General features: G+C 55.7%; 53 protein-coding genes (2 of these 53 running past the window's edge). 12 read left to right on the top strand and 41 right to left on the bottom strand.

The genetic code is table 11. The annotated features are described in order from the left end of the window. Positions 1-423, bottom strand: partial view of a response regulator transcription factor gene (locus tag PUV47_RS07235; protein ID WP_274217844.1) — the 5' portion only. The gene continues 261 nt to the left of window position 1, outside the view; the window shows 423 of its 684 coding nt (coding positions 1-423); it begins with the start codon at positions 421-423; its stop codon lies beyond the left edge, outside the window. Between the two features lie 176 nt (positions 424-599). Here PUV47_RS07235 and PUV47_RS07230 point away from each other — a divergent pair, with 176 nt between their 5' ends. The 6 genes from PUV47_RS07230 (at position 600) to PUV47_RS07205 (ending at position 6,454) form a co-directional block, all read left to right on the top strand. Beyond that, positions 600-1,154 carry a L,D-transpeptidase family protein gene (locus PUV47_RS07230; RefSeq protein WP_274217843.1) on the top strand — a complete coding sequence of 185 codons (555 nt, stop codon included), beginning with the start codon at positions 600-602 and terminating at the stop codon, positions 1,152-1,154. Positions 1,155-1,259: 105 nt separating this feature from the next. Next, on the top strand, positions 1,260-2,162 hold the full coding sequence (gene dapF / locus PUV47_RS07225) for a diaminopimelate epimerase (RefSeq protein ID WP_274217842.1): 903 nt from the start codon (positions 1,260-1,262) through the stop codon (positions 2,160-2,162). After that, positions 2,159-3,427: a tRNA (N(6)-L-threonylcarbamoyladenosine(37)-C(2))-methylthiotransferase MtaB gene (gene mtaB / locus PUV47_RS07220; RefSeq protein WP_274217841.1), complete on the top strand. Its 1,269-nt coding sequence runs from the start codon at positions 2,159-2,161 to the stop codon at positions 3,425-3,427. The genes dapF and mtaB overlap by 4 nt, the downstream gene beginning before the upstream one ends. Before the next feature lie 28 nt (positions 3,428-3,455). Then, positions 3,456-4,838, top strand: a complete 1,383-nt coding sequence (ftsY, locus tag PUV47_RS07215; RefSeq protein ID WP_274217840.1) for a signal recognition particle-docking protein FtsY — start codon at positions 3,456-3,458, stop codon at positions 4,836-4,838. A gap of 173 nt (positions 4,839-5,011) precedes the next feature. After that, positions 5,012-5,917, top strand: coding sequence for an alpha/beta hydrolase family protein (locus PUV47_RS07210; RefSeq protein ID WP_274217839.1), 906 nt, complete (start codon positions 5,012-5,014; stop codon positions 5,915-5,917). Between the two features lie 90 nt (positions 5,918-6,007). Next, entirely contained in the window at positions 6,008-6,454 is a 447-nt protein-coding gene (locus PUV47_RS07205; protein ID WP_274217838.1) for a methyltransferase family protein, read from the top strand. A gap of 30 nt (positions 6,455-6,484) precedes the next feature. Here the strand turns inward: PUV47_RS07205 and PUV47_RS07200 are convergent, their stop codons facing one another. The 6 genes from PUV47_RS07200 to PUV47_RS07175 all read right to left on the bottom strand — a co-directional run bounded on the left by PUV47_RS07200 (position 6,485) and on the right by PUV47_RS07175 (position 14,989). Next, on the bottom strand, positions 6,485-8,122 hold the full coding sequence (locus PUV47_RS07200; RefSeq protein ID WP_274217837.1) for an ABC transporter ATP-binding protein: 1,638 nt from the start codon (positions 8,120-8,122) through the stop codon (positions 6,485-6,487). Positions 8,123-8,133: 11 nt separating this feature from the next. After that, positions 8,134-9,315 (bottom strand): ABC transporter permease, encoded by a 1,182-nt coding sequence (locus tag PUV47_RS07195; protein WP_274217836.1) that lies wholly within the window; start codon positions 9,313-9,315, stop codon positions 8,134-8,136. Between the two features lie 7 nt (positions 9,316-9,322). Then, a complete protein-coding gene (locus PUV47_RS07190) occupies positions 9,323-10,426 on the bottom strand; it encodes a microcin C ABC transporter permease YejB (protein ID WP_274217835.1) in 1,104 nt (367 codons plus the stop codon). 15 nt (positions 10,427-10,441) lie between these two features. Then, positions 10,442-12,316 (bottom strand): extracellular solute-binding protein, encoded by a 1,875-nt coding sequence (locus PUV47_RS07185; RefSeq protein ID WP_274217834.1) that lies wholly within the window; start codon positions 12,314-12,316, stop codon positions 10,442-10,444. Further along, entirely contained in the window at positions 12,316-14,160 is a 1,845-nt protein-coding gene (locus PUV47_RS07180) for an extracellular solute-binding protein (RefSeq protein WP_274217833.1), read from the bottom strand. The genes PUV47_RS07185 and PUV47_RS07180 overlap by 1 nt, the downstream gene beginning before the upstream one ends. 286 nt (positions 14,161-14,446) lie before the next feature. Continuing rightward, positions 14,447-14,989 carry a c-type cytochrome gene (locus PUV47_RS07175; protein WP_274217832.1) on the bottom strand — a complete coding sequence of 181 codons (543 nt, stop codon included), beginning with the start codon at positions 14,987-14,989 and terminating at the stop codon, positions 14,447-14,449. A gap of 511 nt (positions 14,990-15,500) precedes the next feature. On the opposite strand from PUV47_RS07175, the gene PUV47_RS07170 reads away from it, so the two are divergent. Next, positions 15,501-16,391 carry a prephenate dehydratase gene (locus tag PUV47_RS07170; RefSeq protein WP_274217831.1) on the top strand — a complete coding sequence of 297 codons (891 nt, stop codon included), beginning with the start codon at positions 15,501-15,503 and terminating at the stop codon, positions 16,389-16,391. A 63-nt stretch (positions 16,392-16,454) separates the two neighbouring features. Further along, positions 16,455-17,459 carry an adenosine kinase gene (locus PUV47_RS07165; protein WP_274217830.1) on the top strand — a complete coding sequence of 335 codons (1,005 nt, stop codon included), beginning with the start codon at positions 16,455-16,457 and terminating at the stop codon, positions 17,457-17,459. 77 nt (positions 17,460-17,536) lie between these two features. Here the strand turns inward: PUV47_RS07165 and PUV47_RS07160 are convergent, their stop codons facing one another. Next, the gene (locus PUV47_RS07160) at positions 17,537-18,157 is read right to left on the bottom strand and encodes a 2,3-bisphosphoglycerate-dependent phosphoglycerate mutase (protein ID WP_274217829.1); all 621 of its coding nucleotides are present in this window, start codon (positions 18,155-18,157) and stop codon (positions 17,537-17,539) included. 116 nt (positions 18,158-18,273) lie between these two features. Continuing rightward, positions 18,274-19,089: a 4-hydroxy-tetrahydrodipicolinate reductase gene (dapB, locus tag PUV47_RS07155; RefSeq protein WP_274217828.1), complete on the bottom strand. Its 816-nt coding sequence runs from the start codon at positions 19,087-19,089 to the stop codon at positions 18,274-18,276. A gap of 241 nt (positions 19,090-19,330) precedes the next feature. Between dapB and PUV47_RS07150 the strand changes: the two genes are divergently transcribed. Together PUV47_RS07150 and PUV47_RS07145 are read left to right on the top strand one after the other, a co-directional pair. Beyond that, a complete protein-coding gene (locus tag PUV47_RS07150; RefSeq protein ID WP_274217827.1) occupies positions 19,331-20,212 on the top strand; it encodes a DMT family transporter in 882 nt (293 codons plus the stop codon). A 111-nt stretch (positions 20,213-20,323) separates the two neighbouring features. Then, positions 20,324-20,662 (top strand): hypothetical protein, encoded by a 339-nt coding sequence (locus PUV47_RS07145; RefSeq protein WP_274217826.1) that lies wholly within the window; start codon positions 20,324-20,326, stop codon positions 20,660-20,662. A 94-nt stretch (positions 20,663-20,756) separates the two neighbouring features. On the opposite strand, the gene pnp is transcribed toward PUV47_RS07145, so the two are convergent. From pnp to PUV47_RS07000, 29 genes are all read right to left on the bottom strand, one after another. Beyond that, complete coding sequence (gene pnp, locus PUV47_RS07140; RefSeq protein WP_274217825.1) at positions 20,757-22,892, bottom strand: polyribonucleotide nucleotidyltransferase; 2,136 nt, start codon at positions 22,890-22,892, stop codon at positions 20,757-20,759. Positions 22,893-23,152: 260 nt separating this feature from the next. After that, complete coding sequence (gene rpsO, locus PUV47_RS07135; RefSeq protein ID WP_274217824.1) at positions 23,153-23,422, bottom strand: 30S ribosomal protein S15; 270 nt, start codon at positions 23,420-23,422, stop codon at positions 23,153-23,155. Between the two features lie 228 nt (positions 23,423-23,650). Next, complete coding sequence (gene truB / locus PUV47_RS07130; protein ID WP_274218301.1) at positions 23,651-24,598, bottom strand: tRNA pseudouridine(55) synthase TruB; 948 nt, start codon at positions 24,596-24,598, stop codon at positions 23,651-23,653. A gap of 26 nt (positions 24,599-24,624) precedes the next feature. Further along, positions 24,625-25,044, bottom strand: a complete 420-nt coding sequence (gene rbfA, locus PUV47_RS07125; RefSeq protein ID WP_274217823.1) for a 30S ribosome-binding factor RbfA — start codon at positions 25,042-25,044, stop codon at positions 24,625-24,627. A gap of 84 nt (positions 25,045-25,128) precedes the next feature. Beyond that, positions 25,129-28,008, bottom strand: coding sequence for a translation initiation factor IF-2 (gene infB, locus PUV47_RS07120; protein WP_274217822.1), 2,880 nt, complete (start codon positions 28,006-28,008; stop codon positions 25,129-25,131). A gap of 7 nt (positions 28,009-28,015) precedes the next feature. Continuing rightward, positions 28,016-28,663: an RNA-binding protein gene (locus tag PUV47_RS07115; protein WP_274217821.1), complete on the bottom strand. Its 648-nt coding sequence runs from the start codon at positions 28,661-28,663 to the stop codon at positions 28,016-28,018. 129 nt (positions 28,664-28,792) lie between these two features. Next, positions 28,793-30,472, bottom strand: coding sequence for a transcription termination factor NusA (gene nusA / locus PUV47_RS07110; protein WP_274217820.1), 1,680 nt, complete (start codon positions 30,470-30,472; stop codon positions 28,793-28,795). Between the two features lie 96 nt (positions 30,473-30,568). Further along, a complete protein-coding gene (gene rimP / locus PUV47_RS07105; RefSeq protein WP_274217819.1) occupies positions 30,569-31,156 on the bottom strand; it encodes a ribosome maturation factor RimP in 588 nt (195 codons plus the stop codon). Between the two features lie 221 nt (positions 31,157-31,377). Continuing rightward, entirely contained in the window at positions 31,378-32,085 is a 708-nt protein-coding gene (gene trmB / locus PUV47_RS07100) for a tRNA (guanosine(46)-N7)-methyltransferase TrmB (protein ID WP_274217818.1), read from the bottom strand. A 61-nt stretch (positions 32,086-32,146) separates the two neighbouring features. Further along, a complete protein-coding gene (metK, locus tag PUV47_RS07095; protein ID WP_274217817.1) occupies positions 32,147-33,331 on the bottom strand; it encodes a methionine adenosyltransferase in 1,185 nt (394 codons plus the stop codon). A gap of 127 nt (positions 33,332-33,458) precedes the next feature. After that, the gene (locus tag PUV47_RS07090; RefSeq protein ID WP_274217816.1) at positions 33,459-33,866 is read right to left on the bottom strand and encodes a helix-turn-helix domain-containing protein; all 408 of its coding nucleotides are present in this window, start codon (positions 33,864-33,866) and stop codon (positions 33,459-33,461) included. Positions 33,867-34,055: 189 nt separating this feature from the next. After that, entirely contained in the window at positions 34,056-35,672 is a 1,617-nt protein-coding gene (gene lnt / locus PUV47_RS07085; protein ID WP_274217815.1) for an apolipoprotein N-acyltransferase, read from the bottom strand. A 37-nt stretch (positions 35,673-35,709) separates the two neighbouring features. Next, complete coding sequence (locus tag PUV47_RS07080; RefSeq protein ID WP_274217814.1) at positions 35,710-36,858, bottom strand: transporter associated domain-containing protein; 1,149 nt, start codon at positions 36,856-36,858, stop codon at positions 35,710-35,712. 46 nt (positions 36,859-36,904) lie between these two features. After that, entirely contained in the window at positions 36,905-37,414 is a 510-nt protein-coding gene (gene ybeY, locus PUV47_RS07075; protein WP_274217813.1) for an rRNA maturation RNase YbeY, read from the bottom strand. After that, positions 37,401-38,447, bottom strand: coding sequence for a PhoH family protein (locus tag PUV47_RS07070; RefSeq protein ID WP_274217812.1), 1,047 nt, complete (start codon positions 38,445-38,447; stop codon positions 37,401-37,403). The genes ybeY and PUV47_RS07070 overlap by 14 nt, the downstream gene beginning before the upstream one ends. 90 nt (positions 38,448-38,537) lie before the next feature. Continuing rightward, the gene (gene miaB / locus PUV47_RS07065; RefSeq protein WP_274217811.1) at positions 38,538-39,950 is read right to left on the bottom strand and encodes a tRNA (N6-isopentenyl adenosine(37)-C2)-methylthiotransferase MiaB; all 1,413 of its coding nucleotides are present in this window, start codon (positions 39,948-39,950) and stop codon (positions 38,538-38,540) included. A gap of 59 nt (positions 39,951-40,009) precedes the next feature. Continuing rightward, positions 40,010-40,900: a lysophospholipid acyltransferase family protein gene (locus PUV47_RS07060; protein WP_274217810.1), complete on the bottom strand. Its 891-nt coding sequence runs from the start codon at positions 40,898-40,900 to the stop codon at positions 40,010-40,012. Positions 40,901-40,904: 4 nt separating this feature from the next. After that, positions 40,905-41,342, bottom strand: coding sequence for a Fur family transcriptional regulator (locus tag PUV47_RS07055; RefSeq protein WP_274217809.1), 438 nt, complete (start codon positions 41,340-41,342; stop codon positions 40,905-40,907). A 61-nt stretch (positions 41,343-41,403) separates the two neighbouring features. Then, positions 41,404-41,892 (bottom strand): ribosomal protein S18-alanine N-acetyltransferase, encoded by a 489-nt coding sequence (gene rimI / locus PUV47_RS07050; RefSeq protein ID WP_274217808.1) that lies wholly within the window; start codon positions 41,890-41,892, stop codon positions 41,404-41,406. Further along, positions 41,889-42,569 carry a tRNA (adenosine(37)-N6)-threonylcarbamoyltransferase complex dimerization subunit type 1 TsaB gene (gene tsaB / locus PUV47_RS07045; RefSeq protein ID WP_274217807.1) on the bottom strand — a complete coding sequence of 227 codons (681 nt, stop codon included), beginning with the start codon at positions 42,567-42,569 and terminating at the stop codon, positions 41,889-41,891. The genes rimI and tsaB overlap by 4 nt, the downstream gene beginning before the upstream one ends. 129 nt (positions 42,570-42,698) lie before the next feature. Next, entirely contained in the window at positions 42,699-43,259 is a 561-nt protein-coding gene (locus PUV47_RS07040) for a NifU family protein (protein WP_274217806.1), read from the bottom strand. A gap of 161 nt (positions 43,260-43,420) precedes the next feature. Next, positions 43,421-43,915, bottom strand: coding sequence for a universal stress protein (locus tag PUV47_RS07035; RefSeq protein WP_274217805.1), 495 nt, complete (start codon positions 43,913-43,915; stop codon positions 43,421-43,423). 94 nt (positions 43,916-44,009) lie between these two features. After that, positions 44,010-45,314 carry an ATP-dependent protease ATPase subunit HslU gene (gene hslU, locus PUV47_RS07030; RefSeq protein ID WP_274217804.1) on the bottom strand — a complete coding sequence of 435 codons (1,305 nt, stop codon included), beginning with the start codon at positions 45,312-45,314 and terminating at the stop codon, positions 44,010-44,012. An 88-nt stretch (positions 45,315-45,402) separates the two neighbouring features. Continuing rightward, positions 45,403-45,972 carry an ATP-dependent protease subunit HslV gene (gene hslV / locus PUV47_RS07025; protein ID WP_274217803.1) on the bottom strand — a complete coding sequence of 190 codons (570 nt, stop codon included), beginning with the start codon at positions 45,970-45,972 and terminating at the stop codon, positions 45,403-45,405. Positions 45,973-46,084: 112 nt separating this feature from the next. After that, positions 46,085-46,675, bottom strand: coding sequence for an NADPH-dependent FMN reductase (locus tag PUV47_RS07020; RefSeq protein ID WP_274217802.1), 591 nt, complete (start codon positions 46,673-46,675; stop codon positions 46,085-46,087). A 117-nt stretch (positions 46,676-46,792) separates the two neighbouring features. After that, positions 46,793-47,401 carry a class I SAM-dependent methyltransferase gene (locus tag PUV47_RS07015; RefSeq protein WP_274217801.1) on the bottom strand — a complete coding sequence of 203 codons (609 nt, stop codon included), beginning with the start codon at positions 47,399-47,401 and terminating at the stop codon, positions 46,793-46,795. Between the two features lie 66 nt (positions 47,402-47,467). Continuing rightward, positions 47,468-48,595 (bottom strand): molecular chaperone DnaJ, encoded by a 1,128-nt coding sequence (gene dnaJ, locus PUV47_RS07010; protein WP_274217800.1) that lies wholly within the window; start codon positions 48,593-48,595, stop codon positions 47,468-47,470. Positions 48,596-49,010: 415 nt separating this feature from the next. Continuing rightward, entirely contained in the window at positions 49,011-50,930 is a 1,920-nt protein-coding gene (gene dnaK / locus PUV47_RS07005; protein WP_274217799.1) for a molecular chaperone DnaK, read from the bottom strand. Between the two features lie 240 nt (positions 50,931-51,170). Further along, on the bottom strand, positions 51,171-52,670 hold the full coding sequence (locus PUV47_RS07000) for an FMN-binding glutamate synthase family protein (protein WP_274217798.1): 1,500 nt from the start codon (positions 52,668-52,670) through the stop codon (positions 51,171-51,173). A gap of 147 nt (positions 52,671-52,817) precedes the next feature. Here PUV47_RS07000 and PUV47_RS06995 point away from each other — a divergent pair, with 147 nt between their 5' ends. Beyond that, a complete protein-coding gene (locus PUV47_RS06995; protein WP_425313741.1) occupies positions 52,818-53,441 on the top strand; it encodes an alpha-ketoglutarate-dependent dioxygenase AlkB family protein in 624 nt (207 codons plus the stop codon). A 58-nt stretch (positions 53,442-53,499) separates the two neighbouring features. Here the strand turns inward: PUV47_RS06995 and PUV47_RS06990 are convergent, their stop codons facing one another. The 3 genes from PUV47_RS06990 to ubiE all read right to left on the bottom strand — a co-directional run bounded on the left by PUV47_RS06990 (position 53,500) and on the right by ubiE (position 56,838). Further along, positions 53,500-54,165: a TetR/AcrR family transcriptional regulator gene (locus PUV47_RS06990; RefSeq protein WP_274217797.1), complete on the bottom strand. Its 666-nt coding sequence runs from the start codon at positions 54,163-54,165 to the stop codon at positions 53,500-53,502. Between the two features lie 279 nt (positions 54,166-54,444). After that, positions 54,445-56,028: a 2-polyprenylphenol 6-hydroxylase gene (gene ubiB, locus PUV47_RS06985; protein WP_274217796.1), complete on the bottom strand. Its 1,584-nt coding sequence runs from the start codon at positions 56,026-56,028 to the stop codon at positions 54,445-54,447. 6 nt (positions 56,029-56,034) lie between these two features. Next, the gene (gene ubiE, locus PUV47_RS06980) at positions 56,035-56,838 is read right to left on the bottom strand and encodes a bifunctional demethylmenaquinone methyltransferase/2-methoxy-6-polyprenyl-1,4-benzoquinol methylase UbiE (protein ID WP_274217795.1); all 804 of its coding nucleotides are present in this window, start codon (positions 56,836-56,838) and stop codon (positions 56,035-56,037) included. Between the two features lie 124 nt (positions 56,839-56,962). Between ubiE and mutM the strand changes: the two genes are divergently transcribed. Then, on the top strand, positions 56,963-57,671 hold the 5' portion of the coding sequence (mutM, locus tag PUV47_RS06975) for a bifunctional DNA-formamidopyrimidine glycosylase/DNA-(apurinic or apyrimidinic site) lyase (RefSeq protein WP_274217794.1). The gene runs 188 nt beyond the window's last position; 709 of the gene's 897 nt are visible here — the first part of the coding sequence; it begins with the start codon at positions 56,963-56,965; the stop codon falls past the right edge of the window.

The following is a 57,671-nucleotide window of genomic DNA, read 5'->3' as shown; positions in this document are numbered from 1 at the left end:
TGATGGCTGGAAGGTGTATCGACCGATGGTGAACACGGCATCTTCACTCTGTTCGTGTTGCCGCAAGTGAGCACGAATGCGGGCGAGCAGTACCGCGAACTTGAATGGCTTGGTGACATAATCGTTCGCACCGGCCTCCAGGCCGAGAATAGTGTCGCTATCGCCGTCATGGCCGGTCAGCATGATGATTGGCGCACGAAAATCGCTCTTGCGCAGAAGTTTAACGGCTTCCCGACCGTCAATGTCTGGCAAACCGACGTCCATGATCAACAGATCGAAATGGTCGGCTTTCGCGATTTTAAGGCCTTCTGCAGCAGTGCTCGCCTCAGTGGTTTCAAACTCGTCGTAAAGCGACAGTTGTTCCACCAGAGCCTCGCGCAGGTCGTTGTCGTCATCCACGATCAGGATTTTGCGTGCAGTCATCGGTTCACCTTTGGACTATATTTGCAGTTATACTAACCTGATCACTTTTCAAAAAGCTCGCAAAAATCGATCCTTAAACAAGATTGCGCCATAAAATCTGTTTCACGCGGCGGTGATATGAAGTTTATTCTTGAGCCGTCAAAACCACTGAAGACTGAAGGTCGAGAGTTAGCCCAATGCTCCCTGTTCATTCCTCATCCGGTGCAAACAACAACCAAACCTTGGTTGTGCGCCATGTGGGGCCACTCGCGCATCAAGGCGAACTCTCTGTCGGCGAGTTCACGTTTCCGTGTGCATTGGGGCGTTCAGGTATCAACCGCGACAAGACGGAAGGTGATGGCAGCACGCCTGTCGGGACGTTTGAACTGCTGAATGTCTACTACCGTCCTGACAAAGCCGTGCTGGAGACGACTCACCTGCCCGCCTTTGCGCTCTCACAAAACGATGGCTGGTGTGATGAAGCCGATCATTTAGCCTACAACCGGCCGGTAGAGCTACCCTTTAATGCCAGTCATGAGCGCATGTGGCGAGAAGACCGGCTGTATGATGTGGTCGTGGTATTGGATTGCAACATGTTTCCAGCGGTTCCGGGTAGAGGAAGCGCCATTTTCTTTCACATCGCCCGTGAAGGCTATAAGCCCACAGAGGGCTGTGTTGCTGTGTATCCTGAACACATGAAGCAAATCTTGGCACTGGTAAAACCCGGCGCTCATATGGTAATTGAGGCCTAACGGGGCTCGCGTGCCGTAGCGGCGCAACTACTCTCTGGAAATCCGGCGAGTTTTACTAGATATAGGGCACCTGATTTTCTCTCTGATGCAGTTGGTGGCAGTGTGATGGCGCAAGAGCGCGTTCCCTTTTTGAAGATGAATGGTCTTGGCAACGATTTCGTGGTGTTTGACGCACGACAGTCGCCGCTCAAGCTGTCGCCTGCGCAAATCGCCAGAATCGGCCACAGAGAGACTGGTATCGGCTTTGATCAGATGATTACGGTTGAGCCGTCGCCTGCGGGTGCAACAGCTTTCATGCGCATTCACAATCAGGACGGCAGCCAGGTGGAAGCGTGTGGCAACGCAACCCGCTGTATCGGGCGCCTCTTGATGGGAGAAGCGGGCACACCTCATGTTTCCATTGAAACCATCGCCGGTTTGCTGAACGCTTTTGCCACAGGCGATGAGACTCGCATCAGCGTGGATATGGGAAAGCCAAGGTTCGGCTGGCAAGAGATCCCGCTTTCCGAAGAATTCGCGGACACCCGTGCCATAGAATTGCAGATCGGCCCTATTGATGCGCCGGTCCTGCACAGCCCATCAGTCGTGAACGTGGGCAACCCCCACGCCATCTTCTGGGTTGAAGACGTCAACGGCCATGAACTCGAACGCTTTGGGCCCTTGCTTGAAAACCACCCCATGTTCCCCGAGCGCGCAAACATTTCTTTGGCGCATGTCTTGGCACCCAATGAAATTCGCCTGCGTGTTTGGGAACGCGGCGTCGGGCTCACGGAAGCCTGCGGCACTGCCGCCTGCGCTACCGGCGTTGCCGCCGCACGCCTTAAGAAAACCGGTCGCGAAACGTTGATCCACCTTCCTGGAGGTCCGCTGGAAATCCAGTGGCGGGATGACGATCACATCATGATGACCGGAGACACAATGATTGACTTCGAGGGCCTTCTTGATCTGAACACCCTTGAGTTTGAAAAGACCGCAGCGGGAGACGCGGTTGCGGAGCCAATAAATTGACCATTGATGTAGTAACGTTCGGATGTCGGCTGAATGCCTACGAGTCCGAAGTGATGAAGCGCGAAGCAGAAGCCGCTGGCCTCAAGGACGCCGTGCTCATTAACACCTGTGCTGTGACCAATGAAGCTGTGCGTCAAGCGCGCCAGTCCATTCGTCGTGCCCGCCGCGAAAATCCTGAGGCCAAAATCATCGTTACCGGGTGTGCAGCGCAGACAGAGACCAACACATTTGCCGAGATGGGCGAAGTCGATCTTGTTCTCGGAAACACCGAAAAACTGCAGCGCGCCTCTTATGGCCGTGTCGCTCAGTTTGGTATCGATGACACCGAAAAGGTCATCGTCAACGACATCATGAGCGTGCGCGAAACGGCGGGCCACTTGATTGACGGCCTTGAAGGCCGCGCCCGCGCTTTTGTGCAGGTTCAAAATGGCTGTGATCACCGCTGCACCTTCTGCATCATTCCATATGGCCGTGGCAACTCGCGCTCTGTCCCAATGGGGGTGGTGATTGACCAGATCAAGCGGCTTGTCGATAACGGCTATGGCGAAATCGTTCTGACCGGCGTTGACATCACTTCATACGGCGCTGACCTTCCCGGCACACCAACGCTTGGCTCGCTTTCTGCCAAGATACTCAAGCTGGTTCCTGACCTGAAGCGCCTGCGCCTCTCGTCCATTGACAGCATTGAGGCAGATGAGGCTCTGATGGAGGTGATTGCCTCTGATCAGCGCTTGATGTCTCATTTCCACCTGTCTCTTCAGGCCGGTGACAACATGATCTTGAAGCGCATGAAGCGCCGTCACTCGCGCGAAGACACGATCCAGTTCTGCGAAGATGTGCGGAAAATGCGTCCTGACGTGGTCTTTGGTGCCGACATCATTGCAGGCTTCCCAACTGAGACCGAAGAGATGTTTGAAAACTCTCTGCGGATTGTTGAGGAATGCGGGCTGACACACCTGCATGTTTTCCCGTTTTCTCCCCGCCCCGGCACGCCAGCGGCGCGCATGCCACAGCTGGACCGCGCCCTCATCAAGGAGCGAGCTTCGCGCTTGAGAGCCAAAGGTGAGGAGGCTGTGCTTCACCATCTCAAGTCAGAAGTTGGTAAAGAGCGCTTGGTTTTGCTGGAGAAGGAAGGCCTTGGCCGGACCGAACAGTTCACAGAAGTGGAACTCAACGCGAATGAGCCCGGATCTCTTGTCAAAGCACGGATAACGGGTCATACCCATAGACATCTGATTGCCGAAGTGATTGGTAATCCGCTCTGATTTTGTTTCTTAAGGATTGCGGTAGGGTATGAGCGAGAAAAAGCCAGGTTTCTTTTCGCGCCTGTTTGGTGGGAAAACGGAAGAAAAAGCAGCTGAAACGCAAGCTGCTGAAACACTGGAAAGCGCTCAGGCTGAGCAGCCAGCTGAAAGTCCGGCACTGGAAGAAACGGAGCAGCAACCCTCTGGCGAAGCGGCTGAACCCACCGAACTTCCGGCTGAGGCTGTGGCAGAGGCACAGGATGACGCCAAAGAAGCGTCATCAGACGCGCCCGAGGTGTTGGATGACACTAGCTCTGAGGCAAACGCAGAAGCGTCGCCAGATTCGCAACCATCTGTAAGCTCGGGTGTTGAAGACACTGGAGAGCCTGACAACGCTGGCACAGCCGAAGCACCTGAAACAGCTCACGAATCTTCAGCGCCCGCAGGTGACGAGGCAACTGTTGAGGTTGAAGAAGATGCCGTGGACGAAAAAGCTGCGCCAGAACCGGTCAAGCTTTCTTGGTTCCAACGCCTCAAGGCAGGACTTTCCCGCTCATCCAACGCGCTGAGTGAGGGTATCGCCTCTATCTTCACAAAGCGGAAGCTGGACGCAGAAACCCTTGAGGAGCTCGAGGATATTCTCATCCAAGCCGACCTTGGCGTTGATACGGCCATGACAATTACCGAGCGTCTGGCCGACGGTCGTTACAACAAGGAAATCTCTGGAGAGGAAGTGCGCGAGATCCTCGCCGAGGAAGTTGAAAATGTGCTCGAGCCCGTTGCACGGCCACTGGACCTCGCCACAGGCCACCAGCCACATGTTGTGCTCATGGTTGGGGTAAACGGCACCGGCAAGACCACCACAATCGGCAAGCTCTCTTCCAAACTCGCCAGCGAAGGCAAAAAAGTCATGTTGGCGGCAGGCGATACATTCCGCGCCGCAGCTGTTGAACAGCTCAAGGTATGGGGGCAGCGCACCGGCGCTGAGGTCATCGCCCGCGATACAGGCGCCGATGCGGCTGGTCTGGCGTTTGATGCTGTCAAACAAGCCATTGAAAGCAATGTGGACGTGCTTCTCATCGACACTGCAGGACGCTTGCAGAACCGTTCTGAGCTGATGGATGAGCTGGAAAAGATAATCCGCGTGATCAAGAAGCAGCTCCCAGACGCGCCGCACACCGTCTTGCTGACACTGGACGCCACAACGGGCCAGAACGCTCTCAATCAAGTGGAGATCTTTGGCAAGGTCGCTGGCGTGACAGGTTTGGTTATGACAAAGCTGGACGGCACTGCTCGCGGCGGCATCCTTGTGGCCATTTCGGCCAAACACAAGCTGCCGGTGCACTTTATTGGCGTTGGCGAAGGCATGGATGATCTCGAGCCGTTCTCTGCAAAGGAGTTCGCTCAAGCGATCGCTGGCATGGCGGAGTGACCGGGCCTGTTTTTCAAGACAGAGCAGGCAGCACAACGACCCTTCCTTATCCTTATTGGTATCATCAACTCCCCTATCTTGCGCAGAACAGGTCCCATCCTAGTATAGCGCTGGGGAGTTGTACTTGGCGTCCTGCCAAACAACTAAAATCTTTATTCGCTACAGGGAGTTCCATGGTGCAGCGTTTATTTTCGAAGGCAATTGTCGGAGCGGCTGCGATCGCGCTTCTCGGAGCAGCGAACGCGTCAGCTGAAGAGACAACTGTTCGGTTTGAAGTCGCAGGCCAAGAAGTGGTTGGTACACTCGAGACCGCTGAGGGCGCGGACAACGCACCGATCGTCTTGATGCTCCATGGCTTTACCGGTTCTCGCGATGAGCTCGCAGTCAAGGACACCGATGAAGGTGTATTCTCTCGCATCGCGCGCCAGTTCTCTGAAAATGGCTTCAACAGCCTTCGCATAGACTTTCGTGGTTCCGGAGAAAGTGACGGTGAGTGGGCCGCTACCACATTCTCCAGCCAGATTGCGGATGCTTCGGCAGCAATTGACTGGATCAAGTCACAAGACCAGTTCATGGACTCAAAACTCGTTGTTCTGGGTTGGAGCCAGGGCGGGCTTGTTGCCAGCCATGCCGTGCAAGAGAACGAGATGGTTGATGCCGTCGTGTTGCTTGCACCTGTCACCCACCCGATGCTGACCTATGGCGGCCTTCTGGGCTCTGAGGCAATACAAAAGGCGCTCGCATCACCAGCTGACACGCCAATCACGACACAGTTGCCATGGGGTGTTGAAACAACGTTGAACGCAGCCTTCTATCATGAGGTGGCGACTACCTTCCCAACCGCAGCGATATCAGGCTACACCGGGCCGCTGCTGGTTGTAATGGGTGACCGGGATGAGGTGATTGCCCCGCAGCCTTACCCGGGCAAAGCATGGATGAACTACCATCACGGCGATGAAGCGCTCATCATTTTGGACACCGACCATGTTTGGAGTGCCATGGAGGGCCCTGCTCTCATTGACGAACAGCTGATGCCAGAGATCACAGCGTGGCTTGGGACGGCACTTGCTGCGGAGTAGTCACCGTTCCACCTTGCAATTTGATAAGGCCTGTTCCTATTGTTGGGGCAGGCTTTTCTTTTGGTTGGTTTCACCATGAAATTTTTGGAAATGAAAGTTCCGCCAGTGGCTGTGAGCCTCCTTTGCGCGGCACTCATGTGGGTCTTGGCTGTTGGTATTCCCGGTTACCCCCTCCCAAGGCCCGTTGCAGTTGCAGGTTTTGCACTTTTTCTGTTGCTCGGCCTCGGCATTGGCATTGCGGGCGTGCTGGAATTCAGACGCCTAAAGACAACTGTGGATCCAACCAATCCTCAAAAGGTGAACACGCTGGTCACCTCCGGCGTTTACAAGTTCACGCGCAATCCCATGTACATAGGTATGTTGATCGGCCTTGTCGGCTGGGCCATCTATCTTTCCAGCATGGCTGCGTTCTTGGGGCTCATTGCTTATGTCGGCTACATGAACAAATTCCAGATTGAACCGGAAGAGCGCGCACTTCGGGAGAAGTTCAGTGATGCTTTCGAGGCCTATGAAAAGCAGGTCCGCCGCTGGCTATGAAAAGGCCCGGCAGATGCCGGGCCTCGTGACTTACTGCGAAAGGACAGGACTATCGACCGCCTCCATGCGGAAAGCAGCGGCCATCAAGGCCTTCGTGTACTCGGTCTGCGGACTATCAAAGATCTGATCCGACGACCCGGCCTCCATGACTTGGCCTGACTTCATGACAATCACATCATTAGCCAGCGCACGAACCACCTTCAGGTCGTGGGATATGAACAGATAGGCCAGATCATGGGCCTTTTGCAGATCGCGCAGCAGGTCGACCACCTGAGCCTGAACGCTCATGTCCAGCGCAGACGTTGGCTCGTCCAGCATCACGAACTTGGGCTCCAGCACCATGGCGCGTGCTATTGAGATGCGCTGGCGTTGGCCGCCGGAGAACTCGTGAGGATAACGGAAGCGGCTAGCTGGATCGAGGCCAACCTCATCCAGGGCCTTAGCCACCTTATAATCCCGCTCGGCATCACTCAGAGTTGGCATGTGAACCTGCAGCCCTTCTCCGACAATATCAGCCACCGACATACGCGGAGACAACGCTCCAAACGGGTCTTGGAACACAATCTGCATATCGCGGCGCAGCGGACGCATCTGTTTCCACGAGTTTTGCGCGATGTCCTTCCCCTTGAACAGGATTTCGCCATTGGAGGAGATCATCCGCAGGATAGCGAGGCCCAGTGTTGTTTTCCCTGACCCGCTCTCGCCAACGATACCGAGGGTCTGGCCTTCGCGAAGCGTTACATCAATGCCGTTCACTGCCTTTACATGGTCTACGGTCCGACGCAAAAAGCCGCGCTTGATTGGAAACCAAACCTTTAAGTCTCTGGTTTCAATTATCTTTGGCTTGCTGTCATTGGTCTTGGGCGGCTCACCCTTTGGCTCGGCAGCCAAGAGGTGGCGGGTGTAGTCGTGTTGCGGTGCCTCAAAAATCTGCTTTACGTCACCGGCTTCCACGATCTTGCCAGCAGTCATCACACAGACGCGATCAGAAATCTTGCGCACGATGCCCAGATCGTGGGTGATGAACAACATTGCCATGCCCGTGCGTTGCTGCAACTCCTTCAAGAGTTTCAGGATCTGCGCCTGCACTGTCACATCAAGCGCGGTTGTTGGCTCATCCGCAATAAGAAGATCAGGTTCATTGGCAAGGGCCATTGCGATCATCACACGTTGGCGCTGACCGCCTGAAAGCTGATGCGGATAACTCTGAAGACGCGTTTCGGGATCTGGGATGCCTACTTGATCCAGCAGTTCAAGCACCCGCTTGCGGGCGGCCGTGTCGCTGAGGCCCCTATGAATTTTCAGGATTTCCGCCACCTGCCGCTCAACCGTATGCAACGGGTTCAGGGAGGTCATCGGCTCCTGAAAGATCATGGAGATACGATTGCCGCGCACTTTGCGCACCGCGTTCTCATCGGCGGTGAGCATATCCTCTCCTTCGAAAAGGATTTCACCAGTTGGATGGCTGGCCGCGGGATAGGGCAGCAGCTTTAGCACGGAAAGGGCAGAAACGGACTTTCCGGAACCACTTTCACCCACCAGCGCGACCGTCTCTCCCTTGTCGATGGAAAACGAAATCTGATCCACCGCTGTTGACGTGTTGCCGCCTTGTGTGAAGGCAACAGAGAGATCCTTCACTTGGAGAAGGGGAACTTTGCGTTCGCTCATCTTGTTGCCTCCTACTGATAGCTCTTGCGGGGATCGAACGCGTCACGCACCGCTTCCCCAATGAAGATCAAGAGAGACAACATGACCGAAAGCACCATAAAACCGGTGATGCCAAGCCATGGGGCCTGAAGATTGTTCTTGCCCTGCGCGAGCATCTCACCCAGCGATGCTGAGCCCGGAGGCAAGCCGAACCCGAGGAAGTCCAACGCCGTGAGCGTGGAGATGGATCCATTCAGGATGAACGGCATGAATGTGAGCGTTGCCACCATGGCGTTCGGCAGCAAGTGGCGCCACATGATCACCGGGTTGGAAACGCCCAATGCCCGAGCTGCGGAAATGTACTCGAAGTTTCGCCCGCGCAAGAACTCCGCACGCACCACTCCCACCAAGGCGACCCAGGAGAACGCCAGCAAAATGGTGAAGAGCACCCAGAACCCCGGCGTCAGCACCGAAGACACAATCAGGATCAGGTAGAGCGTTGGGATGGCCGTCCAGATTTCAATGAAGCGTTGGAAACCCAGATCAACCCAGCCGCCGTAGTAGCCCTGGACCGCACCCGCAGCCACGCCTATCACTGAGGAGGCTATTGTTAGCGCAAGTCCAAAAAGAACGGAGATGCGGAAGCCATAAATCAGGCGGGCGACCACATCGCGCCCCTGATCGTCTGTTCCCAGCCAGTTGAAGTTTCCAGAGACACAGTTTGGATCGTCCACCCCGAGCGGATACCGAGAGCAACGCTCCTGCTTGTCCATCATCCACGAAGGAGGAGCCGGTGCTGGTACCGGAATGTCGTTGTTGACCGTTCTGTATGAATAGCGGATCAGCGGCCAAAGCATCCAGCCATTTGCCTCGATCTCCTCTTGGATGAACGGATCGCGGTAGTCGGTGACAGCAAGAAAGCCGCCGAACTTCTCCTCCGGATATTCAACAAAGATGGGCGCAAGCAGCTCTCCCTTGTAGGAGACGAGGATTGGCTTGTCGTTGGCAAGGAACTCAGCAAACAGCGTGAGAACGAACAGCACTGCGAAAATCCAGAAGGACCAGTAGCCGCGCTTGTTCTTCTTGAAGTTCTCAAGCCGCCGCTTGTTGATGGGCGACAGGCCTTTGCGCGGCGGAGGCAGTGTCTGCTCTGCCAGCGGCGCGATGTCTTCATAACCTTGCTTTTCAAGCCGGTTTTCAAGTTTTGTATCCATGAGCTGATCAGACCTCCCGGCTTTCGAAATCGATCCGCGGATCGATCCAGGTGTAGGTCAGGTCAGAAATAAGGTTTACCAGCAACCCCATAAGCGAGAAAATGTAGAGTGTTGCAAAGACCACGGCGTAATCGCGATTGATGATGGATTCAAAACCCAAAAGGCCAAGTCCATCGAGTGAGAAGATGGTTTCAATCAACAGAGAGCCAGCGAAAAACGCCGAAATGAACGCTCCCGGAAAGCCAGCCACGACGATCAACATGGCATTGCGGAACACGTGACCGTAAAGCACCTTGCGCTCTGTCAGGCCCTTCGCGCGCGCTGTTTGCACATACTGTTTCCGAATTTCATCAAGGAAAGAGTTCTTGGTCAAAAGGGTCGTGGTGGCAAAAGCGGAGAGTGCCATGGCCGTCAACGGCAGCGCCAAGTGCCAGAAGTAGTCCAGGATGCGCTCCGGCCACGACATGTTGGCCCAGCCTTCCGAGGTCAGACCACGCAGCGGAAACCAGTCCAGAAACGACCCGCCCGCAAACAAGACGATCAATAGAACAGCAAACAAAAAGCCGGGAATTGCGTAGCCCACAATGATCACGCCGGACGTCCAGACATCAAACGACGTCCCATCTTTCACAGCCTTGCGAATACCGAGCGGGATGGAGATTGAATAGGACAACAGTGTCATCCAGAGCCCCAAGGAGATCGATACCGGCAGCTTCTCGACGATAAGGTCCACCACCGCGATGTCACGGAAGTAACTCTCCCCGAAATCAAACCGCATGTAGTCCCAGATCATCGTGCCAAAACGCTCAAGCGGCGGCTTGTCAAAACCGAACTGAGCTTCAAGCTCCTTGATGAACTCCGGATCGAGGCCTTGTGCGCCGCGATACTTGGAATTGACGCCTTCCCCGGCAGCCACGCCGGAAGCCGCGCCCATATCTCCGCCACCACCGGAGATGCGCGCTGTTGCAGACACATCATTGCCCTGAAGCTGAGCGATGACCTGTTCAACAGGCCCGCCCGGAGCAAACTGAATAATAACAAAGTTGATTGCCATGATGCCGATCAGAGTCGGGACCATCAAAAGCAATCGACGCAGAATATAAGCGCCCATTATCGTTTCTTTTCCTTAGTCCACCTTGCCAATACGGACTGCTTTTTCCAGATCTACCCACCAGGTCGTTTCAACCGGTAACCAATAGTCTGGCTTTTTTTCAGGCATGCCGAACATGTCCCAAATGGCTACTGTATGCGTTGGCTTGTACCATTGAGGCACCCAGTAGTAACCAACCCGCAACACGCGGTCCAACGCTCTGGCCGCAGTGTTCATTTGCTCACGGGTTTCAGCGTTGATAATGTTCTCTATCAAGGCATCCACCACGGGATCCTTGATGCCTGCCATGTTGTAACTGCCCGGCGTGTCCGCTGCATCAGAGCCCCAAAGCTGGCGCGCCCCTTCGCCCAACGTTGGCGTCAATCCAAACCGGCGCCCGCAAAGGTCGAAATCAAAATCGTTCGAACGCGACTGGAACTGCGCCGGATCTACCACTCGGAAGGTCGCTTCAATACCCAGCAGGCGAAGATTCTTGATGTACGCCAGCACCACGCCCTCGAAACTGGATGAATTCGACAAGACCTCAAAAGTCAGCGGCTCGCCGCTTGGCATATGCAAGACGCGATCCCGCATCTCGCAGCCTGCTTGCAACAGAAGGCGTTGCGCCTCGCGCAGCAGTTTTCGATCCTGACCCGACCCATTGGAAACAGGCGCGACCACCGCTTCACCGAACACCTCTTCCGGCAATTGATCGCGATAAGGCTCCAGCAACGCCAGTTCAGCTTCGCTTGGCAAGCCGGTTGCCTTCATTGGCGAATTCTCCAAGAAGGAGTTCGTGCGGGTGTAAAGGTCAAAAAACAGCGCCGTGTTGGTCCATTCGAAGTCAAAACACATGCCGATCGCTCTTCGGATCAGAGGATCCTTGAACTTCTCACGGCGCGTGTTGATGAACCATCCTTGCGCTCCGGAAGGCAAATTGTTTGGGAAGATCCGCTTGGAAACACGGCCCTCCTCAATGGCCGGAAAGTTGTACTCTGTTGCCCACCTGCGCGCGGTAAACTCTTCCCGATAGGTGACCACACCTTTCTTGAAGGCCTCAAACGCGGCCTGACGCTCTCGGTAAAAATCCATGCGGATGACATGAAAGTTGTTATGACCGCGCATCACTGGCAGGTCTTTCGCCCAGTATTCCTCAACGGCCACATACTCAACGAAACGCCCAATCTCGTGACGGCCAACCTTGTATGGGCCCGAAGATAGCGGCGGCGTGAGCGTTGTCTGGTCGAACCGATAGGTCGTGTAATAGGTCTTTGAAAACAGTGGCAGCGTGGCAATCGTTAGGGGCAGCAACCGACTGTGCCCGCCCGCCAGTCTCACCTCAACCCGATCCGGTGCCAGCGCAACAGCATCCACCATGTCGGCAATGACCTGCCGGATCTGCGGATGGCCCTGCTCCTTCAAGGTCATCAAGGAAAAAGCCACGTCTTCGGCAGTGAGGTGCGAACCGTCGTGGAACCGCGCTTCTGGACGAAGGCTAAAATTCAGCGTGTTCCCGTCCTCAGAAACATCGACACTCTTGGCTACCAAACCATAGATCGAATCCGGCTCGTCCCACGCCCGGACCATCAAGCTGTCAAAGCACAGCTCCATCCGTGGCGGCGCATCGCCTTTCAGAATGAAACTGTTGAAACTATTAAAGGTTTGCGGATTCTGGTTATAGAACCAGTTGCTGGCGGTCATGACAATGCGCCCGCCCTTGGGCGCATTCGGGTTGACGTAGTCAAAAGCCTCAAAGCCTTCGGGATACTTCAGCTCGCCAAAGTAGGAGAGGCCGTGATTGGTGATCGGTCCGCGGCGCGCAAGGACACCTGTTGGCACTATGGCAGAGGCCGCTGCAGCGGCCCCAAACATAAGAAACTGACGTCGGTCAAAGAAGATTGGGTCCATCATCACCGGTTCGCTCCAATTTGAGAGGCTTTTGCCTCGTCATACCACCACACATCCGGGAAACCGATGTAATATTTAGGCATTATCTCGGGGTGAGAGAACCTATCCCAATGCACAACACGCGTCTCTGCAGATGTCCACCCCGGAATGACGTAGTTGTTCCAAAGCAAGACACGATCCAAGGCCCGCGTTGCGGCTACAAGTTCTTCGCGATCCTTGGCGTTGATCACCCGATCTATGATGTGGTCTATAGCAGCGTTCTTGATGCCCCCATAATTGAGAGAGGATGGTGTATCAGCAGCGGATGAACCCCAATAAGAACGTTGTTCATTCCCCGGCGACAAGGACTGAGCCCACCCTTGGTAAATCATATCAAAGTCACGTTCGCGAATTCGATTCACATACTGAGAACTGTCTGTGGGCCGCAGTGTCATCTCTATGCCAATGCGCTTCAGCGCCTGGGCATAACGCAGCCCTATGCGCTCAAAACGCGGGCCGTTCAGCATAAACTCGATTGTAAAGGGCTCGCCAGTTTCCGCATTCACAAGCTGGTTACCACGGCGCTCATAGCCCGCCTCTTTGAGTAGGTTCAAAGCCTTGCGCAGATTGTCCCGCTCTTGCCGTCCATCCTCGGTTACTGGGTTGGTATAAGGCTCGGAAAAAAGCGCCTCAGGAACTTTGCCACGCACCTCTTCCAGAATGGCAAGCTCCAAGCCTTCTGGAACTCCGGTTGCGGCCAACTCTGTTCCGTAAAAGTAGCTGTCAATTCTGTTGTAGAGATCGAAGAAGATGGTCCGGTTCAACTCCTCGAAGTTGAGTACATAATTCAGCGCGCGACGTACCCGTGGGTCTGAAAACTTGTCTCGGCGGAGGTTTGGGATCAGGCCGACCATGAGCCCTCGCCCGCGCGCTGGCTGAAGGAAAGACTCCTTGATGATATCGCCACGCTCTACCGCAGGGACGTCGTAAGCCGTGACCCAGTTTTTTGCTGTTGGCTCAATGCGCCAATCAAATTGATCTGCTTTAAAAGCTTGAATTTCAACGGTTTCGTCGCGGTAATACTCGTAACGAAGCTCATCAAAATTGTACTTCCCTACGTTCACATTAAGGTCTTTGGCCCAATAATCCTCGACCCGTTCATAGGATATGGTGCGGCCTGGGACAACCTTGCCAACACGATAAGGGCCGGAGCCCAGAGGCGGCTCCAATGTTCCAGCAGTGATGTCGCGTGGGTTGCCGTCTGCGTCAGTGCCGTTCCACCAATGTTTCGGAAAGACCAGCACTTGACCGAGTATCTGAGGCAGTTCGCGATTGCCCGTTTGGTCGAACTTGAAGGTCACTTCATGTTCTCCCGTCACTTCGGCAGAGGCCACGTGGCGATAGTAGTACTTGAGATGAGGATCGTTCTCGGTCTGCACTTCGAAGGACCACACGACATCTTCAGGCGTGATTGGCTGACCATCATGCCACCGCGCCTTTGGATTGAGACGGAACTTCGCCCAAGAGTAATCCTCTGGGTACTGAAGGGCCTCGGCGATCAGGCCATACTGAGCGGAGGCCTCATCCAAGGGTGCTGACATCAACTGATCATATATGTTCAACAGGCCGAGGGGAGGCGTTCCGCGCGAAATGGCGATGTTCAGGCTATCGAAAGTGCCAGTTCCCGCCAGTCGTGCCACGCCACCTTTTGGCGCATCCGGATTGACGTATTCATAGTGTTCAAAGTCTGCAGGATATTTAAGCTCACCAAGCAGGGTGGAACCATGGCGCCATGGATAGTCTGTCTTTTCTGAGGCCAGCGACGGCGCTGCGGTAAGGGCGCAAGTTACTCCGACAACAACACACATGAATAATCTGCGCACAGAAACCCTCCGTTCTAAGCGATGAGCCACCGCACACTCACGTAGACGGCCTAATTGCGACTGGCTCTCAAAAGCACATTTTCTCCAGTTTATGCGCTCAATCCCTTTCAAAACAATGGAATTTCCATCACATGAACGAAATTTAACGGGAACACTCAAGATTTAGGGTTATCTGATTGCACGGCCTCGAGCTGGCAGAGCGCCAGATATACATGAAAAAAGGCCGGGCGAACCCGGCCTTCAATTCATCTTTTTGCTTTCTGAAGCCTGGTTATTGCACTGGAACCGGGTTGTCAGAGAGCGAATTCAAGTAGGCGATCAGAGCTGCGCGGTCTTGCGGCTTGCGCAGACCAGCAAAGCCCATGGATGTACCTGGAACATGATCCTTCGGCTTCTCGATGAAGTGATCGAGCTGCTCGAAAGTCCAAGCATCATGGGTCTGGGCATATTCTTGCATCGCGGAGGAATAAGAGAAGCCCTCATGGGTCGCTGGCGCTCGGCCAACCACGCCCCAAAGTGCTGGACCTACCTTGTTCGCCCCACCTTGCTCTACGGTATGGCAAGCTGCGCACTTTCTGAACTGCTTTGCACCGTCGTCCACGGAAGCAGAGGCGAGACGCACTTCGATCGGCTCTACTTCCGGAGCTGCCGCTGCAACACCATCACCTTCTGAAGTTGCCACAGCGATCTGGTATCCGCGCACTTCCGGCTCGTGTGACGCGAAAATGATGTCGGAAAGTACCCCAAAGCCCATGATAGCGACCAAGGCGAACAAAATTGCGCCCGCAATCTTGTTCAGTTCAAACGAATCCATCCCGATATGCTCCGATAGTTTTGGCTACGACCGCTACGACCTCCCCCGGAAGCCGAACAATGGTCTGGCGATTTAGAATTTGCTGGAAACTACAGTCAAATTCAGCGTTTTGTCCATAGAGTTATGAGTGTTTTTCCTAGCACTTTCGGTGAGATCGCCTCGGTAAAACGGCCAAGCGCGGGTGCTGTAAAGGGCCTGCGCCATCTCCACTTCAATGCCTGCAGATCTTATAATGATTTTAAATAGTTGTTACAGCAAGGGCTCCTTGACTTCCCAAGCTGGCAGCAGACCTTCTGGCGCGCGCCGCACCGTCACAGCGGGGCACGCGCACTCTGCGCGGATTTGACACAGTAATTTTACACAGGTTTCCCCAGAAGTTGGCGCGCATTTGTCATCGCTACGCAAGCAACATGCTTAGCAAACGAAGCGTTTGGCGAGAAAACTGGTTCGCTTTTGCCACTAGAGGCTTTAAAGAGAAAGGAAATCTCCACCTCATCTAGTGAGTCTTAAAATGTCTGAACAGCGAAAAATCGTATTTCAAGGAGAAGTGGGAGCGAACTCTCACATGGCCTGCAACAGCGTTTATCCCGATTTTCAAGCCATTCCTTGCCCGACATTTGAAGACTGCTTTCATGCTGTTGATAGCGGAGAGGCCGAACTGGCCATGATCCCGATCGAGAACTCGGTCGCCGGGCGCGTTGCGGATATTCACCACCTCCTGCCAACCACAGAACTGAGCATCATCGGTGAATACTTCATGCCGATCCGCTTTCAGCTCATGGGCATACCCGGCGCCAAGTTGGAGAATCTGACCCACGTTCAAAGCCACGTTATGGCTCTTGGGCAGTGCCGGAAGATCATTCGTGCCAACGGCATGACCTCGATTGTTGGCGCAGATACCGCCGGCTCTGCCCGTCAGGTGGCAGAACGCAACGACCCCACCTGGGGAGCGCTGGCACCAGAGCTGGCAGCCGAAGTTTATGGTCTCGACATTCTGGCACGCAACGTCGAGGACGCGGCGCACAACACGACCCGCTTCATCATCCTTTCAAAGGACAAGAAACAAGCGGTGAACACCGGTCAGCCGGTGATCACAACCTTCATCTTCCGAGTTCGCAACGTGTCTGCGGCGCTCTACAAGAGCCTTGGCGGCTTTGCCACAAACAACGTCAACATGACCAAGCTGGAATCCTACCAGCTCGAGGGCCAGTTCTTTGCCTCAATGTTCTATGCTGATATTGAAGGCCACCCAGATGACCCAAACGTGACGCTGGCCATGGAAGAACTTGCGTTCTATTCCGCAGAACTGAAGGTCGTTGGGGTTTACAACGCCAGCCCGTTCCGCGAAAAGATCCGGGAACCAGAAGAGAACCGCGCCCTGCGCCCAAGTCCCGGCGTCTGAGCCTGACGAGTGGCCCGCTCACGCGGGCGCCTCACTACCCATGCGCGCCACTAGGAACTTAGAATGTCAGAACTGAAATTCGATGCGCTTTGCATTGGCAATGCAATCACCGATGTCTTTTCTCATGTGGAAGAAGACTTCCTCGTAAAACAGTACCTGCACAAAGGGTCCATGCGCCTGATTGATACGGACGAGGCCCTGCGCCTTTATGACCTGATGGGTCAGACCGTACGCATATCAGGTGGCAGCGCTGGCAATACCGCCGCTGGCATTGCGTCTCTGGGCGGCGCACCTGCCTACATCGGCAAAGTGGCTTTGGACGAAGTGGGCGATAACTACGGTCACGACATGCGGGGAATTGGCGTGCATTTTGGCACCGGCCCGCTGCGAGACGGCAACTTGGCATCCGGTCGCTCCATGATCCTGATCACACCGGATGGCGAGCGCACCATGAACACCTATCTGGGTGCAGCAACGACCTTGAGCCCGTTTGACATCGACAAGGACGTGGTCAGTGCAGCGGCAGCCACCTACATGGAAGGCTACCTGTGGGACCCGGAAGCGGCCAAGCAGGCGTTCCTTGAGGCGTCCAAGATCGCACACAATGCAGGGCGTCGCGTATCTCTCTCGCTTTCCGACAGCTTCTGCGTCGATCGGTTCCGCAACGAGTTTCTGTCTTTGATCAAAGAGAACGTGGTGGATCTGCTATTTGCCAACGAGCATGAGCTGAAGGCTCTCTACGAGACCGCAGACCTTGAGACAGCTATTGCTGCTGTACGTGAAGACTGCACTTTGACTGCACTCACATTGGGCGGCGAAGGTGCGATGGCCATCTCTCGTGAGGAAACTGTTCACGTGCCTGCAACGCCAGTTGAGCGCATTGCAGACGCCACCGGTGCTGGCGATCTGTTCGCCTCCGGCTTCCTGTTCGGCCTTGCGCGCGATTATGATCTGGCCAGCTGCGCTGAGCTGGGTTGCCTTTGCGCTGGCGAAGTCATCTCCCATGTTGGCGCGCGCCCGGAGCGTGGCTTGAAGGGCCTTGCCGAACAGTCTGGGTTTAAGCTCTGAGAAACGACCCGTTCGCAATAGAAAAGGCGGCCCTTTTTGGAGCCGCCTTTTTTGTTGAGCGTTTTTATTCGCTCGAATTACTCAGCAAGGTCCTGCACGGAGAGAACCTTTCCGTCTTCATCAAGACGGTAGATGATTGGCTTACCGGTACCCAGTTCACGAGCAAGAATCTGCTCAGGGGTCAGGCCTTCCAGTTCCATGATCAGCGAGCGCAGGGAGTTGCCGTGCGCTGCAACGATGACGCGGTTGCCTTCAAGAACCTTCGGAAGGATCTCAGCCTTGTAGTAAGGCAGGGTGCGCTCTGCAGTCATCTTCAGGCTTTCACCGCCTGGAGGAGGAACGTCGAAAGAACGACGCCAGATGTGAACCTGCTCTTCACCGAACTGCTCACGAGCTTCGTCTTTGTTCATGCCGGTCAGGTCGCCGTAATCGCGCTCGTTCAGAGCCTGATCGCGTTCAGTTGGCAGGTCTTCCTGGCCCAGCTGTTCAAGAATGAGCTTTAGGGTGTGCTGCGCGCGGGTCAGCGAGGACGTGTAAGCAAGGTCGAATTCCATCTTCAACTCTTTCAGCTGCTGGCCTGCAGCTGTTGCTTCCGCAACACCCTGTTCGGTCAGGTCTGGGTCTTTCCAGCCGGTGAACAGGTTTTTCAGATTCCACTCACTTTGTCCGTGACGGACGAGAACCAAAAGGCGTTCCATTTTTCTCTCCTAAGGAGCTTGTGTATGTTTGAGAGCGGCGGTCTTGGATTACCACTCTCAAGTCCCGTCTTGCATACCACTCTCCTCGCCGCGCAGCAGAGGAGGATGCGGCTCACCTACTCATCGGTCAGGCCGAGAACATCAGCCATTGAGTAGAGGCCCGGTTGCTGCTTCAGCGCCCAAAGGGCTGCCTTCACCGCTCCGCGGGCAAAGATTTGCCGGTCCGTTGCAATGTGCGAGAGTTCTATACGCTCTCCTTCGCCTGCAAACATCACCGTATGTTCACCTACCACCGAGCCGCCACGCAGGGTGGCAAAGCCAATATCGCCCGAATTGCGGGCGCCTGTAATGCCATCACGGCTGCGGACTGATCGGCTTTCAAGGTCAATTTCGCGGCCTTCGGCTGCTGCTTCGCCCAGCAACAACGCCGTTCCAGACGGCGCATCAACCTTGTGTTTATGATGCATTTCAAGCACTTCGATGTCGAAATCTTCGTCCAGCGCGGTTGCGGCCTTCTTCACAAGGCCTGCCAGAAGGTTCACGCCGAGGCTCATGTTGCCTGACTTGACGAGGCGTGCCGCAGAGGCATGCTTCTTTAGCGCTTCTGTTTGCTCGGCACTCATGCCTGTAGTGCCAATTACGTGAACAATGTTGTGCTTGGCCGCAAGGGCCGCAAACTGCAACGTCGCGTCCGGCACTGTAAAGTCCAGAAGGCCATCAGCAGCGGCAAATGCCGAATCCGCATCAGCAGTCACTTTCACACCGAGCGAACCACAGCCTGCCAACTCACCAGCATCATGGCCAAGAAACTCCGAGCTCTCCCGCTCAATGGCGCCAGTGACAACGACCCCGTCCATCTCTGTTGCGGTGCGAATCAAGGTGCGGCCCATTCGTCCCGCCGCCCCAACAACAACCAGTCGCATCTCACTCATCGCCGTCCCCCGAGGTTTGTCTGCGCCTTTGTTTCTACTAAAGGTGTAGAAGCATATAGCAGGGACTGAAGCTATTCGCAATTTGGCCTGCTTACGGAAGCGTCAAATGATGTTGGCTCAACAACTCCTCCATAAATATACGTAGACCCCTTAGGAGAACCGGCTTAGGCTCCCTCTTATTAAGCCACCAAACCTCTGTTCGGTTCTCTCCCACCTTCCGCGTATTGAGGCTCGTCTAACCATGGAAAACATTAGGGGCAGCGCCTGGATGGTGCTCGCCATGCTTGGCTTTGCCGTTGAAGATATGTTCGTGAAACTGGCTGCAGACGGCGTACCTGTCGGACAGATCCTGATGCTGTTTGGCCTTGGTGGCATGGTGGGCTTTCTGTTGCTCACCTGGCGTAGAGGCGAACGGGCCCTTGTACCGCAGGCCATGAACAAAACGCTGGCCATGCGTGCCGTGTTCGAGATCTCCGGCCGGCTGTTCTTCATTTTGTCTCTGGCGCTCAGCACGCTCTCCAGCACTTCGGCGATTTTGCAGGCAACACCTCTTGCGGTAACACTGGGGGCGGCCGTGTTCATGGGCGAGCGCGTAGGCTGGCAGCGCTGGATTGCCATTCTCATCGGTTTTATTGGTGTGCTTCTGGTCATCAAGCCTACACCCGAAGCCTTTCAGCTGACATCTATTTTGGCTGTTCTCGGAATGCTGGGCTTTGCGGGGCGCGATTTAGCGACGAGAGCAGCTCCGCCAGCGCTTTCCAACATGCAGCTAGGTGTCTACGGCTTCGCGGTCCTCGTGCCGACCGGAGGCGTTTATGCGGCTGCCACGAGCGGCTTCGTCTGGCCTGATGCCTTTAGTTGGTTTGCCATCTCAGGCGCCACTGTAATCGGCATCGGCGCCTACTACGCCCTCACCGTGGCGATGCGGACTGGTGAGGTTTCCGTTGTAACGCCGTTTCGCTATTCCCGGCTATTGTTTGCACTTGGGTTTGGGTTTGCCATCTTTGGCGAAACGCCAGACCTCATGATGCTTCTTGGCTCCAGCATTATCGTGTTGAGCGGCATCTATATTCTGGTAAATGGTCGCCGCGCCCTCGTGCCAAGCAAGCCTGCAGCATTGTAGGCATTCATTGAAACGGCAGCTTTGGGGGCCTTTGCCCCCGTTGCAGGCCTCTCACAGTTTCGTCTGGAACGCGTCAACGAGACAACGTCCCAAGGCGATTGTGAGACCTCAATGGCAAAGTACGACCTCTCCTTTTTATGTGAGACCGACCAGCCGGAAACGTGGCAGGTGGGCTTTCAGAAGCCGTCTGTTATGCCAGTGGCCTCCTTCCCCATTCAACATGGCTCATCATTCAAGCTGCTCGATTATGATTACACCCAAGACACTCAAATTGTTTTGCAAGTACCCAGAGGCCTTGTTTTTCTCAAGTACAACGCAGGAGACGGCACATGGAATATTGGTTCGCCCGGTGTGCTCTATTCGTTTGGCCGCATGGGCGTGAGCATTCTTGTAGAGGCCAGCGACAGCACAAACAACAACGATGAAAACCCGCTGAACCTCATCAACTAAACAGAAGTTGACGCCCTCAGCCCTGAAGTAAGCCAGCAAAACAAAAAAGGCCGACCCGGAGGCCGACCTTTTCATTCACGATCTCAAAAGAAGATTACTCAGACTTTTCAGCCTTTTCCTCATCCTTTGCGATTTCCTTACCGGTCTCCTGGTCTACGACCTTCATGGAGAGACGAACCTTGCCGCGCTCGTCGAAGCCCATGAGCTTGACCCAAACCTTGTCGCCTTCCTTGATCACGTCTGTGACCTTGGCGACCTTCTTTGGTGCAAGCTGGGAAATGTGAACCAGACCATCACGTGCGCCGAAGAAGTTGACGAATGCGCCGAAGTCAACGCACTTCACAACAGTACCTTCGTAGATCACACCGACTTCAGGCTCAGCAGCGATGGAGTTGATCCAGTTCAGCGCGGCCTTGATGGCCTTACCGTCTGCGGACGCAACCTTGACGGTGCCATCGTCTTCGATGTTGATCTTAGCGCCGGTCTTTTCGACGATCTCACGGATCACCTTGCCGCCGGAGCCGATCACTTCACGGATCTTGTCGACAGGGATCTTGATCACTTCGATGCGTGGTGCATGCTCACCAAGCTCCGCACGGGCCTCGGTGATTGCCTTGGACATTTCGCCGAGGATGTGGATACGACCACCCTTTGCCTGCTCCAGAGCAACCTTCATGATCTCTTCGGTAATACCGTCGATCTTGATGTCCATCTGCAGCGCGGTAACACCGTTCTCAGAACCGGCTACCTTGAAGTCCATGTCGCCGAGGTGGTCTTCATCACCAAGGATGTCGGAGAGCACTGCGAAGCGATCGCCTTCCTTGATGAGACCCATCGCGATACCAGCAACAGGCGCCTTCAGGGGCACACCAGCGTCCATAAGGGACAAAGAGGTACCACAAACGGTTGCCATGGAAGAGGAACCGTTGGACTCGGTGATTTCAGAGACAACACGCAGGGTGTATGGGAAATCGTGGTGTGCAGGCAGCATCGGGTTTACAGCGCGCCAAGCGAGCTTGCCGTGACCGATTTCGCGGCGACCTGGAGAACCGATACGACCGGTCTCACCAACGGAGTATGGAGGGAAGTTGTAGTGCAGCAAGAAAGTAGCCTTCTTGGTGCCTTCCAGATAGTCAACGAACTGCTCGTCTTCGCCAGTACCCAGCGTTGCGACAACGAGGCCCTGTGTTTCACCGCGGGTGAACAGTGAGGAGCCGTGTGCGCGTGGCAGGATGCCAACTTCAGACATGATCGGACGAACAGTAGACAGGTCACGGCCGTCGATACGGCTGCCAGTGTCCAGAATACGTCCACGTACGATTTCAGCTTCCAGCTTCTTGAAGAGATCGCCTACAACAACGGCTTCTGGTGCATCTTCAGCATCAGTGATGAGAGCTGCAACAACTTTAGCCTTTGCAGCATCAATAGCGTTCTTGCGCTCGGTCTTCTGCGTGATGGAGTAAGCGGCACCAAGGTCGTCTGCAGCGATTTCCTTGATCTTGGCAAACAGATCTGAATGGTCCGGAACAACCACTTCACGTGGTTCCTTCGCAGCTTTTTCAGCCAGCTTGATGATTGCATCAATAACCGGCTGGAAGCCCTGCTGACCGAACATCACTGCGCCGAGCATCACTTCTTCAGAGAGCTCTTGTGCTTCAGATTCAACCATCAGAACCGCGTCTGAAGTACCTGCAACGATGAGGTCCAGAGCGGTTTCTTCCATCTGGTCAACGGTTGGGTTCAGAACGTACTCTTCGTTGATGTACGCAACGCGTGCACCGCCGATTGGGCCCATGAATGGAACGCCAGAGATGGTCAGAGCTGCAGAAGCTGCAACCATTGCCAAGATGTCTGGCTGGTTCTCAAGGTCGTGGCTGAGAACGGTGATGATGACCTGAGTGTCACACTTGAAGCCATCCACGAACAGTGGACGGATTGGACGGTCGATCAGACGGGATGTCAGAGTTTCGTGCTCAGAAGGACGGCCTTCGCGCTTGAAGTAGCCACCTGGGATGCGGCCAGCAGCGTATGCCTTTTCCTGATAGTTCACGGTAAGCGGGAAGAAATCCTGACCTGGCTTAGGTTCCTTCGCAGCAACGATCGTTGCCAAAACCTTGGTTTCACCATAGGTCGCCATCACGGCGCCATCGGCCTGACGAGCTACTTTACCAGTTTCGAGGATGAGAGGGCGTCCGCCCCAATCGACTTCCACGCGATGTATATCAAACATATTCATATCCTAACGTTCGTTCCGTTCGGCAGGCCCACGGTTGGGCCAAATACGGAACCGTCACTTTATTGCCGTGACGATTGCAGCTTTTGGGTTTCAAGCCGCAACCATCCTTTCCATTGCAGGAGAGGGTGATTAATCACAGGCAAGACGACGAGTATCTTTCAAATCAAAAGACACCGGCAATCCTGCCCCGTACCACCATCCTGTTTAAACGAAAACGCGGCGGAAGTAGTGCCGCCGCGCTTTCCATTGCCACTTTAGCGGCGGATACCCAGACGCTGGATCAGAGACTGATAGCGTGCTTCGTCCTTAGCCTTCACGTAGTCAAGCAGCTTACGACGCTGGCTAACCATCTTGAGAAGACCACGACGGGAGTGGTTATCCTTCTTGTGGTCCTTGAAGTGCTCGGTCAGAGCCGTGATGCGGTGCGTCAGGATCGCAACCTGTACTTCTGGGGAACCGGTGTCGCCTTCTTTAGTGGCGTATTCCTTGATCAGCTCAGCTTTGAGCTCAGGAGTAATCGACATCGTCTTTTCCTTTTTGTTTCGCCCCTGAATTAAGGGCTGTGTTTTTGACAGCCACTGGCGTGGCTTTGCCTCTATCGCGAGGCCTTGCCCAACCGTTGGCCATGCCGAGATGTCGTCCAGCATGGTCTAGTTGGCACAAAACGACCGGGCAAGTTCTCCTCACCCAGCGGCGGGACTATGGAGGAAAACCATCCGAAATGCCAGAGGAATCTGAAATGCTCAAAAGCCTTAGAGATTGAAGACGCGCTTGGGCTTGAACTCACCTTTCGCGACTTCCCCGAACGCAATCAGGGTTCCACCGGAGGTGACATAAACCTCTTCAGGCCCAATGGGTGCTGAAGCGCCGCGCAAGATAATTGACATGCCGCGTTTGAGCCGTGCTGCTGCATCAGCGCTCACCACCACCCCAGTCAGTTGCGCCAAACCTGCCTCAACAGGCAACAGGCACTCCATCAGCTCGGGGTTCTCAAGTGGGTTTTCACTCTCCGCCTCTTCAGCAATCGCCGCGAGCTCGTCGAAGTCCACCATCTCGTGCTCACCAAACGGGCCCACCAAAAGACGGCGCAGGTCGGTCACGTACCCGCATGTCCCAAGGCGCTCGCCGATGTCACGAGCCAATGCACGCACATAGGTTCCCTTGCCGCACTCCGCTTCAAATACGGCACGGTTTTCATCAATGCATTCAACCAAATCGAGGCGGTGCACATCAATCGGACGGGCTTCAAGCTGAACATCCTCGCCGTCGCGGGCAAGGTCATATGCGCGGTTTCCATCCACCTTGATGGCGGAGAAGATTGGCGGCACCTGTTGAATCGTGCCGCGGAATTCCGGCAGGACAGCGCCGATTGCCGCCGCATCAGGCCGCACATCGGAAGTCTTTACAGTCTCGCCTTCCGCATCATCCGTTGTGGTCTGAATGCCCCAAGTAACTTCAAAACGGTATACCTTGCGGCCGTCCATGACATACGGAACGGTCTTAGTTGCCTCGCCAAAGGCAATAGGCAAACAGCCAGAGGCAAGAGGATCCAGCGTCCCTGCGTGCCCCACCTTTTCCGGATGGAAGATGCGCTTCAACTTGCCAAGAGCTTCGTTGCTGGTCAGGTTCAAAGGCTTATCAAGAACCAGCCAACCGTTGACTGGATAACGTTTTCTGCGTCGCTGCTGCTGCCGCGCCATACTCATTCAGCTCTTTGTTATTTTGATTATTCGTTGGTGTCGGCGTCATCATCGCGTTCAAGGTCGCGCTTTACCAGCGGGTCCTGAAGCAGACGCGTAATGCGATCGTCATCATCAAACCGTGTATCCGCGACAAAGCGCAGTTCCGGCATGTGCTTCATGGTGACACGGCGGGCCACCTGACCGCGGAAATACTTTGCGCTGCGGTTCAGCGCTTCAATGACGTTTTCCGTGTTCTGACCACCCAGCGGCATGGCCAGCACTGTAGCCCAACGCAAATCCGGCGTCATTCGCACTTCAGGGATCGTCAAGATTACACCGTCTAGATCGGGATCGCTCAGTCGGCCACGGGAAAGAATGTCACTGAGTTCTTTGCGGATAAGCTCGCCAACGCGCAGCTGGCGCTGTGACGGCTGACCTGCAAACTCATCGCGTGCTTTTGCCATTTTTGTACTTCTCAGTGTAAGACGCCGGCGAGGAGCAAGGCCCCGCCGGCGTGTAATGGATTTTTCTCAAATCGAAGCGAGGCTTTAGAGCGAGCGAGCGATCTCTTCAACCTGGAAGCACTCGATCACATCGCCAACGCGCATGTCTTTGTAGTTTGTAAAGTTCATGCCGCATTCGACGCCGGATTCCACTTCCTTGACCTCGTCCTTGAAGCGCTTGAGCGTACCCAATTCGCCTTCGTGCACCACAACGTTGTCGCGGAGCAGACGAACCTGTGCGCCACGCTGCACGACACCTTCGGTGACGAGACAACCAGCCACACGGCCAATCTTGGTGATGTTGAAGACCTCTTTGATCTCCGCGTAACCAAGGAAAGTCTCGCGGCGCTCTGGTGCCAGCATGCCAGACATGGTTGCCTTCACGTCGTCGATCAGATCGTAGATCACGCTGTAGTAGCGGATCTCAATGCCTTCGCGACGGGCAGCTTCCTGCGCCTGCTTGTTTGCACGAACGTTAAACGCCATGATCGGTGCCTTGGACGCCATCGCGAGCGTAATGTCGCTTTCGGTGATCCCACCGACACCCGCTGCAATCACGCGGCAGCCAACTTCGTCGTTGCCAAGTTCTTCCAAAGATGCCTGGATCGCTTCCGCAGAACCTTGCACGTCTGCCTTGACGACAACGGCGAAGTCCTTGCGGCCATCTTCCTGAAGGCCCTTCATCATGGCTTCCAGAGATCCGCGTGAACCTGCGATGCGAGCAGCCATCTTATCGCGCTTCTGACGCTGACGATAATCCGAGATCTCACGAGCACGTGCTTCGTTTTCGACCACGGCAACCATATCACCAGCAGCTGGCGTTGACTGGAAGCCAAGGATCTCAACGGGCTTGGATGGACCAGCCACATCAACCTGCTTGCCGTTTTCGTCAAGCATTGCGCGGACGCGGCCCCATTCAGTGCCTGCGATCAGAATGTCACCTACACGCAGAGTACCCTTCTGAACCAGAACGGTCGCAACCGGACCACGGCCCTTGTCGAGCTTGGCTTCGATCACAGTACCTTCAGCGGCGCGCTCAGGGTTTGCCTTCAACTCAAGCACTTCTGCCTGAAGCAGGATCATTTCGATCAGCTTGTCCAGGTTCATCCGCTGCTTCGCAGAGACCTCGACATCAATCACGTCACCGCCCATGGACTCCACGACGATTTCTTCACGCAGAAGATCGTTACGGACCCGGTTCGGATCAGCATCTGGCTTATCGATCTTGTTGATCGCAACGATGATCGGCACGTCAGCCGCCTTGGCGTGCTGAATAGCTTCCTTCGTCTGCGGCATCACACCGTCGTCTGCTGCAACCACAAGGATCACAACGTCAGTTGACTTGGCACCGCGGGCACGCATTGCGGTAAACGCTGCGTGGCCTGGGGTATCGATGAAGGTAACCTTTTGGCCGTTCTGCTCCACCTGATATGCGCCGATGTGCTGCGTAATGCCACCAGCTTCGCCGGATACAACATTTGCTTCACGCAGGGCATCAAGCAGAGAGGTCTTACCATGGTCAACGTGACCCATGATGGTCACTACCGGTGGACGCGCCTGAAGGTCTTCAACCTTGTCGTCGAGTGTGAACAGACCCTCTTCAACATCCGCTTCGGACACGCGCTTAACGGTGTGGCCCAGCTCTTCCGCGATCAGTTCAGCGGTATCTGCATCGATCACATCGTTGATCTTCAGCATCTGGCCCTGCTTCATCAGCAGTTTGATGACATCAACAGCGCGTTCCGACATACGGTTCGCCAGGTCCTGAATGGTAATGGCTTCAGGCAATGTCACTTCGCGGCTCACCTTTTCGCGAGCCACCTGCTGCTGGTTGCCCTGACGCTTTTCCTTCTCGCGACGGCGGCGCATGGAGGCCAATGAACGGCTGCGACCCTCGTCATCACCCGTAGCACGCGTGATGGTAAGCTTGGACCGACGACGTTCATCTCCGCCACGGGCAGGCTTGCTCGGAGCAGGAGCCTTTTTCACTGGGCTCTTTACAACAGGCTTGAGTGTCTTCTTGGCGCCTTCCAAGGCTTCAAGATCAGCCGGTGATGGAGCTGGAGCCTGAGGACCGCGACCACCTGCTGGACGCTTGTTCTCACCCGGCTTGGTGCCTTCACCCGGCTTGCGTGCGCCTGGACGCGGACCATCGAGACGAGGCGGCTTGCCATCGCGCATGGTGCGGGTTGGACGGGTTTCGCGTGGACGGTCATCACGCGCAGGACGACCTTCACGTGTCTGCGGTGCAGGCTTCTTCGCTGCGCCTTCCGGCTTGCTGGCTGGCTTTGCGTCCTGCTTGGCTACTGGCTCTTCGTTTGCGCGAGCGAGCGCTGCTGCCTTGGCCTCTTCTTCAGCCTTGGCGCGTGCAGCGGCTTCTTCAGCTTCACGCTTTGCGCGTTCTTCAGCTTCCTTCTTGGCTTGCTCAGCTGCCAGAATCCGCTGACGCTCCTGCTCAGCGCGGCGCTTCTTGTCTTCAACCTCACGCAGCTGTGCTTCGCGCAGCGCGGCCAGACGTGCATCTGCTTCGCCCTTGGTCAGGGTCCGCTGTGCACCGGCACCACCGCCTTGTCCACCGCCGTTGCCACGACGCTGACCACCACGTTGGTTGTTGTTGTTGCGGTTATTGCCACTGCGTCCGCCGTCACCGCGTCGCTGACCTTCACCAGCACCACGACGAGCTTCTTGCGGACGGGTTTCTTGTTGTTTTGGTGCAGACGGCGCGGATGAAGAAGCCGTGCTGGCTGAGCCCTCTTGGCCCGGCACCACAACGCGGCGCTTCTTCTTTTCCACGACGACAGCCTTAGAGCGGCCGTGCGAAAAGCTCTGCTTTACAGTGCCTTTTTCAACGCCGCCTCGCTTGAGGCCAAGCGTCTTACGCTCGCCGGTGCCCTGTTTGTCGTCAGTGTTTTTGGTATCGCTCATATTGCCTTCAGTCCTGCGCTACTGCACCCTTTGAACCAGCTACATCAGATTGGTTGGAAGTGCCCCTGAACCGCGCAAGTCTCTGCGCCTGGTTTAGGCAATTCCGACCAGCCTGACCGGCCAGCAATGCAGCATGTATCACGTTGTCCCGGCCCAATGCCAAATTCATTTGCGCCGAGGTAAACAGGCGAAGCACCGCACGTGTTCCGCCGTTAGTATTCATCGAAGCGGCGATGGCAGCCAGTTTCTTAACGCCATCATCCGAAGCATCTGTGGCATGGAGCAGAGCCAGCACACCGCCGGATCTCAATGCGCTCTCAGTCTTGGTAAAGCCGGTGACCAATTCACCTGCCTTTCGACTGATAGACAGAGCGCCTAGAGCTTTCTGTTCCAAAACCTTCTCGACTTGGTCGGCCAAACCTTCTTCGGCGGTAACCTGCTCCTTAAAGCCCCGGGCGAAGACGCGTTTCTTTATCGCTTCTTCGACCTTCTCACGCGTCGCCGTGACCCACACTCCCCTGCCCGGAAGTGTTCCTTTTACATCAACAACAACAGTGTTATCAGGCGCCAGTACGAAGCGAAGAAGATCATCTACCGGGAGCACATCGCGGGTTACCGCACAGCTCCGTTCGGTCGGTTCATTTTTCTTCGCCACTTACACCTTACCTAATTCTTTGCCTCAGCTCAGTGACGCAAAACTGCGCACTCAAACGAGCTAAAATCTACTTTCCGAAAACTGCAGGTGCGCAGCCAAGCCAAGGCTCGCCGCGCACAACTGACCATTTTATTTTTCGGTGTCTTCCTGCGTTGCACCGCTCTCTTGCTCGAAAACGGCGTCTGCGTCAACACCTGCGTCCTCTTCGGACTCTTCTGCCGCATCCTCGTCAGAGTCTTCGGCTTCCATTTCAATGAGTTCTTCCGGCTCGATCCAACCGGCCGCAACGCGGGCTGCCATCACAATCGACTCAGCATCCGCACGAGAGAGCTCGTAGCCGGTCAGAGTACCGTCGACACGTACTGTCTCACCATCGCGGCGCTCGGTCCAGCCGATAAGATCATCAGCCGCGCAACCAGCAAGGTCTTCGATTGTCTTGATGTCGTCCTTGCCGAGTGCAACCAGCATAGCGGAGGTCAGACCCGGAACGTTTGTCAGAACTTCAGAAACGCCCAGCTCTTCACGCTGCTTGCGCAACTCTTCTTCCTGCTCTTCCAGGAATTCACGCGCGCGGGCCTGAATTTCGTCAGCGGTGTCAGGATCGAAGCCTTCGATAGAAGCGATTTCTTCGACATCAACATACGCCACTTCTTCGATTGAAGTGAAGCCTTCAGATGCAAGCAACTGGCTCACCATCTCATCGACGTTGAGGCTGGCCTGGAACAGATCGGAGCGGATCTGGAACTCTTTCTGGCGACGCTCGGATTCCTCGGCTTCTGTCATGATGTCGATGCCCCAGCCGGTCAGCTGAGAAGCAAGACGAACGTTCTGACCGCGACGACCGATTGCCAGGGAAAGCTGGTCGTTTGGAACAACAACTTCAATGCGCTCGGATTCGTCATCCAGAACAACCTTGGCAACCTCAGCAGGCTGAAGCGCGTTCACAATGAAAGTTGCCGCGTCTTCATTCCAAGGAATGATGTCGATTTTTTCGCCTTGCAGTTCGCCAACAACGGCCTGAACGCGAGAGCCACGCATACCCACACAGGCACCGACCGGATCAATGGAACTGTCATTTGACAAAACCGCGATCTTAGCGCGGGAACCTGGATCGCGCGCCACTGCCTTGATGGTGATGACACCGTCATAGATTTCAGGCACTTCCTGCATGAACAGCTTGGCCATGAACTGAGGGTGCGTGCGTGACAAGAAAATCTGCGGACCGCGCTGCTCGCGGCGCACATCGTAAACGTAGGCACGGATACGGTCGCCATTGCGGAACACTTCACGTGGGATCAGCTCATCACGGCGTACAATTGCTTCGCCGCGCCCGATGTCGACAATCACGTTGCCATATTCAACGCGTTTGACGACGCCGTTGATCACTTCACCGATGCGATCTTTGAACTCATCATACTGACGATCGCGTTCTGCTTCGCGGACCTTCTGAACGATGACCTGCTTGGCTGACTGCGCGGCGATACGGCCGAAGTCCAGAGGCGGCAGAGGCTCAGCAACGAAATCGCCCAGGCCAATTTCAGGGTTACGCGACTTCGCATCGACCAACGCAATCTCAGTAGATACGTTCTCAACCTGCTCAACCACATGAAGGAGGCGCTGCAGGCGAATTTCACCTGTCTTTGAATTGATTTCAGCACGGATCTCGGTCTCCGTACCATAGCGAGACCGGGCAGCCTTCTGGATTGCATCTTCCAGGGCATCGATCACAATCGTGCGGTCAATCGACTTTTCGCGGGCAACCGCATCAGCGATCTGCAGCAGTTCCAGTCGGTTTGCGCTGATGGCCATGTCTCATCAACTCCTTCAACATCCTGCACGCTTGTTTGCAGGCCTCTCAACAAAAACGGTGGCTCAGCGAGCCTGCCCCGAAGGACGGTTTCATTCTTAGTGGTGGTAAGAATCTTCGTCGACGTTTTCACCACGGGCGGCCTTTGCCGCCTTGTCTGCACTCAGTGCCGCATCAATCAGCTCGTCGGTCAGGATCAACCGCGCTTCGCCAATTTCTTCCAGCGGCAACAGGGCTGTATCTTCTTCACCCGGCGCAACGTCGCTTATCTTGACAACAGCCTTACCGTTTTCGACACCAGCGATGATGCCGCGATAGCGCTTGCGCCCCTGCTGAGGAACAGCCATTTCGATTTTCGCAAGGTGACCTGCCCAACGCTCAAAGTCGCTTACGCGAACGAGCGGGCGGTCAATACCCGGCGAAGAAATTTCCAAGTGGTATGCACCGCTAATCGGATCATCCACGTCCAATGCCGGAGACACAGCCTTGCTGATCTCTTCGCATCCATCGACGGTCATCGTGCCATCCGAACGCTCAGCCATGATCTGCAGTGTGCATCCATTGTTGCCGTTGACACGGATGCGCACGAGCCGATAGCCAAGATCTTCAATGACCGGCTCTACAATTGCGGCAACACGGGCCTCAAGCCCTTGTTCCTTAACAATTCTCGGATCGTGATCTTCCACTTCTCACCTTTTATGATTGTTATGGAGCGCAGCTCAAAAATGTGCGCTCGGATCATCAACGTGAGCCTTCAGGCCGGCCCAGGTAATAAAAAAGAGCGGGTCCGTCCGGGCCCACTCTCCTATCGCTCTTTACGAGCCGGATGAGAACTCTTGAGCGCAATATAGACATTTACCTGTCTTATGCAACAAAAAAGAGGCCCATACGCATGAGTTTATCGCGCTTAAAGATCGGTCTGACCGTCCCGCAAACGCTCAAAAGACAGGTAACGCCCGATACGGCCTTCGCGAATTGCTTTTCGCTCGTACCTGGTGCCCGGCCAACCATCCCATGGCTCACGCCAGTCGTGAGGGCGCTCTGCCAGCCATTCGAATGACGGATGTTGCCGGCAGTGGGCAAGGGTCCAATCCACATAGGTATCAATATCGCTCGCAAAACGGTATTGGCATCCGACCTTCAGTGCACGGGCAATACGGGTCAGGTTGACCTGATTTACGAAGCGACGCTTCCAGTGTTTCTTCTTCGGCCAAGGGTCGGGATAGAGCTGATAAACACCATCCAGACATTGCGCCGGCATCCAATCAAGCAGCTTGGTCGCGTCATCATCATAAAGGCGCACGTTCTTCAAGCCTTCATCGTGAACCGAAGCGACGGCTTTGGCCATACCGCTTTGAAACGGCTCTACCCCAATGAAGCCTATGGCCGGATTCTGGCGCGCACGATGCATCAAGTGTTCGGAACCGCCAAAGCCAATCTCCAACCACACTTGCTCAACCTCCGGCCCGAAAAGTGATTTCAGGTCCTGCGGCGTTTGAGTGGTCGGATCAACGGCAATCGTTGGCAGAAAATCTTCGATTAGGCGCGTCTGGCGGTCTTTTAGCGGCTTGCCGACGCGGCGGCCGAAAAAAGACCCTTTGTAATGATCAGTCATGACTTACAGAAATCCGGCCGACAAGATGCCGGCCGGATGCAATTCCTCTATCGCTTCAGTTTTAAGCGTATTCTTTTTCCAGCATTTGGTGAAGGGTGTGAACCAGATCAACGCGCTCCCAAGAGAAGCCGCCGTCCTGCTCTGCTTCACGACCAAAGTGGCCATATGCTGCGGTACGCTCGTAAATTGGCTTGTTAAGACCAAGGTGCTCACGAATGCCGCGCGGCGTCAGGCTCATCACCTCGCGCAGAGCGCGCTCAACCGCCGAATTTGCCACCTTGCCAGTGCCGTGCAGATCTACAAACACAGACTGAGGTTCGGAAACGCCGATCGCATAGGAGAGCTGAATTGTACAGCGGTCCGCAAGATCTGCGGCCACAACATTCTTTGCCAGATAGCGCGCGGCATAAGCTGCCGAGCGATCCACCTTGGTCGGATCCTTGCCGGAGAACGCGCCACCACCGTGTGGAGCTGCGCCGCCGTAGGTATCCACGATGATCTTGCGGCCGGTCAGACCAGCGTCACCATCCGGGCCACCGATGACGAACTTGCCAGTCGGGTTGATATGCCAAATGGTCTCTGGGCTGATCCACTCCGCCGGAAGCGCTGCGCGGATGTACGGTTCGACAACGGAGCGTACATCGTTGGAAGTCATGGCTTCGTCTAGATGCTGAGTGGACAGCACGATGGAGGTCACACCAACCGGCTTACCGTCTTCATAGCGCACCGTGACCTGGCTCTTGGCATCAGGACCAAGGGTTGGCTCATGACCCGACTTGCGAGCCTCCGCCAACATGCGCAGGATCTTGTGAGAATACAGAATTGGAGCTGGCATCAGCTCTGGCGTCTCGCGGCAGGCATATCCAAACATGATACCCTGATCGCCTGCACCCTCATCCTTGTCGCCAGATGCATCGACACCCTGCGCAATATGCGCAGACTGGCCATGCAGAATGACGTCGATGTCCAGGTTTTCCCAATGGAAACCTTCCTGCTCGTAGCCGATATCCTTAACGGCCATACGCGCAAGATGAGCGATGTAGTCCTTGGTGATAGATGCAGGGCCGCGCGTCTCGCCGGCGATAACCAACTTGTTGGTGGTTGCCAGCGTTTCACAGGCAACACGTGCCTCCGGCATTTCGCGGAGGAAGGCATCAACAACTGCGTCCGAGATGCGGTCGCAGACCTTATCCGGGTGGCCTTCAGAGACCGACTCGGAAGTAAAAAGATAGCTTTGACGAGCCATTGGCAAACGTCCTTCTGGGAAGATAAAACAAAGAAGCGACGGAAACCCGCCGCTTCAGCACGTTAATGAACCAAGGTAGTGCACTTGGTCAAGTCCAACTTTTCAAGTGGCGCATCAATCCGAAAATTCAAGCGTCTTCGCCCGCTAAACTCTTGACAAGTTCAACTAGCTTTTTTCGAATTTTGGGATCTTCAATGCGCACGAACGCCTTGTTGAGCGCCAGACCGTCCGACGAAGATAAAAAATCAACCACATAGGTCGTTTGAGGGTTGTCCCCGACCCCTTGAGCTTCTTCTGGCGATCCGGGCGCATCTTCAAAGAAGAAGGCAACCGGAACCTTCAGAATTGTCGCGATGTGCTGCAAGCGACTTGCGCCTATGCGGTTTGTGCCTTTTTCGTACTTCTGGATTTGCTGAAAGGTGATTCCGAGACTTTCGCCAAGCTTTTCCTGGCTCATGCCCAGCATCATGCGACGAAGCCGGACTCTGCTCCCGACATGAACATCGATGGGATTAGGTGCCTTTTTACTGGCCATTGCAACGGCCCTCTTCTTTCATAATTGTGGTTACTAACCGTCAGTTGCTTTTTATCGAAGTACTGCTGAAGCAGGACTTCGCTTTTTTGTTTCGGCAGTGCATTAGAGATCGCGATACAATTCGCCTTTACCGCGAAGACCACCACTCATCTCACGCAAGTCTATGTTGACGATATTTCTTGCCTCGCGTCAATCTCTACGAGCAGGTAAAAGTACCCCAAATACCAATAGGAGACAAACACAACCGAGAATAAACACCAGAGAAATCCAGTCACCCCATCTTCCATAGAGTGTAGGTTCCAGTATTTTTGGGAGAGCTGCTTTGATGCGACCCGCCCTATTCAAGACAACTTCTGATAGTATTTCACCGTGAGGGCTAATCACCGCAGAAACACCTGTGTTGGCTGCACGTATCACTGGAATACCTTGTTCGACAGCGCGCATCCTTGCTTGCATCAGGTGCTGATAGGGGCCGGAACTGTCTCCAAACCACCCATCGTTAGTTATATTTGCCAGAAACTGCGGCCTTTCTGACATATTAAGCCGAGATTGCGGGAAAATCGCCTCGTAACAGACCAGGGGCTGAAAACTAAGATCATTAGAAATACTAATCGATCTGTAACGATAGCCCGCCGTGAAGTCGCTGGGCGCCGGCACAAGGCGCTCTACACCAATAGATTGCAGGATTTCACGGAATGGGAGGTACTCCCCAAACGGCACCAGACGCACCTTATCGTATACGTCAACCACAATTCCATTAGCGTCAACCAGATAGACACTATTGTAGAAGTTAGTGGCTCCCTGCGCGCCATAGTCCGCACGAATACCACCTGTGATTAGGTAAGTATTCTGTGGAAGCACCTCAGCAATCATGGCGAGCGCGCCAGGCTCTTGCGTCAATAAGAATGGAAATGCAGATTCAGGCCAAAAGATGAGGCGAGTTGAATCATTTTTCTCACCTTTAAGCGCCGCAGCGGTCATCTCCAAATAGTGCGGCAAAAGCTTGTCACGATTTTCAGGCTTCCACTTCTCGCTCTGCGGTACATTTGGCTGCACAATTAGAATATTCGGCTCTACGAATGCTTGACTGCGGTCCGTCCAGCGCAGTGTTCCCAGTACCAGCGCGGCGATTGCCAGAACCCCGGCCAAAAGTAAAACAGGCTTACGACTTCCAGTGTTACTCTCTTTCAGAAGCAAGGCCGGACTTGCGGCAACAAACAACACCAGAAAACTTAGGCCGAACAATCCGATGTAGGCCGCGAGCTGCACCAGCTGATCACTCTGCACAACGGCGTAACCCCAAGAATTCCAGGGAAACCCGGTAAAAACGTGGGCGCGCACGTAGTCGCATAGCGTGAATGCGACGGCAAATACCAATATGCGAGAGGGTCCTTGCCGCCAGAAGAGGCTGGCAAGCGAGAGGAGGACAGCAGGGAATAAGGCCAGACCTGCGGGGAGGATAACCACGGCAAACGGCATCATCCACGCATAGGTCTCCGCCTCCACCAGGAAGGCCTCACCGATCCAGAGAAGACCAACCAGAAAGAAACCGAAGCCGAAGGCCCAGCCAATGGAGAAGAAACGACGCGCGTTTCGCCGCTTATCCCCCTCCGAGCTGGCGGTCGCGCCATCCAAAAGCCATATGAGGCAGGGGAAACACAGGAAAAGAAGCGGAAAGGCGCCATAGGGCGGCATGGACACCGCCGCGGCGGCCCCAAGGGTCGTGGCGAGCAACGATCGACGTAGCCCCCATGACAGCAGGAATGGACGAGCGACACGCTCGGCAAACAGCGACAACGATGTCATGGCCAGGGCCCCTGGTTTTAAAGAGTGAAAAGACCGCCTATTCGGCGGCCTCTGCACGTTTTGTTCGGTTTCTCACCAGACCTGCGCGTTGTTCCTGACGCCGTCTGTAGATCTTCAAGCGCTTGATCCGCCGTGGATCAGCATCCATCACTTCAAACTCATAGCCTGGCAGATGGCGGTCAGAGATCAGCTCGCCGCGAACCGGTACACGACCCAGAAGCGTAAACAACAGCCCCCCAAGCGTATCGACGTCCTCGGTCAATTCGCCGATTTCCCAGCCGGTTTTGATCTCTTCTTCCAGATCCTCAAGGTCAATACGAGGGTCTACCGCCCACACGCCGTCGCGAACGGTGGTGATCATCGCCTCTTCAGCTTCATCGTGCTCGTCTTCGATGTCACCAACGACCGTTTCCACGATATCTTCCAGAGAGACCAGACCGTCGGTTCCGCCATACTCGTCAATGACCAAGGCCATCTGAACACGCGTGACCTGCATCTGTTTCATGAGATCCAGAGAGGACATGGAGGGCGGTACAAAATGCAAGGGCCGTATCAAACCGGTCTTGAACAAAGGACGTGACAAATCAATGCGCCCCAGATCCATCTCTGGTACGACCGTGTCCTTGCCATTTCCGTTTTCCAGACGCTCGCCGTTCTTTCTTTTGCCGTTGCGCTTCGGCATGCCCGCTTCTTCTGCCATGTAGGACATCAAGTCCTTGATGTGCACCATGCCTCGAGGGTCATCGAGGTTTTCATGGTAGACCGGCATGCGCGAGTGCCCAGACTCACGGAAATACTCCATGAGATCGGCAATAGGAATGGTGTCTTCAACCGCTTCTATGTCTGCGCGCGGAATCATCACGTCTTCAACGCGAGATTCGCGCAGCTGCAAAATGTTGGCAAGCAACTCGCGCTCAGAGGCGGTAAAGGAGTCATTGTCCGCATCGACGCTCTCGCGAGAGAGTTCGTCCTCCAAGTTCTCGCGGAGGGAACCGGACTTGCCACGGCGGTTCTTCTTGTAGGCCTTGAAGGCGCTTCCTAGCCCGGCAAAAAAACCGGGCTTGGTCTCCGGTGGTTCGGAGGCATCATCGGCAGCCAACGTCGCTCGCGGGCTTGCATCTTGCGTTTTTTCACTTCCCTCGGAGGCTGTGCCCCCTTCGGTACTTCGCGGTTCAGAACCAGTCATCTCTTTCTCAATAGATTCCTTGAGGCCCACCATGAGCTCAAAGGGTTTAAGTATCGGCGCTCAACGGAGCATCCGCATAAGGATCAGGAATGTTCAGGCTGGCCAGAATTTGCCGTTCCCGATCCTCCATTTCTTCAGCTTCCTCGTCTATTTGGTGATCATACCCGAAAAGGTGAAGAGTTCCGTGGACGAGAAGATGCGTCAGATGGTTTTTAAATGGGATGCCGAGCTCTTCAGCCTCCCGTTCAACCGTTTCTCTGGCGATAACAATGTCTCCAAGCAGAGGGCCAAATGGTGGTTCTTCCTCATCACAGCCTGGAAATGACAGAACATTGGTCGGCTTGTCTTTGCCGCGCCATTCTCTGTTCAATTCTTTTATTTCGGGATCTCCCGTAAAGACAAGAGAAATCTCCGAATGCGGCACGGCTTCCAGCTCAGCGCACTGAAAGGCCGCACCAATTGCGCTTTCGGCAAGGCGTCGCAGGTCTTCCTCCGACGCCCAGCCATCCGTCTCAATCAGCAGATCAAGCTCAACAGCCAGATTATTGTTGCTCATTTGCCGTTTCTTCAGCCTTGGCCGCCTGCCGCGCTTCAAACCGACGTCGTCCTTCCTCGTCATAGGCATGAACGATGCGGGCTACAAGCTCGTGTCGCACCACGTCCGTCTCGGTGAACCGGACCTCTGAAATGCCTTCGACGCCGCCAAGAATCTTGAGCGACTCACGCAGACCGGACATCTGCCCCGGAGGCAAGTCGACCTGAGACGGGTCCCCCGTGATGATCATCTTGGAGTTCTCGCCGAGACGCGTCAGGAACATTTTCATCTGCATGGATGTGGTGTTCTGCGCTTCATCGAGGATCACGACCGCGTTGGACAGGGTACGACCGCGCATAAACGCAAGGGGCGCGACCTCAATCATGCCGCTTTCCAGACCGCGCTCCAGTTTTTCCGGCGACATCATGTCGTTGAGGCCGTCATAGAGCGGGCGCAGATACGGATCCACCTTTTCCTTCATATCGCCCGGCAGAAAGCCAAGACGTTCACCCGCTTCTACGGCAGGACGGGAGAGGATCATACGATCGACCTCACCGCGTTCCAGCAGGGCAGCCGCATAAGCCACCGCGAGATACGTCTTACCCGTACCTGCCGGACCAACGCCAAAGGTCAGATCGGACCGATCCATGGCGCGGATATAGGCATCCTGAGTAGGCGTGCGGGCGATCAGCGTCTTGCGGCGCGTAGAAATCTGGGCAAAGGCCAGACGGGACTTGGGCTCCATTGTTGGCAGGGTGAGCTGCGCTTCGGCTGCTTCTGCCATGCGAATGGCGCCGTCTACATCGCCCGGATGCACCTCATGGCCCTTTTGAAGCCGCGAGTACAAGGCTTCAAGCGTGAGCTTGGCCTGTTCGCATCCTGACTTGCTGCCGCGTATCGTGACCTGATTGCCTCGAGCCACGGCATCTACGCCAATTCGCTGCTCAATAAGAGCTAGGTTTTGATCGAACTGACCGAACAGGTCTCCAACCAGTCGGTTGTCCTCGAACGCGAGAACCACATGCATCATATCTGACGCGGCTGCGGGTCGCATGTTAGCCTGCGATGCAGACTTGGAGTGGGCGTTGCCCTTCAATCAGTGCCTCCGTTTAGCCTGCGCGTTATGCGCATACCTATCTTGCCCCTAAATCAGTCGGCCTTCCAGACTATTTGCAGAACTGCCTACAATTTCTACCGTTGCCATTTCACCGTACAACTCTGCTGGTGCATTTACATGAACCGGCTGGAGCCAGGGTGAACGGCCAGCCAACTGACCCTCTCTGCGGCCCATCTTTTCAAAAAGCACTTCGATGCGCTGATTTACAAGTGAGGCATTGAACGCCTGTTGCTGGTGCGCGAGCAGCGCCTGTAGCTCTGCAAGGCGTTCACTCTTAACGTTTTCTTCGATCTGCTCTTCAAGCAGCGCACCTGGCGTACCCGGACGAGGGCTGTACTTGAAGGAGAATGCGGAGGCGTAACCAACCCGTTCCACCAAGTCCATGGTGTCGCGGAAATCCTGATCTGTTTCACCAGGGAAGCCGACGATGAAATCCCCAGACATGGCGATGTCCGAACGCGCCTCACGGATGCGGTCTATCAGCCGGAAATAGTCATCGCGGGTGTGCTTGCGGTTCATGGCCTTCAAGATGGCATCAGATCCCGACTGTACCGGCAGGTGCAGATACGGCATCAGGATATCCAGATCGCGGTGCGCTGCAATCAGGGCATCGTCCATGTCACGCGGGTGAGACGTGGTGTAACGCAATCGGGTGAGGCCATCGATCTTTGCAAGCTCGAAAAGTAATTCCCCCAGTCCCCATTCGCGGCCATCCGCGCCAGCACCATGCCAACCGTTCACATTTTGGCCGAGAAGCGTGAGCTCACGCACGCCAGCGGCAGCCAACTGCTTGGCTTCACCAACAATCTGCTCGACGGAACGAGAGACTTCCGCACCGCGGGTATAAGGCACCACGCAGAAGGTGCAGAACTTGTCACAGCCTTCCTGAACCGTGAGGAACGACGTGACGCCGCGCTTGCGAACAGCTTCCTTTGAAGGCGTTGCCAAATGTTTGAACTTGTCTTCAATGTCAAATTCGGTTTCGACGACCTTCTGGCCTTCCTTAGCCTGCTTAAGAAGCTCCGGCAGGCGGTGGTAGCTCTGAGGACCGACAACGAGGTCAACGACTGGTGCGCGGCGAGAGATTTCTCCCCCTTCCGCCTGCGCAACGCAGCCTGCGACCGAAACCATCATGTCCTTGCCATCCTTGGCCTTTTCTTCCTTAAGCTTGCGGATACGGCCCAGTTCCGAATACACCTTTTCCGCCGCCTTTTCGCGGATGTGACAGGTGTTCAGAATTACCAGATCCGCGTCTTCCAGCGTGTCCGTGCTCTCATATCCATCGTTGGAGAGCGCATCGGTCATGCGGTCGGAATCGTAGACATTCATCTGACAGCCATAGGTTTTCACGAAAACCTTGCGTGACGCCTTCTTGTTCTCGGCGTTTTCAGATGTCTGAGCTTGAGCTACGGCAGCTTGTTCTTGGTTCAGATTTTCCATTTAGTCCTCTAGGCACCTGTCAGCGCAGTGCCGAAACCTTCTGTCTGAAATCGCCGCTCTTAGCTGGCGGCCTTCATGTCGTCTGTTGCGTCTCGTTTAAACTTTTTTTCGTCGCTTGAGAAGTCGATGCGTTCGTCTGCGTCGGTTTGAACGAAATCGTGATTTTCTGCGCCGATCAGCGTTCCGACCATCATGGTACGAACGGTGTTCTCAAGCTCGCTGGTCAGCTGCTTGCGGTTGAAGGTGCCGACCAATGGAATTGGCTCACCCCATGTAAGGTGCACATCAAGCCCGCCCTCCTTGAGCAGCATCCAAAGATGGCCCGGCAGTTCCATGTCGCCATACCAAGCGACGTGGGGACGCCAGAACCGGCCCATGGGCATGCCGTGAAGGTGGGTGTAGCTGATGGCAAGCGGCTGCACCCAAGCTTTATCCCCCTCCCCATCTCCCATGGCATGATGAACAGCACCAATGAGAGCGGAGCGAAAAGGGAGAACCTGATTGCCATTTGACGACGTGCCTTCAGCAAACAACACGATCGCATCCCCAGAGGCCATGCGATCCGCCACTTCCCGGGTCACCTTGCCGGTATCCGAACGGCGACTGCGGTTCACAAAGATCGTGCGCTGCAACTTGGCAAAGAGGCCAAAGATTGGCCAGCCTGCAACTTCGGACTTGGCGATGAAGCTGAGCGGCATGGTGCGGCCCAGCACCACGATATCGAGCCAAGAGCAATGGTTCGCCGTAATCAGGAGCGGACGATGGTCAACCGCGCCCCCTTCCTGGTGAACCCGAATGCCCATCAACGTGGAGGCAATGCGATGCCAGACAAGCGGCAGTTTACGCTGGACCTTGAGATCGAGCTTCATGGCCACCCATTGCAGGGGGATCATGATCAGCGTTGCAATTGTCAAAAGCAGAATAACAACAATTGCTTTGGCTGAATGCATCTAGTTAGGCCTCTGTGTCTTCATCGGACAGCGGAACACCATAAAGCTCCAGACGGTGATCGATCAGCTTGAAGCCCAGCTTGCGCGCGACTTCTTCCTGAATTTTCTCGATCTCTTCGCTGCGGAACTCGATAACGTCGCCGGTGCGCAGGTTTATCAGGTGATCATGATGTTCTTCTGACACTGTTTCATAGCGCGAACGGCCATCACGAAAATCATGGCGCTCGATGATACCAGCGTCTTCGAACAGCTTCACAGTCCGATAAACCGTGGAGATGGAGATCTTGGGGTCAATTTCAACTGCGCGGCGGTAAAGCTCTTCCACATCCGGATGATCTTCTGCTGCCTGAATGACATCCGCAATGACGCGACGCTGGTCTGTCATGCGCATTCCCTTGTGCGCGCAGAGCTCGATGAGTGTCATTTCATTCTCAGCAACCATGGAACAATTCACCTCAATGCCGTCGCAGTCTCGGCCTATCTCTCAAATTCTGACTGTGCGATTACCGGAGATCGCAACGCATGACAAGCGCCGTTCCACTACCTTCGCTATTGGAATAGTAGCCCTTGCGCTCTCCCACCTGCCTGAATCCCAGTTTCTTGTAGAGGGATACCGCAGAAACGTTGGTGTCATCCACTTCCAGAAACAGCATTTCCACGCGTTCTGAATAGAGGTGGAAGAGGCCATCCTCCATCAGCTTTCGGCCAACGCCTTTCCCCTGATACTTTGGAGAGACGGCTATTGTCAAAACCTCAGCTTCATCAGCAACAATTCGCAGTGCAAGAAAGCCTATTGGATCCCGGCGCTCGAACGCACCCGAGGGCGTTGCGGTGAAAAACACGACGCCTTTTTGCTCATAGAGCGAGGCCAGCTCTGCCCGCCCCCAGCCCGGCTGAAAGCACTGCGCATGGATGTCTGCAAGACTTCGCAGGTCTTGCAGGGTCGTTTTGCGGATGATTGGCGGCGGCGCTTTGAACCACTCAAGGCTCATTGACGAAGGATCCGTCCCCGCTCCTGTGGCTTGGCATCAGGCGGGCGAAGGTAAAGCGGCATCGGCGCTTTTTGTGGAACAGGTGCATTCAGGCCAAGTCGGGCCACAAACTCGATGGAGGCATAAGCAGCTTCGCTGCGCACTGCCTCACTGTCCACGCCAGCGGCCTTGGCAACAGCCAGAGCTGCAGACCCGGCCAACAGAGCATTTGCCGGCAGATCGTGTGCCAGATCCTTCACTGTGGAGACCTTGGCCTCACCCAGAGGTTCGGCCTGCGCCGTGAACGTCTGACAGTATACCTCGTCCCGGCGCGCATCGAGCGCCACGAGCAAAGGCCGGTCATTGGAAGGTTGCACCAACACCTCAGCGGCAATGGCTGAAAGGGTGGTTACCGGCACGACCGGTTTGCCCAACACAAGCCCAAAGCCACGGGAAATGGACAGGCCAATGCGAAGGCCTGTGAAACTGCCCGGTCCAACATTAACGACGATACGGTCCAGCGCATTGAAGGTGGTGGAAGATTCCGCCATCACGCCCGACACCATGCTCATGATACGCTCAGCATGGCCGCGGCCCAAATCTTCACTCTGTGCCACGATCGTTTCCTCGCCGTTTTCGACGGTCAAAACGGCAGCAGCGCACGAGCTTAAAGCTGTATCTATAGCAAGCAGTTTCATAGGATTTGGCTTAGCGCCCGCTGCTGTTTTTGTCGAGCAACCATTAAGTTCTAGCCCATTAGTCTCGATCGTATTATTCCCACCAAATTCACTGGGTAGAACTAACTACATGCTTACCCTTGAGTAAAACTAGAGCTGTCTAACCTCTTGAACTTCCGGGATAAAATGGCGCATCAAATTCTGAATGCCATGGCTCAAGGTGGCCGTTGATGACGGGCACCCGGCGCACGCGCCGCGCATGGTCAAATAGACGATGCCTTCCTTGTATCCTCGGAAGGTAATGTCGCCGCCGTCCTGCGCAACAGCCGGACGAACGCGCGTCTCTAGCAAGTCCTTGATCATGGTCACGGTTTCTTCGTCACCCTCATCGAAGAACTCTTCCCCGATATCCCCATCACCCTTGCTGTCGCCGCGAAGGATTTCCGCGCCGGACATGAAGTGCTCCATGATCATACCGAGGATCGCCGGGCGCAAATGCTGCCAATCGGTGTCATCCTTGGTGATGGTGATGAAGTCGTGGCCGAAGAAAATGCCGACCACACCCGGGATCTGGAACAGGCTCTCAGCCAATGGCGATACCGCCGCTTCCTCAGCACTGCGGAAATCCAGCGTGCCTTCAGGCAGCACGATACGGCCCGGCAGGAACTTGAGTGTTGCAGGATTGGGCGTCACTTCGGTCTGAATAAACATAGCCACTTCCAAATGGTTTCGAGGCCACAATGAACCCACTGCAGCCTGTACGAGGGTGTTGTCTTATTTAATTCCGATCGCGACTGCTACCGTGAAGCTCGGTTTTCCAAGCAACTTTCGCATAACCGCAATTCTACGCATAATATGGGATTAGTACCCTATTATGCCAGAGCCGCGAGCGCGTCATCATCCAAATTACCCGGAACAATGGTAATTGGGATGGGGAACGATCCGGCGGACTTGCCAGCTATGGACGACACAAGGGGCCCAGGGCCTTCCTTTGAGGTGCCAGCAGCCAGAACGAGGGTCGCAATATCGGCATCTTGATCAATGAGGTCCATGATCTCATCTGAGCGAGTGCCCTCACGAATGACCAGCTCCGGCTCCGTGCGGGCAGCAGCGCGCACACGCTCTGCGGCCTTTGCCAGCGTTGTTTCCGCAGCTTCCTGCGCTTCGGCTCGCATGATGTCTTCTACACCCAGCCAATGCTGGAAATTACTCGGGGCAATGACATAAAGCAGCACTACAACGCCGCCGGTGCGTGCTGCACGACGGGCGGCATACACAATAGCGCGGCCACATTCCGGTGTATCATCGACGACGACCAGAAACTTTCGTCGATGCCCCTCTTCATTTGCTTTGCGTATCGCAACCATCTTTAAGCTCCGATCCCGTGCGGCTTGCAGACTGTTGCCGGAGCCTGCAAGCCCTCCCTAACCGTCATATTGTTACGGCACCAGGCTGGGTTAATCAAAGGATGAACTGAGACAGGTCGATATTCTTTGCCAGATCACCAATATTCTGGCGGACAAACTCCGCATCGATAACAACCGTCTCGCCTGCGCGATCTGGCGCGGTGAAGGAGATTTCATCCAGAACACGTTCCATCACCGTCTGAAGGCGACGTGCGCCGATGTTCTCAATGTTGGCGTTGAGGTCCACCGCGATGGTGGCAATCTCTTCAATCGCATCATCCGTGAACTCGACAGTGAGTTCTTCCGTGCCCATGAGCGCGACATATTGCTTGATGAGGCTTGCCTCGGTGTCCGTCAAAATGCTGCGGAAGTCGTCGCGGGTGAGTGCTTTCAGTTCAACGCGGATTGGCAGGCGGCCCTGAAGCTCCGGCAGGAGATCAGACGGCTTGGCCACATGAAACGCCCCTGAGGCGATGAACAGGATGTGGTCTGTCTTGACCGGGCCGTGCTTGGTGGAAACAACCGTTCCCTCGATCAGTGGAAGCAGGTCGCGCTGCACACCTTCGCGGGAAACATCTCCGCCGCGGTGATCCTTGGCGCAGATCTTGTCAATCTCATCCAGGAAGACGATGCCGTGATTTTCGACCAGATCGATGGCTTCATGCACGATCTTTTCTTCATCAAGCAGCTTGTCGGATTCTTCGGTCAGCAGCAGCTGATGGCTGTCGCGGACGTTGACACGCTTCTTCTTGGTCTGACCGCCAAAAGCCTTGCCGAGCATGTCCGAAAGGTTCATCACGCCAATGCTGCCGCCACCGGGCATGCCGGGAATGTCGAAGTTTGGCATTGAGGGCTGAGCCCGGACCTCAACCTCGATTTCCTTGTCGTCCAGATCGCCTTCACGCAGCTTCTTGCGGAAGGTATCACGCGTCGACGGGCTGGCGCTCGGGCCAACCAAAGCGTCCAGAACCCGTTCTTCCGCAAGAAGATGGGCTTTGGCTTCAACTTCCTTCCGGCTGCGCTCGCGCACCAAGGTGATGCCAGCTTCGACCAGATCGCGAACGATCTGTTCCACATCGCGGCCGACGTAGCCAACTTCGGTGAACTTGGTTGCTTCAACCTTGGTGAATGGCGCGTTGGCAAGCTTGGCCAGACGGCGAGAAATTTCCGTCTTACCCACACCGGTTGGGCCAATCATCAGGATGTTCTTTGGCAGAACTTCTTCTCGCAAGCCTTCTTCCAGCTGCTGACGGCGCCAGCGGTTGCGCAAGGCAATGGCAACGGCGCGCTTGGCATCATGTTGTCCGATGATGTAGCGATCCAGCTCGGATACGATCTCGCGTGGAGAGAAATTGCTCATTCTATCATCTTTCCTAGCACCGATTTGAAAGGACCCAAGGCGTGGCACCCCTTCTCCGGTCTGTTTGAACCGACAAATCGAGGCGAGCTTATGCTGCGCCCGATGTATCTTCCAGCGTTTCGATGGTCAGGTTGTTGTTTGTGTAGACACAAATGTCTGCTGCGATGGCCATGGCCTTTTGACAGATTTCTTCGGCAGAAAGATCTGTGTCGACCAGAGCGCGGGCTGCGGACAGGGCATAGTTGCCACCAGAGCCAATGCCCATGACGCCATTTTCCGGCTCAAGAACGTCGCCCGTGCCCGTGAGAACGAGAGAAATGTTCTTGTCCGCCACCAGCATCATGGCCTCAAGGCGGCGCAGATACCGATCTGTACGCCAATCCTTCGCCAGCTCTACACAGGCGCGCATCAGCTGTCCGGGATACTGCTCCAGCTTTCCCTCAAGGCGCTCAAAAAGTGTGAAAGCGTCTGCGGTGGCACCGGCAAAGCCTGCAATGACCTCGCCCTTGGCAAGGGGACGCACCTTGCGTGCGGTGCCCTTAATCACGGTCTGGCCCAGCGAAACCTGACCATCACCCGCGATAACAACCTTACCGCCTTTCCGTACTGTCAAGATTGTTGTGCCGTGCCACTGTTGTGGCTCACCATGTTCACTCATCAAATACACTCCAAACTGCTGTTTTGCAGTTCTAAATCTCAATAGTTATCAAGTCACCGCTTTCATATGTATGCAGTGATCTGGCGCTTGCCAACTTCTTGGCAATAATTAGTCAGTGACTACGTATTGTCCGGCTGCGCGCTTCCATTACCAAACGCTGCACCATTTTATTAAGGCGGTTCTGCGCTGGCTCCTTGGCCAGCTCCCCGTTTTCATCAAATGCCTTAGCCGCGAAATTCACGGTGATCATGTCCGGCAGCACCAAGCAGCCCAACGAGACTTCCATGATCGTGCGCAGGTGAATGAGGCCGCGCATGGTGCCATGAAGCCCCGGCGTTGCGCCGCCGATGGCATAGATCGCCTTGGTGTAAACCTCCAGAGGCTCTTCACCGTCTTCCCGCACGCGGCTGATCCAGTCCAGTGTGTTCTTGAGAAGGGGGGAGATGGAGGAGTTGTACTCTGGAGAGGCGATGAAGACACCATGATGCTGGTCAATCAACCGTTTCAGCTTGAGCGCGTTTTCCGGCACCCCCTGCTCCTCTTCAAGGTCACCATCGTAAAGGGGCAGTGGGTAATCAGAGAGGTTGAGCAGGGTCACGTCTGCGCCTTCGAGCGCCACATGTTTGGCAACCAGCGCCGCCAGTTGCGCGTTGTAGGACTGGGAGCGGGTGGAGCCGGAGAACACCAAAATCTTGGGAGTCATGAAAGCCGTATCCTCAATAGTGAATTGCAAGGCATGCCAGGGTGACCCTGACCAGATCTGGTCATTGCAGCTTCCACGCATGTGCAGGCGTCACGGTTCGTGACGGGTCTTGTGTGCTCAGAAGGCAGCACGGCGATAGACCCAGACCCGAGCAGGCGGGAGGTTTTTAAAGATCCAATTGGACCGCTCCACTGTCAATTCCGTGCCTTTGACAGAGACCGGCGGCTTCAGGGCATACGAAAACTGGATGAACGGTGCGCCCGGCTCCAGATAGTCCAGCGCTGCGCGCAGACATGCAAGGCGAGCACGAGGGGCTTTGTTCATGAGCGGCAAACTGGAGACGATGGCCGAAAGGCTCTCCTGTGGCAACTGCGGCAGGGTGGCGGCGATGTTGTAGGCATCACCCTGGACAACGGAAATGCCATCAAACTTCTGCCGCAGCGTCTCACAAAATTCAGGACTGTACTCCAAGGCGATCAGCCGTGTCGGGGCGATGCCGCTCTTGAGAACAGCGGCTGTGACCGCCCCTGTGCCGGGGCCAAGCTCCAGCACGGGTTTCCTTGAGTAAGGCGGAATGTAGCTTGCCATCCGCTGACCGAGATAAGGGCTTGAAGGGGCCACTGCCCCAACCTGAAGCGGGTTTCCTGCCCATTCCAGAACGAATTGCATGTCTTTGCGAAGCTTTTTCAGAGCACTGTTCGCCCGGCCTTTCGTTTCGCTCAGCATGCAACTCTCCATATCTACAACAGCCTGATTTTCATCATTCTGTAAGATATTACAAGCCCTGCCGGATCAGCCCTTCAGATTTTCGAGGAACTCCTTTGCGCGGGCAAAGAAGCCCGTCGACTCTGGATGGTTCTCGCCTGAGGACTCGCTTTCGAACTCCTGCAGCAGCTCGCGCTGACGCTTTGTCAGCTTGGATGGGGTTTCCACCACCACCTGAATGTACATGTCGCCATGCTGATGCGAGCGCATGACCGGCATGCCCTTGCTGCGCAGACGGAACTGTTTGCCCGTCTGGGTGCTTTCCGGCACCTTCACACGCGCGGTGGAGCCATCGAGGCTTGGCACCTCAAACTGGCCGCCGAGGGCTGCGGTTGTCATGGAAATCGGCACGCGGCAGAAGATATCCGCGCCATCGCGCTGGAAGAACTCATGGGGCCGGATGGACAGGAAGATGTAAAGATCCCCCGCCGGCCCGCCGCGCAGGCCTGCCTCTCCCTCACCGCCAAGGCGGATGCGGGTGCCGTCTTCGATGCCCGCCGGGATGTTCACGGACAGGGTACGGTTCTGGGTCGTGCGCCCGGTGCCGCCACACTTTTCACAAGGATCGGTGATGATTTCACCGCGCCCCTGACAGCTTGGGCAGGTGCGTTCCATGGTGAAGAAGCCCTGAGCCGCGCGCACACGGCCAACGCCGCCGCAGGTGGTACAGGTGCTGGGCTGGGTGCCGGGCTTTGCGCCCGAACCGGAACAGTTGTCGCACGTGATTGAGGTTGGCACCTCAATTTCGACTTCCTTACCCGTGTAAGCTTCTTCCAGCGTGATGTCGAGATTGTAGCGCAGATCCGCGCCGCGCTCCCGGCCCGGGCCGCGACGTCCGCCGCCACCGCCAAAGAACTCGTCGAAGATGTCCGACATGGCAGAAGCGAAGTCTGCGCCGTGCGCGCCAGCGCCACCACCAAAGCCGCCATTTTCAAACGCTGCATGGCCGTAACGATCGTAGGCCGCGCGTTTCTGGGCGTCTTTCAAGGTGTCGTAGGCTTCGCTGACTTCCTTGAACTTGGCTTCAGCCTCTTCATCACCCGGATTGCGATCGGGGTGGTACTTCATCGCCAGCTTGCGATAGGCGCTTTTGAGGGCCTTTTCGTCTACCTCCCGCGATACGCCGAGCACCTCATAGTAGTCCCGTTTCGACATTTCTAAATTTCGCTCCAACACTGCAGCAGGGTTTGGCACACACACCAAGAACCAGCTCGAACCAAACGTCTGCACCCAGTTCGACTGCGGCATTTTCAGGCGGCATTCCGCCTGCGCCAATAACTGCTCGTGGTTTCGGGGAAACTGCCCCGGTCAATCTTCAAGTATCCGCTGTGTGACGGACTAAACTTTCGCCCGTTGGGTCACATCTCTTTGGACGCATATGGCAAACGCGCCATGCGAGTGCAAGCCCCCTCAAGCGGTCATCATTCCCGAATGAACCAGATGACCTGAGTGCCTGCGCGCTGGCAATACCCAACCAGACAGTCATACTCGTAATTCTTCAGGGCGCATCTAGAAGCCCTGATAGGATGCGCCCCGCCAGAGAAACTCTAACGGGGCGCGCTCGTCTTTATCAGTTAGACTTCTTGTCGTCGTCCTTGACTTCTTCGAAGTCAGCGTCAACCACATCGTCTACAGGCTTCTGGACGTCACCGTCGTCGCCTTCGCTCGCAGCTTCCTCTTCAGCCTGAGAAGCCTGATACATGGCTTCGCCGAGCTTCATGGAAACTTCTGCCAGCGCCTGGGTCTTGGCCTGAATGTCCTCAAGGTCTTCGCCTTCCATTGCAGTCTTCAAAGCTGCAAGGGCGCTTTCGATTGCGGACTTGTCATCGGCAGAAACCTTGTCACCATACTCCTTGAGAGACTTCTCGGTGGAGTGGTACAGAGCTTCGCCCTGGTTCTTGGCTTCGACCAGTTCCTTGCGCTTCTTGTCTTCGTCAGCGTGAGCTTCAGCGTCCTTGACCATCTGATCGATGTCAGCATCGGAGAGACCACCAGAAGCCTGAATGCGGATCTGCTGTTCCTTGCCGGTGCCCTTGTCCTTTGCGGACACGTTCACGATGCCGTTGGCGTCGATGTCGAAGGTCACTTCAACCTGTGGCACGCCGCGCGGTGCTGGCGGAATGCCGACCAGATCGAACTGGCCGAGGATCTTGTTGTCCGCAGCCATTTCGCGCTCACCCTGGAACACACGAATGGTCACAGCGGTCTGGTTGTCTTCTGCGGTGGAGAACACCTGGCTCTTCTTGGTCGGAATGGTTGTGTTCCGATCAATCAGACGGGTGAACACGCCGCCGAGGGTTTCAATGCCGAGGGACAGCGGGGTCACGTCGAGAAGAAGAACGTCCTTCACGTCGCCCTGCAGAACACCAGCCTGAATGGCAGCGCCCATGGCCACAACTTCGTCCGGGTTCACGCCCTTGTGCGGATCCTTGCCGAAGAAGTTCTTCACCACTTCCTGAACCTTAGGCATACGGGTCATACCACCAACGAGAACGATCTCGTCGATCTGACCTGCTGCAAGACCTGCGTCTTTCAAGGCTGCCTTCATTGGCTCAACGGTGCGCTGAACAAGGTCATCCACCAGCTGCTCGAACTTGGCACGTGTCAGCTTCAGAGTCAGGTGCTTTGGACCTGTCTGGTCTGCGGTGATGAACGGCAGGTTGATCTCGGTCTGAGAAGCGGAGGACAGCTCGATCTTGGCCTTTTCCGCGGCTTCCTTCAAACGCTGCAGAGCCAGCTTGTCTTGCTTGAGGTCAATGCCCTGCTCTTTCTTGAATTCTTCGGCCAGATAGTCAACGAGACGCATGTCGAAGTCTTCACCACCGAGGAAGGTGTCACCGTTGGTGGACTTCACTTCGAAGACGCCATCGCCGATTTCCAGAATGGACACGTCGAACGTACCGCCACCAAGGTCATAAACCGCGATGGTCTTGCCGTCTTCCTTGTCCATGCCGTAAGCCAGCGCCGCAGCGGTTGGCTCGTTGATGATACGCAGCACTTCCAGACCCGCGATCTTGCCGGCATCCTTGGTTGCCTGGCGCTGCGCATCATTGAAGTATGCCGGTACGGTGATGACAGCCTGCTCAACCGTTTCGCCGAGGTAAGATTCTGCGGTTTCCTTCATCTTCTGAAGAATGAAAGCAGATACCTGGGAAGGGGAGTAGTCCTTGCCTTCTGCCTCGACCCAAGCGTCACCGTTATTGGCCTTGACGATCTTGTAAGGTACGAGGTCCTTGTCTTTAGCTACTGTCGGATCGTCATAGCGACGACCGATGAGGCGCTTTACCGCAAACAGAGTGTCTGTTGGGTTTGTAACTGCCTGACGCTTTGCTGGTTGACCCACGAGGCGCTCACCATCGTCGGTGAATGCAACCATGGAAGGTGTGGTGCGCGCGCCTTCGGCGTTCTCAATCACCTTCGCGTTCTTACCGTCCATTACGGATACGCACGAATTTGTCGTGCCGAGGTCGATACCAATGACCTTTGCCATATTTTACTCTCCTTTCGGCAGACCGACCGAACCCATAAGGCGTTCGGACTAAGCTGCGTTGCATGCGGCAGCCGGTCCCCACTTACAAAAGTTAGACCCGCGATCTGACAGATCGAAACGTCTCAGGGTATATAAGAGGGGTCTTTTTACGTCGCAAGTGCTGGACCGGGATATAACTGGTTCATCCGTTATGTGAACGTTACCACCCTCAGGTAATTCACATTTTCTTTGGAAAACGCATCAGACTCCTACTTGAGAATGGGGGTATAAGGTGTCCAGAGGAACGGACAGGCCATTGGCCTGCACCACACGCACATGTTCTCGCGACAATCTGCGCGCATCATCGACGCCGCAGGAATGTGCAATCATCTCCACTTCCTTGCGCAAGGACTCGCAGTACCGCGCGACGCGGACGCTCTTGTCTGACGGATCCAGCCCCTCCTGCAAGGCTGGATTATGGGTGGTGATGCCAGTGGGACATGTATTGCGGTTACACTTGAGCGCCTGAATGCACCCCAGCGCGAACATGAAGCCGCGGGCTGAAACCGTGAAGTCAGCCCCGCCGCACAACGCCAGAGCGACCGCAGAAGGCGTGACCAGCTTGCCAGACACAATGAGCCTGGTGCGCCCGCGCAACCCGTGAAGCCGCAGAATGTCGTCCACGATGGGAAGCGATTCTCGAATGGTGAGGCCTACATTGTCCATCAAGGGCATGGGCGCAGCGCCGGTACCACCGTCTGCGGAGTCAATGGTGATGAAGTCCGGTGCCGTTTCGATGCCGCGTTTGTTGATCTCGGCGCACAGGTCATGGAGCCATTCCGTTGTGCCGACCACCAGCTTGATCCCGACCGGTTTTCCAGCAATGCCACGCACGCGATCAATAAAATCGAGAAGCTCTGGCACATTGCCGATTTCCAAATGCCGATTGGGCGAATAAGACGGCGTTCCTTCTGGAATGCCGCGGATCTTGGCTATCTCGGCGGTGACCTTTTCTGCGGGCAGCATGCCGCCCTTGCCCGGCTTGGCCCCTTGGGAGAGCTTGATCTCCACCATCTTCACCTGCGGGTATTCGGTGATCTGCCGCAGCTTCGCTTCGTCAAGCTCGCCCTCCAAAGTGCGAACACCGTATTTCGCGGTGCCGATTTGAAAGACGATGTCTGCGCCACCCTCCAGATGGTAGGGGGACAAACCGCCTTCGCCCGTGTTCATCCAACAACCCGCAAGCTTGGCCCCTTTGGAGAGCGCAAGGACGGCTGGACGGGACAATGCGCCATAGCTCATGCCAGAGATATTGAAAAAGCTCGGCGGGTCATAGGGCTGAGCCACATAGGGGCCGATACGCAGGGTTTCGGGATTTGAATACTCGCGCTCGAGCTTGGCAAAGGGCGTATTCACAAAAATGGCGGTGCCGGGCTCGCGAAGGTTCTTTGTGGAGCCGAAGGCCTGCGTGTTGTCTCGCCCCTCGGACGCATTGTCGACCCAATTCCGCTCCGCTCGATTGAACGGCATTTCCTCCCGGTCCATGGCGAAAAAGTACTGGCGGAAAAACTCGCCCAAGTAAGTGAAGAGGCCACGGAAACGCCCAACGACGGGGAAGTTGTGGCGGATGGCATCGGCATGCTGACGGCGGTCCAGAATGTACAGGGTCACAAGTGTGCCCACGACAATCACAAGCAGAAGCGCAAAGCAGGCGGCAAATACATTCAGGATTGTGATGATGAGCGGCGGTAGCATATCCATGTGCTGGACACCCTCTTTACTGGCTAGTGGCTGAGGCCATTAAGCACCCCTTGCGTTGCAGGTTGCAAGCCAAATGGTGCAATTGCATTCATCAGGCAGCTTTTACGCGTTATAATGGCCTTGCGAGAAAGGACTTGAGGCACCGCTTTGCTTGAACTGCCAACCACATTGCCAGAGGGCTTTCGCTACTTCCCCGGCTACTTTGACGCTTCAGATCAAAGGGCTATGGTGGCGCTGCTGCGGGATGTTGTGAAGCAAGCGCCGCTGTATCAACCCGTGATGCCGCGCACAGGGACACCTTTTTCAGTGCAGATGACCAATTGCGGCTCTCTCGGCTGGGTTTCGGACCGGACCGGCTACCGCTATCAGCGGGAACACCCGACAACGGGCGCGCCGTGGCCGCCCATGCCGGAGATCATGCTGAAGCTTTGGGAAGATGTGGCTGAGTGCCTTGCGCCCCCGGAAGCATGCCTTGTCAACTTCTACGGAGAAGGAGCCAAGATGGGCCTTCATCAAGACAGGGATGAAAGCACTTTTGAGGCACCTGTGGTTTCCGTGAGCCTCGGCGACACGGCGCTTTTTCGCGTAGGCCAGACCACACGAGGTGGCAAGACACAATCCATCACCCTGACTTCTGGCGACGTGATCGTGTTCGGAGGCGCGGCGCGGCTGTGCTACCACGGCATATCCAAAGTGATGTGGGGAAGCTCACCCTTGCTTAGCGCCGGCGGCCGGCTCAACTTAACCCTGCGACGGGTGACACCGTTCTGAGCTTTTCGATGCGGTTGAAAACCGCCGGAGCGCCATAGCCTCGTTTTCTCAAAGGAAATCAAGCGTCTTCCAACACGTCCTGTTCCTGGAAGAAGGCACCAACACCGCTGGTGACATAACGAATGGTGCTTTCGACCACCTCGTCACTGTCCATGGTCTGCTCGTAGGGCATGTTGCCAGCCCCGGTGATGACGTAGAGCGCTTCAAGCGCTGCACTATGCATGAGCATCATGAGAAGTTGCGCCCGCGGCCCGGACGGTGTTTCCGTGCCCAAAGCACGGGCCAAGGCCTGCGACGTGCGGGCCATCACGGTGGAAGGTTCCCAGCTCTTCATGATCTTCTGACCAGCTTCAGGGTCTGACAAGACCTGCCGGATCAACACCACGAATGGCACAAGACGCCCCGTCTCTCTTGAGATGCCCTGCACGATGAGAGGCTCGAGAAAAGCACGCACGACCTCTTCCTGCGACGGCTTACGACCACCCACTTCCAATGCGTCAAGGCGCTGGATGCGCATGTCGTCAATGTCCCGGAGGCGACGTTTCAGGACCGCACGAACAAGATCTTCCTTGCTGCCGAAATGATAATTTACAGCAGCGACGTTGGCACCCGCATGCTCCGTGATCATGCGCACGGATGTGCTTGCCAGCCCCTTTTCGGCCAACAGGCGTTCCGCACTGTCCAACAATCTTCCTCGTGTTCCCAATTCTGAGTGGTCTGACACTGTCTCTCTCCACGCAGCGCTTATCAGAATAGTTTATTCACATTGCTTCCGCTAAGGCAACTTATGAATACACCAGTTCTATCAGGTTTTCGGCTTTTTAAACCCGCTTACAATTCATAATTAAAATTGTCGGGGAGTGGATGAAACAGGTTCACGCACTGCACAAACCGCTGGGAGAGCTTTGTTTTTTCTGAACAAACAAAAGGCTGAGCAGGTGAAGCGCTGCAGAATGCTGCCCTTCCCATCTCAGCCTTGAGTTTAGATAGGTTTTTGACCGACTCACACGATCTGCGAGTACGCCAGTGCGGCCAGAGATGCCGCGATGACCCAGAGCGCCCAGCGCCCGGAACGGCTGTGACGCGCCTCTGCCTTGCCGATGGCCTCTGCGGTCTTTTCGTCAAAGCGCAGGCCGTGATGGGCCATGGACTCCAGATCTCCAGAGAGGCGCGCGGCGCGATCGGCAAGGATCGGCAGACTGGTCGCCATGCGGCTGAGCACGCCAATGCTGGATGCCAGGTCTGAAATCTTGCCGCCGGGTCCGAGGTTGCTCTGGATCCAGGTGCGCACCACCGGGTCTGCCGTGCGCCACATGTCCAGATGCGGGTTCAGCGTGCGGGCCACGCCTTCCACCACGACCATGTTCTTTTGCAGCATGATCAGCTGAGGCTGGGTGTGCATGTCGAACAGCTCAGTCACTTCGAACAGCTGTGTGAGCAGACGCGCCATGGAGATTTCACTGGCGTCGTGCCCGTGAATGGGCTCACCGATGGCGCGGATCGCCTGCGCGAACACATCCACATCCTGATTTGACGGGACATACCCTGCTTCGAAATGAACCTCGGCAACACGGCGGTAGTCGCGGGTGATGAAACCATAGAGAATTTCGGCAAGGAAGCGGCGCTCGGCCACATCGAGCCGCCCGGTAATGCCTAGGTCCACGGCAACGAGGGTGCCGTTGTCCTGAACGAACAGATTGCCCTGATGCATGTCGGCGTGGAAGAAGCCGTCGCGCAGTGCGTGACGCAAGAAGCTCTGAATGACGTGGTTGCCAAGCTCTGGCAGGTTGTGACCTGAGTTTTCAACCGCTTCCAGATTGGTCAGCTTGATGCCGTCGATCCATTCCATGGTGAGAATGGAGCGGGACGTGCGGGGCCAGTTGACCTGAGGCACCTTGAAGTTCGGATCTTCCTTGATGTTCTCAGCCATCTCGGAGAGCGCGGCGGCTTCCATGCGGAAGTCCATCTCGACCGCGACGCTGCGGGCCAGTGTGTCGACCACGGCAAGCGGGCGCAGGCGGCGGCTGGCAGGCACAAAGCGCTCGACAAAATTAGCCGCCAAATAAAAGCTTTGAAGATCGCGCTGGAAGCGGCGCTCAACGCCCGGGCGCAGCACCTTGACGGCGACCTTCTCAAGCTCCCCGGAGGGCGTGCGAATTTGCGCCGTGTGAACCTGCGCGATGGACGCTGCAGCGATCGGTTCGCCAAATTCCTCAAAGAGTTCTTCGACCTTCACGCCGAACTGGTCTTCGATGGTGGCGCGCGCGTGATTGGTGTCGAAAGCAGGCACATTGTCTTGGAGCGAAGACAGCTCCTTTGCCGCCTCACGACCCACCACATCCGGCCGGGTCGCGAGAAACTGGCCGAGCTTGATGTAAGAGGGCCCAAGGCGGTTCAGCGCGTCTGTCAGGCGGGCCGCTGCGTCCTTCTTCTGAACGCCGCGCCGCTCGACGAGACGAATGATGCGAAGTGCAAGACGCGCGGCGGGCGGCGTGTCTGGCAGCGATGCGAGGCCGAACACCCCTTCGCGCGCCATGACGAAGCCTGCAATGACCAGACGGAAAAACGGCAGAATGGATTTGAGCATATTCGGTTACAGTTTCCAGCCAGAGTGCAGAGCGGCAATGCCACCTGTGTAGTTGCGGTAGGTGACACGCTGGAACCCGGCGCGGCGGATCATCTCGGCAAAGCGTTCCTGGTTCGGGAACTTGCGGATCGATTCGACCAGATAGGCGTAAGGATCGCCATCGCCCGTGACCATCGCGCCCATTTTCGGGATCGCGTGAAACGAAAACAGGTCGTAGACCTTGTCGAGGGCGGGCACATCCACCTGCGAGAACTCAAGGCACATGAAGCGGCCGCCGCGCTTCAAAACGCGATGGGCCTGCTGCAGTGCTTTGTCGATCTGCGGCACGTTGCGAATTCCAAAGGCGATGGTGTAGGCGTCAAAATGACTGTCCGGGAACGGCAGGTCTTCTGCGTTGCCCTGAACAAACTCGATGTGCTCTGACAACCCGGCCTTTGCGGCGCGTTCCTTGCCGACACCCAGCATGGAGCCATTGATGTCGCAGACGATGGCGGAGGCCGTTTTACCCGAGCGCTCGACAACCCGTGTCGCGATGTCGCCCGTGCCGCCAGCCACGTCGAGCAACCGCCAAGGGCGGGCGCCGTGAGTGGGTGGGTTGAGCGCGGAGATCATGGCATCCTTCCACAACCGGTGCATGCCGCCGGACATCAGATCATTCATGAGGTCGTAGCGGGTGGCCACCTTGTGGAAAACGTCATCCACGAGGTCTTGCTTCTCACCTTCCTTGACGGTGGTAAAACCGAAGCTGGTGGCCATTTCTGCGGGATCGCTCACAGAACTGCGAGCTGTAGAAGAAGTATCGCGCGCCATTTTTTCAATTTTTCTCCAATTCGCTGCGGACCATAGTACAGGATATTCCGGAGCGCTATTGTTGCGGCTCAGATATGCAACGGTATCAACCGGAGCATGCGTCCACTCATTACTTGGATCAACCATGCCTGAATTACCAGAGGTGGAAACGGTTCGCCGTGGCCTCGCGCCCCATTTTGAGGGATCAATCATAACGCGGATTGAACAGAACCGGCCTGACTTGCGCTTTCCGTTTCCCGACAAGTTTGTTGAACGCCTGACCGGCGTGCGCATGACCAGCCTTGGACGCCGGGCGAAATACCTGATGGGTGACATGGAAAGCGGTGATGTGCTTGTCATGCATCTGGGCATGTCCGGCTCGTTCCGCATCGACGTATCGGAAAACGGCGCGCCGCTGGCGGACACCTACTACCCGGCCTCCAAGCTGCCCCAGCATGATCACGTGGTGTTTCATCTGAACAACGAACAAAGCGGGGCCCACGCCCGTGTGGTTTACAATGACCCGCGCCGCTTTGGTTTCATGGATCTGATTGAGCGACGGGGCCTGCACGAGCACAAGCTGTTTGCGCAAATGGGGATCGAGCCCCTCGGCAACCAGCTGGACGGCGCCTATCTCGGCCACATCTTTGAGGGCAAGAAGACCAGCTTCAAGGCTGCGCTGTTGAACCAGAAGTTCATTGCAGGCCTTGGCAACATCTATGTATGCGAGGCGTTGTGGCGAGCCGGGCTGAACCCATCTGCTGCAGCGGGCAGCATCAGCGGGCGAGGTGCCAAGAAAAAGGAAAAGCGGGACCTTTTAGCAACCTGCATTCGCGACGTGCTGGCAGAGGCCA

Source organism: Pseudovibrio exalbescens, from assembly GCF_028737195.1.
Lineage (GTDB): Bacteria > Pseudomonadota > Alphaproteobacteria > Rhizobiales > Stappiaceae > Pseudovibrio > Pseudovibrio zosterae.
This window is presented reverse-complemented; position numbering and strand designations above follow the sequence as displayed.

Excerpts from the sequence above, each read along its gene's own strand:
- PUV47_RS07175 (WP_274217832.1), bottom strand. The coding sequence starts at position 14,989 with ATGGATTCGTTTGAACTGAACAAGATTGCGGGCGCAATTTTGTTCGCC.
- ftsY (WP_274217840.1), top strand. The coding sequence starts at position 3,456 with ATGAGCGAGAAAAAGCCAGGTTTCTTTTCGCGCCTGTTTGGTGGGAAA.
- hslV (WP_274217803.1), bottom strand. The coding sequence starts at position 45,972 with ATGAGTGAACATGGTGAGCCACAACAGTGGCACGGCACAACAATCTTG.
- rpsO (WP_274217824.1), bottom strand. The coding sequence starts at position 23,422 with ATGTCGATTACTCCTGAGCTCAAAGCTGAGCTGATCAAGGAATACGCC.
- PUV47_RS07165 (WP_274217830.1), top strand. The coding sequence starts at position 16,455 with ATGTCAGAACTGAAATTCGATGCGCTTTGCATTGGCAATGCAATCACC.
- PUV47_RS07210 (WP_274217839.1), top strand. The coding sequence starts at position 5,012 with ATGGTGCAGCGTTTATTTTCGAAGGCAATTGTCGGAGCGGCTGCGATC.
- hslU (WP_274217804.1), bottom strand. The coding sequence starts at position 45,314 with ATGAGCAATTTCTCTCCACGCGAGATCGTATCCGAGCTGGATCGCTAC.
- dnaJ (WP_274217800.1), bottom strand. The coding sequence starts at position 48,595 with ATGTCGAAACGGGACTACTATGAGGTGCTCGGCGTATCGCGGGAGGTA.
- PUV47_RS07055 (WP_274217809.1), bottom strand. The coding sequence starts at position 41,342 with ATGGTTGCTGAGAATGAAATGACACTCATCGAGCTCTGCGCGCACAAG.
- miaB (WP_274217811.1), bottom strand. The coding sequence starts at position 39,950 with ATGGAAAATCTGAACCAAGAACAAGCTGCCGTAGCTCAAGCTCAGACA.
- ubiE (WP_274217795.1), bottom strand. The coding sequence starts at position 56,838 with ATGGCGCGCGATACTTCTTCTACAGCTCGCAGTTCTGTGAGCGATCCC.
- PUV47_RS07195 (WP_274217836.1), bottom strand. The coding sequence starts at position 9,315 with ATGGATACAAAACTTGAAAACCGGCTTGAAAAGCAAGGTTATGAAGAC.
- PUV47_RS07000 (WP_274217798.1), bottom strand. The coding sequence starts at position 52,670 with ATGGATATGCTACCGCCGCTCATCATCACAATCCTGAATGTATTTGCC.
- rbfA (WP_274217823.1), bottom strand. The coding sequence starts at position 25,044 with ATGGCAAAAGCACGCGATGAGTTTGCAGGTCAGCCGTCACAGCGCCAG.
- dapF (WP_274217842.1), top strand. The coding sequence starts at position 1,260 with ATGGCGCAAGAGCGCGTTCCCTTTTTGAAGATGAATGGTCTTGGCAAC.
- tsaB (WP_274217807.1), bottom strand. The coding sequence starts at position 42,569 with ATGAAACTGCTTGCTATAGATACAGCTTTAAGCTCGTGCGCTGCTGCC.
- PUV47_RS07090 (WP_274217816.1), bottom strand. The coding sequence starts at position 33,866 with ATGGCCAGTAAAAAGGCACCTAATCCCATCGATGTTCATGTCGGGAGC.
- PUV47_RS07150 (WP_274217827.1), top strand. The coding sequence starts at position 19,331 with ATGGAAAACATTAGGGGCAGCGCCTGGATGGTGCTCGCCATGCTTGGC.
- truB (WP_274218301.1), bottom strand. The coding sequence starts at position 24,598 with ATGGCGCGGCAGCAGCAGCGACGCAGAAAACGTTATCCAGTCAACGGT.
- PUV47_RS07145 (WP_274217826.1), top strand. The coding sequence starts at position 20,324 with ATGGCAAAGTACGACCTCTCCTTTTTATGTGAGACCGACCAGCCGGAA.
- infB (WP_274217822.1), bottom strand. The coding sequence starts at position 28,008 with ATGAGCGATACCAAAAACACTGACGACAAACAGGGCACCGGCGAGCGT.
- PUV47_RS07080 (WP_274217814.1), bottom strand. The coding sequence starts at position 36,858 with ATGACTGGTTCTGAACCGCGAAGTACCGAAGGGGGCACAGCCTCCGAG.
- nusA (WP_274217820.1), bottom strand. The coding sequence starts at position 30,472 with ATGGCCATCAGCGCAAACCGACTGGAACTGCTGCAGATCGCTGATGCG.
- dapB (WP_274217828.1), bottom strand. The coding sequence starts at position 19,089 with ATGAGTGAGATGCGACTGGTTGTTGTTGGGGCGGCGGGACGAATGGGC.
- ybeY (WP_274217813.1), bottom strand. The coding sequence starts at position 37,414 with ATGAGCAACAATAATCTGGCTGTTGAGCTTGATCTGCTGATTGAGACG.
- PUV47_RS07180 (WP_274217833.1), bottom strand. The coding sequence starts at position 14,160 with ATGTGTGTTGTTGTCGGAGTAACTTGCGCCCTTACCGCAGCGCCGTCG.
- PUV47_RS07070 (WP_274217812.1), bottom strand. The coding sequence starts at position 38,447 with ATGCGACCCGCAGCCGCGTCAGATATGATGCATGTGGTTCTCGCGTTC.
- PUV47_RS07190 (WP_274217835.1), bottom strand. The coding sequence starts at position 10,426 with ATGGGCGCTTATATTCTGCGTCGATTGCTTTTGATGGTCCCGACTCTG.
- trmB (WP_274217818.1), bottom strand. The coding sequence starts at position 32,085 with ATGACTGATCATTACAAAGGGTCTTTTTTCGGCCGCCGCGTCGGCAAG.
- PUV47_RS07185 (WP_274217834.1), bottom strand. The coding sequence starts at position 12,316 with ATGATGGACCCAATCTTCTTTGACCGACGTCAGTTTCTTATGTTTGGG.
- metK (WP_274217817.1), bottom strand. The coding sequence starts at position 33,331 with ATGGCTCGTCAAAGCTATCTTTTTACTTCCGAGTCGGTCTCTGAAGGC.
- PUV47_RS07230 (WP_274217843.1), top strand. The coding sequence starts at position 600 with ATGCTCCCTGTTCATTCCTCATCCGGTGCAAACAACAACCAAACCTTG.
- PUV47_RS07170 (WP_274217831.1), top strand. The coding sequence starts at position 15,501 with ATGTCTGAACAGCGAAAAATCGTATTTCAAGGAGAAGTGGGAGCGAAC.
- dnaK (WP_274217799.1), bottom strand. The coding sequence starts at position 50,930 with ATGGCAAAGGTCATTGGTATCGACCTCGGCACGACAAATTCGTGCGTA.
- rimI (WP_274217808.1), bottom strand. The coding sequence starts at position 41,892 with ATGAGCCTTGAGTGGTTCAAAGCGCCGCCGCCAATCATCCGCAAAACG.
- pnp (WP_274217825.1), bottom strand. The coding sequence starts at position 22,892 with ATGTTTGATATACATCGCGTGGAAGTCGATTGGGGCGGACGCCCTCTC.
- PUV47_RS07160 (WP_274217829.1), bottom strand. The coding sequence starts at position 18,157 with ATGGAACGCCTTTTGGTTCTCGTCCGTCACGGACAAAGTGAGTGGAAT.
- PUV47_RS07035 (WP_274217805.1), bottom strand. The coding sequence starts at position 43,915 with ATGGTTGCGATACGCAAAGCAAATGAAGAGGGGCATCGACGAAAGTTT.
- ubiB (WP_274217796.1), bottom strand. The coding sequence starts at position 56,028 with ATGCTCAAATCCATTCTGCCGTTTTTCCGTCTGGTCATTGCAGGCTTC.
- PUV47_RS07020 (WP_274217802.1), bottom strand. The coding sequence starts at position 46,675 with ATGACTCCCAAGATTTTGGTGTTCTCCGGCTCCACCCGCTCCCAGTCC.
- PUV47_RS07205 (WP_274217838.1), top strand. The coding sequence starts at position 6,008 with ATGAAAGTTCCGCCAGTGGCTGTGAGCCTCCTTTGCGCGGCACTCATG.
- PUV47_RS07200 (WP_274217837.1), bottom strand. The coding sequence starts at position 8,122 with ATGAGCGAACGCAAAGTTCCCCTTCTCCAAGTGAAGGATCTCTCTGTT.
- lnt (WP_274217815.1), bottom strand. The coding sequence starts at position 35,672 with ATGACATCGTTGTCGCTGTTTGCCGAGCGTGTCGCTCGTCCATTCCTG.
- PUV47_RS07015 (WP_274217801.1), bottom strand. The coding sequence starts at position 47,401 with ATGCTGAGCGAAACGAAAGGCCGGGCGAACAGTGCTCTGAAAAAGCTT.
- PUV47_RS07060 (WP_274217810.1), bottom strand. The coding sequence starts at position 40,900 with ATGCATTCAGCCAAAGCAATTGTTGTTATTCTGCTTTTGACAATTGCA.
- PUV47_RS07040 (WP_274217806.1), bottom strand. The coding sequence starts at position 43,259 with ATGTTTATTCAGACCGAAGTGACGCCCAATCCTGCAACACTCAAGTTC.